The 57,671-nt window shown below is 56.2% G+C and carries 49 protein-coding genes and 1 pseudogene (1 of these 50 running past the window's edge); 22 read left to right on the top strand and 28 right to left on the bottom strand.

All coding sequences use genetic code 11. From position 1 onward, the window contains the following. Nucleotides 1–455, bottom strand: a 455-nt coding sequence (locus tag ABJD00_RS15765; RefSeq protein WP_413859112.1) for an acyltransferase family protein, incomplete at its 3' end; no start/stop codon positions are given. A 12-nt stretch (nucleotides 456–467) separates the two neighbouring features. Between ABJD00_RS15765 and ABJD00_RS15770 the strand changes: the two genes are divergently transcribed. Next, nucleotides 468–800: a hypothetical protein gene (locus ABJD00_RS15770; RefSeq protein WP_413849741.1), complete on the top strand. Its 333-nt coding sequence runs from the start codon at nucleotides 468–470 to the stop codon at nucleotides 798–800. On the opposite strand, the gene ABJD00_RS15775 is transcribed toward ABJD00_RS15770, so the two are convergent. Further along, on the bottom strand, nucleotides 792–1,613 hold the full coding sequence (locus ABJD00_RS15775) for a hypothetical protein (protein WP_413849743.1): 822 nt from the start codon (nucleotides 1,611–1,613) through the stop codon (nucleotides 792–794). The two genes, ABJD00_RS15770 and ABJD00_RS15775, sit on opposite strands and share 9 nt — an antisense overlap. 106 nt (nucleotides 1,614–1,719) lie before the next feature. Further along, nucleotides 1,720–2,058, bottom strand: a complete 339-nt coding sequence (locus tag ABJD00_RS15780) for an FkbM family methyltransferase (RefSeq protein ID WP_413849745.1) — start codon at nucleotides 2,056–2,058, stop codon at nucleotides 1,720–1,722. A gap of 392 nt (nucleotides 2,059–2,450) precedes the next feature. On the opposite strand from ABJD00_RS15780, the gene ABJD00_RS15785 reads away from it, so the two are divergent. Further along, on the top strand, nucleotides 2,451–4,361 hold the full coding sequence (locus tag ABJD00_RS15785; RefSeq protein ID WP_413849747.1) for an acyltransferase family protein: 1,911 nt from the start codon (nucleotides 2,451–2,453) through the stop codon (nucleotides 4,359–4,361). 42 nt (nucleotides 4,362–4,403) lie between these two features. Here the strand turns inward: ABJD00_RS15785 and ABJD00_RS15790 are convergent, their stop codons facing one another. The 3 genes from ABJD00_RS15790 to ABJD00_RS15800 are packed head-to-tail and all read right to left on the bottom strand — an operon-like array spanning nucleotide 4,404 to nucleotide 8,247. Beyond that, nucleotides 4,404–7,064 carry a hypothetical protein gene (locus ABJD00_RS15790; RefSeq protein WP_413849749.1) on the bottom strand — a complete coding sequence of 887 codons (2,661 nt, stop codon included), beginning with the start codon at nucleotides 7,062–7,064 and terminating at the stop codon, nucleotides 4,404–4,406. Beyond that, nucleotides 7,064–7,951 (bottom strand): hypothetical protein, encoded by an 888-nt coding sequence (locus ABJD00_RS15795; RefSeq protein ID WP_413849751.1) that lies wholly within the window; start codon nucleotides 7,949–7,951, stop codon nucleotides 7,064–7,066. Before ABJD00_RS15795 ends, ABJD00_RS15790 begins: the two co-directional genes overlap by 1 nt. Nucleotides 7,952–7,989: 38 nt before the next feature. Beyond that, complete coding sequence (locus ABJD00_RS15800; protein WP_413849753.1) at nucleotides 7,990–8,247, bottom strand: spike base protein, RCAP_Rcc01079 family; 258 nt, start codon at nucleotides 8,245–8,247, stop codon at nucleotides 7,990–7,992. Between the two features lie 184 nt (nucleotides 8,248–8,431). Here ABJD00_RS15800 and ABJD00_RS15805 point away from each other — a divergent pair, with 184 nt between their 5' ends. The 5 genes from ABJD00_RS15805 to ABJD00_RS15825 are packed head-to-tail and all read left to right on the top strand — an operon-like array spanning nucleotide 8,432 to nucleotide 13,569. After that, nucleotides 8,432–9,301 carry a WecB/TagA/CpsF family glycosyltransferase gene (locus tag ABJD00_RS15805; protein WP_413853660.1) on the top strand — a complete coding sequence of 290 codons (870 nt, stop codon included), beginning with the start codon at nucleotides 8,432–8,434 and terminating at the stop codon, nucleotides 9,299–9,301. After that, nucleotides 9,298–10,791: a hypothetical protein gene (locus ABJD00_RS15810; RefSeq protein ID WP_413849756.1), complete on the top strand. Its 1,494-nt coding sequence runs from the start codon at nucleotides 9,298–9,300 to the stop codon at nucleotides 10,789–10,791. The genes ABJD00_RS15805 and ABJD00_RS15810 overlap by 4 nt, the downstream gene beginning before the upstream one ends. Before the next feature lies 1 nt (nucleotide 10,792). Then, nucleotides 10,793–11,761: a glycosyltransferase family 2 protein gene (locus ABJD00_RS15815; protein ID WP_413849758.1), complete on the top strand. Its 969-nt coding sequence runs from the start codon at nucleotides 10,793–10,795 to the stop codon at nucleotides 11,759–11,761. Between the two features lie 9 nt (nucleotides 11,762–11,770). Then, on the top strand, nucleotides 11,771–12,610 hold the full coding sequence (locus tag ABJD00_RS15820; RefSeq protein WP_413849760.1) for a sulfotransferase domain-containing protein: 840 nt from the start codon (nucleotides 11,771–11,773) through the stop codon (nucleotides 12,608–12,610). Further along, a complete protein-coding gene (locus ABJD00_RS15825) occupies nucleotides 12,607–13,569 on the top strand; it encodes a glycosyltransferase (protein WP_413849761.1) in 963 nt (320 codons plus the stop codon). The genes ABJD00_RS15820 and ABJD00_RS15825 overlap by 4 nt, the downstream gene beginning before the upstream one ends. An 18-nt stretch (nucleotides 13,570–13,587) precedes the next feature. Here the strand turns inward: ABJD00_RS15825 and ABJD00_RS15830 are convergent, their stop codons facing one another. After that, complete coding sequence (locus ABJD00_RS15830) at nucleotides 13,588–14,961, bottom strand: oligosaccharide flippase family protein (protein ID WP_413849763.1); 1,374 nt, start codon at nucleotides 14,959–14,961, stop codon at nucleotides 13,588–13,590. A 356-nt stretch (nucleotides 14,962–15,317) separates the two neighbouring features. On the opposite strand from ABJD00_RS15830, the gene ABJD00_RS15835 reads away from it, so the two are divergent. Together ABJD00_RS15835 and ABJD00_RS15840 are read left to right on the top strand one after the other, a co-directional pair. After that, nucleotides 15,318–16,319 carry a glycosyltransferase family 61 protein gene (locus tag ABJD00_RS15835; protein WP_413849764.1) on the top strand — a complete coding sequence of 334 codons (1,002 nt, stop codon included), beginning with the start codon at nucleotides 15,318–15,320 and terminating at the stop codon, nucleotides 16,317–16,319. A gap of 72 nt (nucleotides 16,320–16,391) precedes the next feature. Further along, nucleotides 16,392–16,868, top strand: a complete 477-nt coding sequence (locus ABJD00_RS15840; protein ID WP_413849765.1) for a CAP domain-containing protein — start codon at nucleotides 16,392–16,394, stop codon at nucleotides 16,866–16,868. A gap of 275 nt (nucleotides 16,869–17,143) precedes the next feature. Here the strand turns inward: ABJD00_RS15840 and ABJD00_RS15845 are convergent, their stop codons facing one another. Then, entirely contained in the window at nucleotides 17,144–18,145 is a 1,002-nt protein-coding gene (locus tag ABJD00_RS15845; protein WP_413849767.1) for a replication initiator protein A, read from the bottom strand. Between the two features lie 516 nt (nucleotides 18,146–18,661). Here ABJD00_RS15845 and ABJD00_RS15850 point away from each other — a divergent pair. Both ABJD00_RS15850 and ABJD00_RS15855 read left to right on the top strand, forming a co-directional pair. Continuing rightward, complete coding sequence (locus tag ABJD00_RS15850; RefSeq protein WP_413849768.1) at nucleotides 18,662–20,041, top strand: AAA family ATPase; 1,380 nt, start codon at nucleotides 18,662–18,664, stop codon at nucleotides 20,039–20,041. An 85-nt stretch (nucleotides 20,042–20,126) separates the two neighbouring features. After that, nucleotides 20,127–21,125 (top strand): ParB/RepB/Spo0J family partition protein, encoded by a 999-nt coding sequence (locus ABJD00_RS15855; protein ID WP_413849769.1) that lies wholly within the window; start codon nucleotides 20,127–20,129, stop codon nucleotides 21,123–21,125. A 93-nt stretch (nucleotides 21,126–21,218) separates the two neighbouring features. Here the strand turns inward: ABJD00_RS15855 and ABJD00_RS15860 are convergent. After that, a protein-coding gene (locus tag ABJD00_RS15860; RefSeq protein WP_413849770.1) for an IS5 family transposase occupies nucleotides 21,219–21,976 on the bottom strand; the annotation gives its coding sequence in 2 pieces (ribosomal slippage) (nucleotides 21,219–21,655 and nucleotides 21,655–21,976; 759 coding nt in all). A 258-nt stretch (nucleotides 21,977–22,234) separates the two neighbouring features. After that, the gene (locus ABJD00_RS15865) at nucleotides 22,235–23,335 is read right to left on the bottom strand and encodes a tyrosine-type recombinase/integrase (protein WP_413849772.1); all 1,101 of its coding nucleotides are present in this window, start codon (nucleotides 23,333–23,335) and stop codon (nucleotides 22,235–22,237) included. A 268-nt stretch (nucleotides 23,336–23,603) separates the two neighbouring features. Between ABJD00_RS15865 and ABJD00_RS15870 the strand changes: the two genes are divergently transcribed. From ABJD00_RS15870 to ABJD00_RS15880, 3 genes and pseudogenes are all read left to right on the top strand, one after another. After that, entirely contained in the window at nucleotides 23,604–24,488 is an 885-nt protein-coding gene (locus ABJD00_RS15870) for a DUF1403 family protein (protein ID WP_413849773.1), read from the top strand. 2 nt (nucleotides 24,489–24,490) lie between these two features. After that, nucleotides 24,491–25,120: an SMC-Scp complex subunit ScpB gene (scpB, locus tag ABJD00_RS15875; protein ID WP_413849775.1), complete on the top strand. Its 630-nt coding sequence runs from the start codon at nucleotides 24,491–24,493 to the stop codon at nucleotides 25,118–25,120. Between the two features lie 182 nt (nucleotides 25,121–25,302). Then, nucleotides 25,303–25,422: pseudogene (locus ABJD00_RS15880) on the top strand (ATP-binding protein); the annotation flags it as partial. A 529-nt stretch (nucleotides 25,423–25,951) separates the two neighbouring features. Here the strand turns inward: ABJD00_RS15880 and ABJD00_RS15885 are convergent. The 7 genes from ABJD00_RS15885 to ABJD00_RS15915 form a co-directional block, all read right to left on the bottom strand. Next, the gene (locus ABJD00_RS15885; RefSeq protein ID WP_348420305.1) at nucleotides 25,952–27,235 is read right to left on the bottom strand and encodes a nucleotide sugar dehydrogenase; all 1,284 of its coding nucleotides are present in this window, start codon (nucleotides 27,233–27,235) and stop codon (nucleotides 25,952–25,954) included. A 12-nt stretch (nucleotides 27,236–27,247) separates the two neighbouring features. After that, nucleotides 27,248–28,279: an NAD-dependent epimerase/dehydratase family protein gene (locus ABJD00_RS15890; protein WP_348420306.1), complete on the bottom strand. Its 1,032-nt coding sequence runs from the start codon at nucleotides 28,277–28,279 to the stop codon at nucleotides 27,248–27,250. Nucleotides 28,280–28,575: 296 nt separating this feature from the next. Then, nucleotides 28,576–29,235, bottom strand: a complete 660-nt coding sequence (locus ABJD00_RS15895; RefSeq protein ID WP_413849778.1) for a rhomboid family intramembrane serine protease — start codon at nucleotides 29,233–29,235, stop codon at nucleotides 28,576–28,578. Nucleotides 29,236–29,448: 213 nt separating this feature from the next. After that, nucleotides 29,449–30,864 (bottom strand): hypothetical protein, encoded by a 1,416-nt coding sequence (locus tag ABJD00_RS15900; RefSeq protein WP_348420308.1) that lies wholly within the window; start codon nucleotides 30,862–30,864, stop codon nucleotides 29,449–29,451. Then, nucleotides 30,827–31,438, bottom strand: a complete 612-nt coding sequence (locus tag ABJD00_RS15905) for a polysaccharide biosynthesis/export family protein (RefSeq protein WP_348420309.1) — start codon at nucleotides 31,436–31,438, stop codon at nucleotides 30,827–30,829. Before ABJD00_RS15905 ends, ABJD00_RS15900 begins: the two co-directional genes overlap by 38 nt. Nucleotides 31,439–31,605: 167 nt before the next feature. Then, entirely contained in the window at nucleotides 31,606–34,041 is a 2,436-nt protein-coding gene (locus tag ABJD00_RS15910) for a tetratricopeptide repeat protein (RefSeq protein ID WP_348420310.1), read from the bottom strand. A 111-nt stretch (nucleotides 34,042–34,152) separates the two neighbouring features. Beyond that, nucleotides 34,153–34,848 carry a sugar transferase gene (locus ABJD00_RS15915; RefSeq protein WP_348420311.1) on the bottom strand — a complete coding sequence of 232 codons (696 nt, stop codon included), beginning with the start codon at nucleotides 34,846–34,848 and terminating at the stop codon, nucleotides 34,153–34,155. Between the two features lie 503 nt (nucleotides 34,849–35,351). Here ABJD00_RS15915 and ABJD00_RS15920 point away from each other — a divergent pair. The 3 genes from ABJD00_RS15920 to ABJD00_RS15930 are packed head-to-tail and all read left to right on the top strand — an operon-like array spanning nucleotide 35,352 to nucleotide 38,695. Beyond that, complete coding sequence (locus ABJD00_RS15920) at nucleotides 35,352–36,230, top strand: ExeA family protein (protein WP_348420312.1); 879 nt, start codon at nucleotides 35,352–35,354, stop codon at nucleotides 36,228–36,230. Further along, the gene (locus tag ABJD00_RS15925; protein ID WP_413853657.1) at nucleotides 36,230–37,828 is read left to right on the top strand and encodes a GumC family protein; all 1,599 of its coding nucleotides are present in this window, start codon (nucleotides 36,230–36,232) and stop codon (nucleotides 37,826–37,828) included. Before ABJD00_RS15920 ends, ABJD00_RS15925 begins: the two co-directional genes overlap by 1 nt. Nucleotides 37,829–37,852: 24 nt before the next feature. After that, a complete protein-coding gene (locus tag ABJD00_RS15930) occupies nucleotides 37,853–38,695 on the top strand; it encodes a CpsD/CapB family tyrosine-protein kinase (protein WP_348420433.1) in 843 nt (280 codons plus the stop codon). Between the two features lie 22 nt (nucleotides 38,696–38,717). Here the strand turns inward: ABJD00_RS15930 and xrtD are convergent, their stop codons facing one another. The 3 genes from xrtD to ABJD00_RS15945 all read right to left on the bottom strand — a co-directional run bounded on the left by xrtD (nucleotide 38,718) and on the right by ABJD00_RS15945 (nucleotide 43,905). Then, nucleotides 38,718–40,307: a VPLPA-CTERM-specific exosortase XrtD gene (gene xrtD / locus ABJD00_RS15935; protein WP_348420430.1), complete on the bottom strand. Its 1,590-nt coding sequence runs from the start codon at nucleotides 40,305–40,307 to the stop codon at nucleotides 38,718–38,720. Nucleotides 40,308–40,534: 227 nt separating this feature from the next. Next, entirely contained in the window at nucleotides 40,535–43,435 is a 2,901-nt protein-coding gene (locus tag ABJD00_RS15940) for a hypothetical protein (RefSeq protein WP_348420427.1), read from the bottom strand. Next, complete coding sequence (locus ABJD00_RS15945) at nucleotides 43,435–43,905, bottom strand: hypothetical protein (protein ID WP_348420424.1); 471 nt, start codon at nucleotides 43,903–43,905, stop codon at nucleotides 43,435–43,437. Before ABJD00_RS15945 ends, ABJD00_RS15940 begins: the two co-directional genes overlap by 1 nt. Nucleotides 43,906–44,756: 851 nt before the next feature. On the opposite strand from ABJD00_RS15945, the gene ABJD00_RS15950 reads away from it, so the two are divergent. From ABJD00_RS15950 to ABJD00_RS15960, 3 genes are all read left to right on the top strand, one after another. Next, nucleotides 44,757–45,707, top strand: a complete 951-nt coding sequence (locus ABJD00_RS15950) for a sulfotransferase domain-containing protein (protein WP_348420420.1) — start codon at nucleotides 44,757–44,759, stop codon at nucleotides 45,705–45,707. A gap of 13 nt (nucleotides 45,708–45,720) precedes the next feature. Further along, the gene (locus tag ABJD00_RS15955) at nucleotides 45,721–46,596 is read left to right on the top strand and encodes a glycosyltransferase family 32 protein (RefSeq protein ID WP_348420418.1); all 876 of its coding nucleotides are present in this window, start codon (nucleotides 45,721–45,723) and stop codon (nucleotides 46,594–46,596) included. A gap of 90 nt (nucleotides 46,597–46,686) precedes the next feature. After that, nucleotides 46,687–48,006, top strand: coding sequence for a glycosyltransferase (locus ABJD00_RS15960; RefSeq protein WP_348420416.1), 1,320 nt, complete (start codon nucleotides 46,687–46,689; stop codon nucleotides 48,004–48,006). Between the two features lie 46 nt (nucleotides 48,007–48,052). Here ABJD00_RS15960 and ABJD00_RS15965 read toward each other — a convergent pair whose 3' ends face one another. Next, the gene (locus ABJD00_RS15965) at nucleotides 48,053–48,793 is read right to left on the bottom strand and encodes a sulfotransferase family 2 domain-containing protein (protein WP_348420414.1); all 741 of its coding nucleotides are present in this window, start codon (nucleotides 48,791–48,793) and stop codon (nucleotides 48,053–48,055) included. Between the two features lie 148 nt (nucleotides 48,794–48,941). After that, entirely contained in the window at nucleotides 48,942–49,913 is a 972-nt protein-coding gene (locus ABJD00_RS15970; protein ID WP_413849709.1) for an endonuclease/exonuclease/phosphatase family protein, read from the bottom strand. A 288-nt stretch (nucleotides 49,914–50,201) separates the two neighbouring features. Between ABJD00_RS15970 and ABJD00_RS15975 the strand changes: the two genes are divergently transcribed. Together ABJD00_RS15975 and ABJD00_RS15980 are read left to right on the top strand one after the other, a co-directional pair. Then, nucleotides 50,202–51,119, top strand: coding sequence for a glycosyltransferase (locus ABJD00_RS15975; protein WP_413849711.1), 918 nt, complete (start codon nucleotides 50,202–50,204; stop codon nucleotides 51,117–51,119). Nucleotides 51,120–51,358: 239 nt separating this feature from the next. Further along, nucleotides 51,359–53,017 carry a PQQ-dependent sugar dehydrogenase gene (locus ABJD00_RS15980; protein ID WP_413849713.1) on the top strand — a complete coding sequence of 553 codons (1,659 nt, stop codon included), beginning with the start codon at nucleotides 51,359–51,361 and terminating at the stop codon, nucleotides 53,015–53,017. 42 nt (nucleotides 53,018–53,059) lie between these two features. On the opposite strand, the gene ABJD00_RS15985 is transcribed toward ABJD00_RS15980, so the two are convergent. The 6 genes from ABJD00_RS15985 to ABJD00_RS16010 all read right to left on the bottom strand — a co-directional run. Next, on the bottom strand, nucleotides 53,060–53,674 hold the full coding sequence (locus ABJD00_RS15985; protein WP_413849715.1) for a sulfotransferase: 615 nt from the start codon (nucleotides 53,672–53,674) through the stop codon (nucleotides 53,060–53,062). 269 nt (nucleotides 53,675–53,943) lie between these two features. Beyond that, nucleotides 53,944–54,822: a sulfotransferase gene (locus ABJD00_RS15990; protein ID WP_413849717.1), complete on the bottom strand. Its 879-nt coding sequence runs from the start codon at nucleotides 54,820–54,822 to the stop codon at nucleotides 53,944–53,946. Between the two features lie 2 nt (nucleotides 54,823–54,824). Continuing rightward, on the bottom strand, nucleotides 54,825–55,805 hold the full coding sequence (gene galE / locus ABJD00_RS15995) for a UDP-glucose 4-epimerase GalE (RefSeq protein WP_413849719.1): 981 nt from the start codon (nucleotides 55,803–55,805) through the stop codon (nucleotides 54,825–54,827). Then, nucleotides 55,802–56,359 carry a D-glycero-alpha-D-manno-heptose-1,7-bisphosphate 7-phosphatase gene (locus ABJD00_RS16000; RefSeq protein WP_413849721.1) on the bottom strand — a complete coding sequence of 186 codons (558 nt, stop codon included), beginning with the start codon at nucleotides 56,357–56,359 and terminating at the stop codon, nucleotides 55,802–55,804. Before ABJD00_RS16000 ends, galE begins: the two co-directional genes overlap by 4 nt. Then, nucleotides 56,356–57,066: a nucleotidyltransferase family protein gene (locus tag ABJD00_RS16005; RefSeq protein WP_413849723.1), complete on the bottom strand. Its 711-nt coding sequence runs from the start codon at nucleotides 57,064–57,066 to the stop codon at nucleotides 56,356–56,358. The genes ABJD00_RS16000 and ABJD00_RS16005 overlap by 4 nt, the downstream gene beginning before the upstream one ends. Next, nucleotides 57,063–57,671, bottom strand: the 3' portion of a protein-coding gene (locus tag ABJD00_RS16010; RefSeq protein WP_413849725.1) for an NAD-dependent epimerase/dehydratase family protein. Its footprint extends 513 nt past the window's final position; only the last 609 of its 1,122 coding nucleotides appear in the window; its start codon lies off the right edge, out of view; the stop codon is at nucleotides 57,063–57,065. The genes ABJD00_RS16005 and ABJD00_RS16010 overlap by 4 nt, the downstream gene beginning before the upstream one ends.

Here is a 57,671-nt window from a genome sequence, read left to right on the forward strand (position 1 = left end):
AAATAGTCAATTTCGATCAAGAAAAAGAAATTCGCGAGGAAGAGAAGCGCCCAGATCGCCGACACGCCCAAAGTGGTCAGGTCGCCCGGCAGATAAAACCATATTCCAAGGATCATTGAGACCGCGATGACCAAAAAAAGCGGCGGCAGTATACGCCGCACGCGCCGTTCCAGAAAATCCAGAAGCGAGAAACGCCCATCGGCAAACTGCTGCATAAGGATGCTGGTAATGATAAAACCGGAGATGACAAAAAAGATGTCTACTCCTACAAAACCGCCCGAAAAAGGCGCCCCAAATGCATGGTAGAGCACAACGGACAGTACAGCCACGGCGCGTAATCCGTCGACATCCCTTCTATAGTCTATTCCCATAACAATCCGGCACCTAACTAAGGCATGAACAGCGCTAAAGCACTGATTTTGGTGGATGTACCCTTTGACTTGAGCAAAAAGCAACCGCCATACATCTTGTCCGACAGTCCCCTGGATCAGGTCACAGCGATAAAAATTGATGTGGAAGGATACGATAAGATCGCGCTGGAACAGATTTTAGACACGCTGCCGGATCATAGCCAGCTTGAGATGGTCGCGTTTGAATATGACCCTGCTGTTGCAAACCTGTGGAACACGATCAAACGCGCCCGATCCCTAGGCTTTGAGGTGTATTTATTGCAGGGAACATATGATCTTCAACACTATGTCCTGCAGCATGATCTGGGGCCTCTTGCCCGCTTGAACGCTCCCCCAACGGAATTCAGCGACGTGTTGTTTCTGCGCGAACCAATGGGTGTGTCAGCGTAACGCCTCCAAGCGCCTGGCAAAGGCGCACAGGGTGCCATCCGCAAAGAGCCGTTGAAAGCTCGGGTCCGCCTCATAATGTTCCCAACGCTTGAAAATACCCTTCATATCAGGCTGATTCGTGTCGCTGAAAGAACTGCCGTGGCCATAGGAGGTGACCTCATCAAGGCCTTGGACACCATCGCGAATATCAAGTTTTTGGCTCAACTTGGTGCGATAGGCCGCGTCTGTGATGAAGTGATTGTAATAAACCGGGACAGTTTCAAACGCAGGATCAGGGCGGCGACCCTCCAGCGCATGAACGGCATAGTCTTTCCATAAATTAACCAGGCCATCAGCTTTGCCCGTATCAAGATGTTCCTGAGGCCATTTGCGAAAGCGGCTGGCCATCAGATTGCGTGGATCTCGCAGGATCAGGCATGCGGAGCGGCTTTCGATCTTAGTCGCGTGATGACCGATAAAGTCTTGCAAGGCCCCGTTGAAAATATCGGACAAATTGTGATCTTCATAACTGAAGACCACAGTGGGCAAAGCGCTGCTGTTGTTCAGGCGAAACTCGCGGCGGAAGCGGTCAGTCGGATATTGATGCGGCGGGACATGATTGAAAAAGGCACATGGTCCATGGGATTGGTTTAGGAACCAGTTTATAAAAGCATGATTGCCAGACCTTTTGAGACCCGCAAAGACCACTAGGCGAAATGCACGGGGCAGAATGATGTGCCTTGTCGCCGCACCGATAAGAAACCCGGTTGTCTTTGCCTTCCCCTTGCGAACAGCTTTCCAAATCGTGGTTTCCTTGATGCCAGTCCATGTCATGAAAGTGCTCTTTAACTACCCAAATTCTCACTACACTCGAGCTACTCACCAAACTCTGGAAAGTTTTTGGCGTAACTTAAGCTACTCTTTGCACCTGCTGACCGCTTCAAGGCCAGTCAAAGTTGACATTCCGTCCTGTTCTTCCAGAGAATTGTCGCCGCAGCCAGGCAATGGGGGCAATCTGTTCAGGAAACAGATTATAGTGGGTTTCAACAAAAATATGTTTGATGCGCTCTTTGACAGGAGAGTTCAACAAAGCAACTTCGGCCCCTTCGATATCGATTTTGACGAGGTCCGCGTCGCAGTCCAATGCCTCGGCGAACTTGCAAAAATCATGACACTCCACAGTAAATTCTGTGCCTTTCCCGTCGCCATGCTGATCAAACATCGACACCGCAACACTGTATTGACTGGGGTTCTCGCTAAGGCCGGACGCACGGTACATCGTGATCTAGCCGTGTTGTACAGCGGCAGCTGCGTTGTGCAACGTGACATTGCTGTAGTCGCTCATGACATACCAGAGTTTTCAAACATCCATGGGTCGGGTCCGATTACACCCACACGTGCCTTTCTGTCTGTAATTCTGTCGCGTAACTGCATTGTTCGGGCTCCTGTTTTCACCGTTGCACCCACCTAGAATGATGCAGGTCGCGGATGGCAATAGATATCACTGGTTATAACGTGAACGGGATGTTGCGCATGTATGAGCGCAAGGCCTTTTGCCAGCCCGTTGCACATGTACTCCGCGCGGGCTGCGGCGGCACGAACCCAAGGGTCGTTTTCAGATGCAATCGCATGCTTTCCCAGTTACGTGCTTGGGGATAGCTTGAGAGATACATGACTTACAGAGCAGACATTGACGGGCTTAGAACAGTGGCGGTGCTGCTGGTCCTGGTTTTCCACTTTGACCTTTTCACGCTTGGTAAGGCGGGGTTCATAGGCGTCGATGTCTTTTTTGTCATTTCCGGGTTCTTGATTATGGCCATCATCCGCAAGGATCTTGAAACCGGGCACTTTAATTTTGGTGAGTTTCTTTACCGGCGCATCCGTCGCCTTTACCCGGCACTGCTCGCTACGCTGTTGCTGACGCTTGTTGCGGGATGGCTCCTGTTCCTACCCTTTCGCTTTGTGGAACTGGCAAAAGAGACGATGTTTTCGCTGCTCTATGTGGTGAACTTCTATTATTGGCAAAACATCAATTATTTCGGGTTGCGCGCGGATGGGGTCCCTTTGCTGCATATGTGGTCCCTGGCCGTGGAGGAGCAGTTTTACGTCTTCTTCCCGCTGGCATGCTGGATCATCTGGCGATGGGCCCCACGCCTGCTTTTGCCTGCAGTCATATTGGCGCTGCTCCTCTCTTTTGGTCTGGGGTTGTTCTTCACGCCGCGCAAGCCGGAGCTGGCATTCTACCTGCTTCCAACCCGCGCATGGGAGTTGATGATTGGCGCGGTGCTGGCTCTAGTAACGCATGGGCGTGTGGTACGAGGGGCCTGGCTGCAGGTAATGGGGCCACTCGGGCTCTGCCTGATTGCAGCATCTGTCGTGGTATATGGGCCACTCACCCAAGTTCCGGGCTGGTTTGCGGTGCTGCCCACGCTTGGGACTGTCGCGGTCATTCTGGGGGGCTTTGCTGAAAAAGCGCCGGCGACCCGGATGCTAGCCACGCCACCAATGGTGTGGATCGGAAAGATATCCTACCCTTTGTATCTGGTGCATTGGCCCATTCGGATTTTCCTGCAGGAACACCTCGTCGAGTTCACGTTTCCATGGCGATTGTTCGGCTTTGTGCTGTCTTTTGCCGTGGCGGCAGGAATCTATTATTTGATTGAGGTACCAGTGCGCCGACGCCGGGTCTTGTCAAAACGGGGACACTACGTCGGGCTGGTCGCTTCCATGTCCGTCGTGATGATCGCAGCCTCAGGCCTGATCCAGCAGCGAGGAGGAGTTCCAGAGCGATTTGCTCCGGAAGTGGCAGAAATCCTCGCCTTTCGCGACGATAGTCCCACACTGCGCCGACACTGCACAAAACGTGCAGCGCTAGACGATGCAACATGTGCGCTTGGTGATAAATCCGCGCCGCGCGAGGTCCTTGTGATCGGCGACAGCCATGCACGGGCCCTCTCGGGTGCCATGGACCTATGGTTGGAAGAACAAGGACGGGGCGGCACGTTGCTGTTCAATCCTGGGTGCATGCCGGTTGCGGGGGCCGGACAGGGCCACTGCCGTTCCAATATAGATACGGCCCTGAAACTGGCAGAGTGGTCACCAGACTTTACAGAAGTCGTGCTCATCTCAATCTGGCGACAAGGATTGCCCAAGGGAGGCAAGCCCTTCGATGGACGCTGGGTTCCGGAAGCCGAAGTGGAAGAAGTTTTTGCCACACGGTTGGCCCAAACAGTAGATAGACTGCGCACTGCAGGCAAACAGGTGACGATTGTCGAACCATTTTTTGCGGCCACAGGCGATGTGCCGGTGACGCTCGCAGGCAACATCGCTTTCAATCGCGACAGACCTGTGGACCGGTCGCTTGCCGACCATATGGCAACCTTCACCTCTGTCCATGCGGCGATGGACAACGTGCTGGGACAGAATGTGCGCAGCCTGTCAGTGATTGATCCATTTTGTGAAAATGGGATCTGCCGCGCAGTTGTGGATGGCAGACCACTGTTCACAGACAATAATCATGTTGCAATGCGCCATTCACCTACGATCGCCGCATATTTACAGGAACAAACTACGTTTGAATGATCCTCCGTACGGACGACCAATCCTAGGTATGCCGTGCAGCGCCTATGGAGGCTCAAACGCGCCTTGCGATAGATTGCCCGTCCGATCTACACCCACTGCATCTCCTTCGGCTGCGGGCAGTAGCGTGCCCGTAGCAGACTGATAAGCCTTAGCTGTGGCCAGTGGCACAAACCCACTGAACTTGTTAGGCTCGTCCGCAAGAGCAGCAATGCCAGAGTCAACAGACCCAATCACACTCGTATCGACTATGTAGGCATTGTTACTATAGTTGATCGTCACATCCCTCACGTCTGCATGTGGTGCACCAACCGTCGAAGCCGTGGCAGTGTCCAAAAGTGCCGTGAATGTACAAAACTCCACAATAGGTTCCACCGCATTCGTGTCAGGATCGGAGCCGTAGGTGTCATCGCTAGACACAATCCACTCAATGGTCTTGTTATCCCAACTACCCGTTCCGGCTGGTCGATCAAGAATGCAGTTACGTACTACAAAGTTGGTATAAACAGAGTAGAAATTACGTTCGGCTGTGGCATGTGTTCCTAGCATGTGCGTCCGTTCCACTCGAATGAAGGCAGGTGTGCGTGGCACGGGCGCCCCGATGGTGGAAAACAGAACCTGCGTACCACCTCCAGAAAATCCGCAACCATACATGTTGAAAGACATCAGACCCTCAGCATCCGAGCCACCTGTACCAATCCGAAGCATGGGCTGGTGCGAACCCCCGTGTCCGCCATACCAGTGAGCAAAGCAGTAGTGCATCGATATTTCTTGCAGTTCCGCCCAGCGTCTCGCAGCGTGGCTGACGTCATTCGTGGCCATAGTTGTGGCGTCGATCATCACGTTAAAGTAGTTCCGGTTGCCCGATACGGTTGCCCCACCAAAGTCGCGCGGTGTTCCCTCATAGGCTAGAGGTTGCGTTGTAACCGTTCCGGCTTCTGTCCACTTAGTATCCCCGGTGCTGTCGGTGTCTTGGGCTGCGTAGTTCCAGCAATTGCTGATCAGGCAGTCATTCAGATGCAACCCTTGCCCCAGGCTGGCAATCCCACTTGCGGCACCAATGATCTGGACATTATCCATCATCAAGCCTCGGTTGTTCTGAGCGCGGAAGCAGTTACCGGGTACTTTTTGCATCCGGTCCTGACGTGAGCCACTGGCAACAAATGTCATTGTCGCACCGCCTGTCTGTCCGGTCAGGGTGTCACCGTTAGTGAAGGTGGCAGGCTCTGCATCTTCATGGTCAACGTCTGAGTTGTCCACTACCTGACGACAAATGAGTTCACCCGCCCCATCATCACTAATAACCATGGCGTAAGCACCGCTGCCATTGGAAATGATCTCTCCGTTGAACCCGGCAGCACCGCTTGTACTGCTATTCTCAGTCAGTGTGCCAGTCTGGCCGCTGTACTTGATAATGTTCCACCACTCGCGCCACGTCACATCCGACACGTCATAGTCGGAAACCTTGCAGATCAAGTCCTTGAAGCGCACTCCAACGTAGGCGTTGGCGTTACTCTGCCACATGGCCGGAGTATTTGTGATATCATACGTGGCCAGCTTGTCATAACTCAGCGTTGCTGGTGCATCCCCATCTGTGCCCGTGTGATACCACGTGCCCCATGTACCATTCTCGCCTGCCCAATCTGGTGAGATAGACGATGTTGGATAGAACTCTTCACCTGCCTTGAACAGGATCATTGCGCTGTCTGGGTAGTTACCCCACGGAAAGCCTGTTGTCTTAAACAGGTTCCTGTCAAACTCTCCGTCACCGATTGTCCGGTGGTAGATGCCCGCAACTGTCGTTGTTTCTGTGCGCTCTGCAGGGGCGTCAGAGAAATCACCATCCCGAGACACATAGATAAAGCCTCTACGCGCAGTCTCAATCGCAGTGGGTGCGTGAGTGGCCTTGGTGCGGTCTGCATAATAGACAATGGGATCAATCAGCCGCAAGGTGAAGGTGAGAGTATCAGAGGCCAAGCCGTCACTCACATACACCTCAATCGTTTGGTCAAGTGTGCCAACAGGCCCCGCCGATCCGTTGTAGGTGGCTGTCAGAACTTGATTGCCTGACATATCGGTGCCACGCATAGAGTGGCCGCAGATAGGCCCCGGATACAGCCCTGCCGTAATACCAGCGGGCCGGAGTAATGTTGGGCTTGTCGGCAGATCGGGGTGGTTTGTATGTTGGAAATCGTATCGCTCGCCCATGTCGGTCTCAACGTGGATATGGCGCGGATCATTGACAGCCCAATTCTCAAACTGATCAATCCAAACCTGCACGCGACCGGGGGCGACGGTTTCAATCACATTACCGTCTGATATTGCGCTCCATGTTTCATCTTCGATGCTGACGCGCACGCGGAATGTGCCCGGTTGTGATGCTTGCCATGCTGAAACAGTCACCGCATTTGTATATGTCGACCCCTGCCCTCCATCCGAGACGCCGCGACGATAGTCGCCTGCAGGCTCCCCGGTCGTGTCAAAAGAAGCCGACGTGGCGCCGCTGATATCCGCTCCATCGGCCTGCCACTGGAACGTGGCGGCTGCAGATGCATTCGATCCTGTCACCGTGAGTATATCACTCACGGCTGGGGATATTTGCACAACGGATCCTGCCGTTAGTGTCGGCACGACAACTTGGCTGTCCACTCCGTCGATCATTATGTCATAGATACCTGCGCCGACTGCGATGTTTCCTGTGGGCATTATACCACCTCCAATGTTATATCAGACGTGCCGCCCAAAACGCTCAGCACACCCATATAGTCAATGTTGATGCCGGATGTATCGCCCATGATCGCGGTAATTGCAGCCACGGACCCTGCGATAATGACAGGTGCCGAAAGCGACGTGCCAACGCCATTTGTGCCAGTTGCTGTCGCGCGCACCGTGATTTGTGCACCAACATCGCCAGCTTGGACAGAATATGTTTGTCCCGTCCCACCCGGTATGAGCACACCGTCTCGCATCCACTCATACGTGATGGAGGGTTCCACGTTGTTGCCATCGTAAACCGCAAATCCAGGTGTGAGAGTGATGATGCTTCCAACGCCGGGATTTGTCTCGCTGATCCGTACGGGAACAAGATAGGCTGGGCCGCCAACCAGAGCCGCTTCATCAACTGTGAAGAAGCTAGGACTGTTGCCGGCATCATAGGCGGCACAGATCTCTGGCTTGATGACGGTGATCGTAACAAGACCCGTGGTGCCGGTGATCTTGATTTCACTGTCAACAGTAAGCATGATATCGGGAATGGTACCGATGGGTTGTGGGAGGGCGTAAATAACGGTGCCACCATCAATCTCAATCCACACTGAGAAAACGTCAGGCGCCTCGGCAACCCTGACCCGCAATTGGTAGGAATACGTCAATCCGCCCGTACCATGAGGCACCATAAAGATGGGGTCGGCTTGCGGCCCAAGGACAACAACCCCACCGACAAGCAAACGATATTCCCGTTCAATGACCACAGACGCGCGCCCCGCCACAACCCAGGCATCCGACATGTCCGCGCCCAGTTGCATCGCCTCACGGACGGGGCCCTGAACCACCGAGGATACCGCAAGCACAGGCGATATCGCAGGTATGGGCACCTTCACACTCCCGATACCGCACGACAGGCAAAGCGAACTCATGCCAGCCCCACGATTCCGCCTGCTGTAGTGCCTGTGGCAAAGACCTGCCGCACCCGAATGGGAAACGGAATACCGGCAGCGACAAAGACACGTCCCGTATCGCCGCCCGCAGTGACAACTTGCACATAGCCCGCAGCGTCAACCGCTATGGCACGGGTCAGAAAAGAAATATCATTGGCATCATCCGGCACGATTTGCTCGAAGCGTGTCGCTGGGCTTTCAAGACCCGGCGTATATCCTTCAAACAGATCCATCCACGCTACCCTTTCAAAAATGTGCCTGTGGCGGTAAAAACAAATTTGAAAATGACGGCCTCTCGTTAAGGGGGGTTATACCACCGTACGCAACTTCTGACTGCAAACGCTCATCTCAGGCGCTCTGCGCTGACCCCTCCAAAATCCGCGACCATGTCTCGCAAAAAGACATAAAAAGGCCAACTTGAAACACGATAACGAAGCCACGTATGTAACCGGACATGTCACAACCCAAAGGCACCGTTTGACCGAAATGATCTGGACGCCTTCAGACCAAAATGATGTATCCGTAGCCATCACCGTTCAGTCGCAAAAAGCACTGCTGACAGATCTGCGGTCTCGCATGACGTCACGGACTGGATTCTCGGTTGCAACACTGAACCTTGATCACGTGGTCAAGCTGCATCACAGCGAACCGTTCCGGACAGCCTATGGGCAACAGACCCATGTTTCGGCAGACGGACGGCCCATCGTATGGCTGTCGTACTGCGCCGGGCGCAATGTCGAACTCGTGACAGGGTCCGACCTTGTTGAGCCAATGATGCGGCTGTGCGCAGAAATGTCTGTGCCGATTGCCCTTTTAGGCTCTACCAATGCTGTGCTGGAAACGGTCGCAAAAACCGTAACCAAGCGATATCCGGGTCTGACGATTGCAACAACGATTGCACCTCCCATGGGATTTGACCCTGATGCGGCACAGGCCGATACGCTGCTTGGGGATCTTGCCAGGTCCGGCGCGCGTGTGTGTTTTTTGGCCTTGGGAGCGCCCAAACAGGAAATTCTGGCGGCGCGTGGTCTCAAGGCCTGTCCTCAGATGGGGTTCCTGTCTGTTGGTGCCAGTCTCGACTTCATCGCCGGAACACAAACACGCGCACCTCGGATTGTCCGTGCTGTGGGCATGGAATGGGCATGGCGACTGTTGTGCAACCCGCGCAGGCTTGCGGCACGCTATGGGGCCTGTCTGCTCATATTGCCGCGCCTGCTTGCGCGCGCGCTCCACACCCGCCGCACAAATGCACATCGCGACCCAGTCAAACACAGCGGACCCTCATGATTTCTGTCGCCCTTATAGGTTGGCCAATCCTGATGATCATCATGGCGCGCACATTGCCATGGCCGAATACAATCGTAGCATCACTGATCGGCGGATATCTGTTGCTGCCGGAACGAGGCGGACTCAATCTGCCGCTGCTGCCTCCGTTTGAAAAAGACACAATTCCATGCCTGGTCCTGCTCATTCTGGCTCTAGTCATGCGTCCCGGGGAAAAGCCTGTACCCGCAGGCATATCTCCTGCTGTATCCACTTTGAGTGGGTGGAGCCCCAAGTCCACCATCGGGGTGATTTTGTTGCTGATGTTCATAGCCGGCGCATTGTTGACAGCTCTGACAAATTCAGACCGGCTGCGCTTTGCAGATACAGGGTTTTCCATTCCCGGCCTCAGTCTTTATGACGGGTTTTCCTTGATTGTCCGCTCTGTCGCCATGATTGGGCCAATCCTGCTTGGCCGCAAATACCTGGCAGATGCTCAGGGGCACCGGGTGCTACTGGTCGGATTGGTCTTTGCGGGGCTGGCCTATTCGCTCCTCGCGCTCACCGAAGTACGTCTGTCACCACAGATGAACCGCTGGGTCTACGGCTTCTTCCCCCACAGTTGGGCGCAACATATTCGAGACGGTGGGTTTCGACCGCTCGTGTTTTTGGAGCATGGCCTTTTGCTGGCGATTTTCTTTGCCATGACCGTTCTGGCCTCAATCGGTTTGTATCGGTCCGAAACTAAGAACCAAAAGCGTTGGCTGCTGGCCGGGGCATGGCTGTTGTTAACACTCCTGCTCAGCAACTCTCTCGGAGCACTCGCCATTGCAGTGGTTTTTTTGCCGGTCATTCTCATACTGAGTGTCCAGGCCCAGCTTCTCTTTGCGAGTGTCATCGCCGGAAGCATCTTGATCTATCCGCTGATGCGCGGGGTTGATCTCGTACCAACGGATCGCATCGTTTCCATTGCGGAGTCCTATAGCGAAGAGCGTGCTAGATCATTACAGTTTCGGCTTAGAAACGAGGACGAGCTTCTGGCGCGTGCAAAAGAAAGGCCGTTCTTTGGATGGGGCCCCTACAGTCGAAGCCGCATCTTCAACGAACAGGGCGAAACTGAATCCGTAGTCGACGGGTTCTGGATTGTCTCTATCGGGCAGGGGGGCTGGGTGCGTTACCTCGCGGAATTTGGCCTCATGAGCATACCCTTAATCCTGCTTGCTCTGAGGAGACGAAAATACAATGCCGATCAGGTAACAGCGACCCTCTGTCTGGTGCTGGCCGCCAATATGGTCGACATGATCCCAAATTCCGGCAGGTCTCCGATCACGTGGTTGATCGTCGGGGCGCTTATAGGACGTCTTGAACTAGGTGGCGAGCGTGCTGCGTCAACGACGAAGTCGGCCCCAAGACAACCTGTGCGCTCAGGTTTGACCATGGCGCGGGGCGAAGTATCCCCCTATACTCGCCAATACAATCGCCACTATCGGAAACAACCAGTTCTGAAACGATGACATGACACACCAACTTGTTGTTTCCATAATCAATTATCGCACTGCAGACATGACACTGGACTGTGTCCGGTCGGTTCTTGAAGATATCGGAGAGTTGGACGTGCAGGTGGTCATTGTCGACAATTGCTCCGAGGATGGATCGGAACAGAAGCTGACGGACTGGATCGCTGCTCAGCCTGACCGAACACCCGTGCATCTGGTATCGTCAAATACCAATTCTGGATTCTCGGGCGGGCATAATCAAGGCATGGCCGCCATGCCCGCAACACACTACTTGCTACTGAACTCCGATGCGCGCGTGTTGCCAGGATGCCTGAGCGCCTTGCTCACTGAAGCTAGGACAAATCCGGACGCGGGACTGTATGCCCCGCAGATCGAACATGAAGATGGAACCATTCAGGGAAGCTGTTTTCGGTTTCACACGCCATTCAGTGAATTTATCCGTGGTGCCAATTCTGGGCCCGTTACCAAGGTGCTTAAGCGCTGGAACGTTCCTCTAGGTACAGACCCTGACCCGCGCCAGATCGGCTGGGCCAGCTTTGCTTGCATCATGCTCGACGAGCGCATGGTGCGCGACATCGGCCCGATGGACGAAGGCTATTTCCTATATTTCGAGGACGCTGAATACTGTCTGCGCGCGCACCGAGCCGGATGGCGCGTCCAGCACTGCCCAAATGCGCGCATGATACATTTTCGGGGCGGTAGCGCGCCGGTCAAGTCTTTGGCAAAGGCGCGCGCGCGTCTGCCAGCCTATTATTACAGTTCCCGAACCCGGTTTTTCTTCCAAGCCTATGGGCACCTGGGATTGTGGGCAGCTAACCTGATGTGGGCGGCGGGACGCATTCTGGCGCTCGGACGCCGTCTCATGGGACGGCACTCCGACAATGCCAAGGCCAGCGAAGGCCACGACATCTGGACCAATATCTTTCGCCCTCTGGGTCCATCTTATGCGCCTGCTGACCGTTCCTGAGGAAAAGCCATGTCCTGCCCAGATTTCATAATCATTGGGGCCATGAAATGTGGCACCTCAACGCTTGCCACCCAGCTGGGGCAGCAAAACGGTCTCTTCTTGACCACCCCGAAGGAGCCGAACTTTTTTTCTGACGATGACGTGTTCGCCCGAGGCCTGCACTGGTATGCGTCGCTGTTTGAACGAGCCGGCACACAGGACATCAAAGGTGAAGCTAGCACCCACTATACCAAACTGCCGACCCACCCCCACACCGTTACGCGCATGCGCGCCGTTCTAGCAAACCCTCGGCTGGTCTACATGGTGCGCGACCCGGTACAGCGGTCCGTATCACATTTCATCCATGAATGGAGCGAACGTCGGATGAGCGGCAATCTTGACAGCGCCTTAGAAACCTATCCTGAACTTGTGGAATACAGTCTCTATGCAAAGCAGATCGCCCCTTTCATCGATGCTTATGGGATCGACGCGATATGCCTGACCAGTCTTGAGCGGCTCAAAACCAATCCGGCAGACGAACTTGCGCGGATTGCACATCACATCGGGTTCAAGGGTCCGACGCAATGGCACAGCGAGTTGAGCACACAGAACGTCTCGGCCGAGCGGGTGCGCAAGCTGCCATTACACAATCTTCTGGTTGACAACCCCGTGGCACGTTCCCTGCGCCGGGCATTGGTCCCTCAAAGCCTGCGAACACGGTTGGCCAAATCCCGTCAAATGCATGCCAGGCCCACCCTCAGTCCTGACCGTATAGCCGCATTGCGCGCCCAGTTTGCCTCCGACCAAACAAGACTCTCAGAGCTGTTTCCAGACGTTATAGAGACAGATATGAAAAGAGAAGTGTCATGAGCCGACCCAAGCTTGCAGCGATTGCAATAGGGCGCAACGAAGGCGAACGCCTAGTGCGCTGTCTGGCCTCTTTTCAGGGTCGCGTGGATCGTCTGGTTTATGTGGATTCCGGGTCTACCGATGGCAGCGTCGGGGCCGCAGTGTCGGCAGGCGCAGAAATTGTCGAACTGGATCCATCGACTCTGTTCACCGTCTCAAGGGCACGCAATGCCGGGTTCCGGCAACTGGCCGAAACCGGAGGAAAACCCGATCTCATACAGTTCGTAGACGGTGATTGCGAGATACGTGATGGCTGGCTGGAAATGGCGACCGACTTTCTGGTGGCGCACCCGGACGTGGCGGCTGTCAGCGGACGACGACGCGAACGTTATCCCGAGGCAACCTTGTGGAACCGGGTGATTGACGGGGAGTGGGCCGCCCCCGTAGGTGAGGCCAAGGCATGTGCGGGCGATGCAATGATCCGTACGGCGGCGTTCGAAGAGGTCGGGGGTTTTGATCCTGATACCATCGTGGGTGAAGAGGCGGAAATGTGTATCCGGATGCGGCGAGCAGGATGGCGCATTTGGCGTCTGGATGCCGAAATGACATTGCACGATGTGGCGATGACAAAATTCTCACAATGGTGGCGGCGGACCCGGCGGGTGGGCTACGGCTATGGGGAGGCCGTGGCGCTTTACGGCGCACCCCCGGAACGTCACAAAGTCTCTGAAACCCGGCGGGCACTGATGTGGGGCATCGCCTTGCCTGCAATGGCCCTAATCGGCGCCCTGATCACCCCTTGGGCGCTGTTGGTGCTGCTCACCCTGCCCGCGCAGATGATACGGCTGATGCGCATGGGCGAAACACGGCTGCGTGCAACCTTCCTGATCTTGGGTAAACTGCCAGAAGCCTTGGGGATCATCGAGTTCTGGTACAAGCACTGGACGTCAACCGAACGGCGGCGAATCGATTACAAGTGATAGTTAAGCGCGCGCGGATCACTCGAAAATCTGGTGAACCAGTTCAGGCGACAAATAAGACGGCGGAATGTCCAAAGTCCACAGCGTCATCAGATAGACCACAACGATGATGAAAAAGGCGACGATATCCAACGATACCGTGGCATAGCCGCGCCGCATCGCGATTGCGATGTTGATGAAGAACATCAGGCTCATCGCAAGCCCGACACCTACTAGGCTGCCCACCAGTCCAAAGGTCAAAAAACCCAACACGATGCCTGCCACAGTTCCTGTCGCCCAAAGGAACATCAAAAGAGCATGCAAGTCGCTGCGCCCTTTGGCCAATAGCAGGTTCTGGTAGGTGGCCGATAATGTCGGCACGGCCATGTTCAGGGCCATCAAAGCCAGAATGAGGCCAGCCCCCACATATCGATCGTCATAAAGTAACTCGATGATAGGCTGAGCCATGAATGAAACAGCAAAAAACATGGGAAAGGCCAACCCGATCGTAAACAGGCGGACTTTGCGAAGTACCCGGGGCAGTTGTTTCGGACGCTCACGCATAATTTCTGAAAAAGATGGCAGCAGGATGGTGTTTAACAGGCTTCTGAAAAGATCGTTAGGCACAGACGCTAGCAATGTGGAAATTGCAATAAGCCCAATCACTTCAATGGGAAAAAGAAATCCGTATACAGCCTGTTGTCCACGCCCGCCTAAAAATGTGAAAAACGTCGCCAGCAGGATCCACTTGCCAAAACCGATGATCTCGCGCAGCGCTTCTGGCTCCAACGTAAAACGATGTTCAAAGCTTGGTAGAAACCTGTGGGACAACGCGACGGTGAGCGTAGTACCCACCACGGCCCCAATGGCCAGAGCCCAGACCGACTGCAGTTGCCATGCCGCGAAAACTGTTACAACCAGAGTGGCGATCTGTGAGTAGATGTTCAGAAGCGTGATCGTCTTGATAAGCAGTTTCCGATTCGCCGTCGCTACCGAAATGGACTGAAACCCCCGGATCAGAGCCGAAAGCGCCAATACACAGATTAGCGAAAACAAGATAGGCTGATCGTACAAAAGCGCGGCGGGCCATGCCATAAGACAGCACACACCCATCACGATCACGCCACGAAAGACCTGTATGCTCCATGCCGTCCGTAGAAACGCCAGGTCTTCGCCACGGGTGCTACGGATCACCGACGCTTTGACCCCGACATCGCTCAGCATGGTGATGCCGTTCGTGAACACCTGGGCAAGCGCAATAAGACCAAAAACCTCCGGGCTCAGCATACGAGTCAGGATAAGATTCGAAATTAGGCGTAGGCCATTGCCACTGGCAAACCCGATAAATGTCCAGAGGCCGGCGTTGCCAACGCGGCGACCCAAGGCTCCGCTCTCTAATATTTTACGCAGCATAGTCGGATCATGCAGAAACCAGTTTTTTGGATGACCAGGCTCGTGCTGTCATTGAGCGTCTGTTCATTTGGAAATGTAGATGACAGGCCCCCGAACAAGACGCAAGCTGCGGATGCAACGCGCGGGTGGGATGCCGTAATTTGGTCGCCACAGCTCCCGGGCGGCATAACTACCAAGGACCAAACAATGCACCAACACCTCGAACCACGTGACAGGCTCCAGCAGGCGTCATAGTCTTAAGTCAAACAGGTTGCGCAGGTAAACTGCGCACAAGAAATGGTTTTGCGCGGGGCAAAAGAACAGTGTCACATTCTCTAGTCAGCGGCGACCATAATCTGGTGTTAGAGGCGCTTCACATGCCCGCAGCTTGGCTTGTTACACCGCGCTCCTTTCTGGTCGACCGTATTATGCCGCGCTGTGAAGAAGTCAGGTTGGCGGTAACCAAAACGGGTGGGGGCCGTGTGAGGATCAGCGTCGGCGAGCAGGTTTTTGCCCCCCCCCCCAGCGGTGGTGGGTTAAAATCAAGGCTGCGCCAACTGAAGCGGCCTCCATCCTTTAAGATTGATCAGCGTCTCATCCTCGATTTACGCGCCGGAAATCCGGGAAACTGGGCACATTTCCTGAATATACATCTGGCTTTTCTGGCGCTCGCCGCACATACACTCGGGATCAACCCACTTGGGTTTTGTGTGCTTCTGCCAGCCAAAATGCCGCAGTATATACGAGTAATGGCACAGACCCTCAAAATGCAATGCGTCTATACAGATGCTCAGGTCACCGGCTTTGGCGTACACATAGATTTTGACGACTGGAATTGCATTCGCGGCGTCCGAAACAGCCTTTTAACTGACCCAACCGCCAGTCCGGTGGCAGCCCGAATACGCGACAAGACACTCACGCTGCAAAATGACAGTCCGGACAGACTGTTCTTGTCCCGCAAATCCACACGCAACCTGACAAACGAAGAGGAAATAACCCAGCTCTTGTCAGAATACGGGTTTCAGACCCTCTATATGGAGGATCTCAGCCCTGAAAAGCAGTTCAGCTATCTTCTAAATGCGCAGGAAGTTGTGGCTATACATGGCGCAGCACTGGCGCCGATGCTCTATCGCGACAGCACCCGCCCTGCGATCAAGCTCATAGAGTTGTTCCCAGTTGGTCATCTAACTAATGTTTATCGCGCCGTTGTTGCAGCACAAGCAGGCATGTGGTGTGGCGTACGCGGATATATGCGCAAAAATCACATTGATCACATTTATCGTCTAGAAGAACCTTACCGGCAGCACTCATTAGAGGCGTTCGCCGTTGATCCAGACTCGGTCCGATTTGCACTTGACAGGATCAAAATCGAACTGTGACCTCAGTACCGAGGGATAATGGCCCCGCTAAGGTAAAACACCATCCCTAAACACGAGGTATAGACAGGCCATATGCAGCGCAGAACGGTTTTGAGTGCAGCCGCGATCGGCCTTGTCGCCAGTTCGATAACGGGGGCACTGCGCTGGTCGATGCCTAATGGTAGCAGTCACGAGGTCACACAAGTCTATCGTGCTTTGGCAGAGGCGCGTCGCAGAGCGGGACTGACGCGCCTGATACAACGCCCCCTGCTTGACACTTTGGCACAGAACCACGCCGCCTATCTGCAAAAAACAGGTCATTTAACCCATCTGGACGCGTCCGAAAACACGCCAGACCGCCACGCTGCAAGACTGGGATACACCGGACACATCCTCGGGCAGGCCCTAGCTGAAACGCATCGTTTCACTCCTGACACCGTAACATACTGGCTTGCTGACACTGCGACCCACGAAGTGTTGATGGATCATCGGGCACGCGACATAGGTCTTGCCATGACATCTGATACGGATGGTAAGATTTGGTGGGTGGCCATCTTCGGCACGGCTTGACAGGCGCATCAAAGGAGAAATGGGAATCACGCCAGAATTCACAAAAGTATTTTTTGGCCGAAATGGACAGTGCCGAGACTGTATTGGCCGTCGTTACAAAGCGCAGCGCGTCTCCGTGGCGCTCGCTTCTTAGCACAGTTGCTCTTGACCCCTGGACGCCGTCAGTTCCACGGCACTGCCTGTCCGGCCCGTCGCTGGGCACCAGAGGACTACTGCATTTGTCAAAAAGATCTTAACAGATTTTTATATCCGATGTTTGTACGAGCGCACCCACTTTAGCCCCCATGATGCTTCTTCACCCAGCCCAGAAACGCCTTGTCAGGACTGCGTAAGGCGGGCTGGCCGGACGCCGTCCAGACACCCAGCCAGTCGGCCTGCAGCGCATAGACGTCCATCCCCGGCGCAAGGCTGCGCGCCTGATCCATGGCTTGTGTACTAATTTGCGGCGCGCGGTCGGGCCGCTCAATCACCTCGCGCGGGCGGATCTCAATCAGATCACCGGGGACTTCGCTCGCACTGTAATCAGGCAGCCCATCGCGCGCGATGATGTCGCGCAGCATAGCGCGGAACACGCGGCGTGGGCTGGTGGACCCTGATTTCTTCAAGAGCGTGCCCACCGACACCCGCCACACCGGCTGGCGGCCACAGTGCTTGCGTGCCAGTTCATACATCCGCCGCTCCAGCGGGCGGCGCAAGGAAAAGTAATCTCTGTTCAGGGTTAAAACTGACTTACTCAGCACTGCGCGATAGAGCCATTCGGACAGCGTCACAGAAACCCGCACCATGCGCCCTGCCCGGCTCTGGCGCACAATCTCCCAGGCTTCGATCAGGCCAAAGCCGCTGGTGGTCTCAGCCTCGCCCGTGACGATATTGGTCGTGATGCGCGTGCCCACCAACCGTTCAAACGCATCGCGCAAACGGCGATAACCATCTCCAGAGGTCTCACGCCCCGTCGCCAGCAGCAAATCATGGGCGGTCAGCGTCAGATGGCGCGAGGTCGGCTTGCCCGCATTGATCGCCGCCATCAGTTGGGAGATGCAAAAGATCAGGATGTCTGCGTCAAAGATCGTCGCCCGCCCCTTCACGCTGGGGGTGATGCGGATATCGGTCCCGTTGTGGGTGTATTCCAAGATGCGCCGGTCCGGTCGGGTGGAGAGCGAAAACAGCGGGTGCTCCATTGTGGCCAGATCGTGCTTGGGCACCGCCGCAAAAAAATCGCAGACAAAAAAATCGCCCTGAGATGCCCCACCACCTTGCGCGGGTACAGCGCCGCTCATCGGAGCCACCATGATGTGATCATCTGCCTGTCCTCATCGTCCCCCATTTTAGCCATGCTCATCGTGCATCTGCACCACAGCGCGTCGGCATGACCGTGCGAAGGCACCGAATCTGGCTTCGGGGTTTCATTTACACCAAGGATAAGGCCTGTGGATAACTCCGTCCAGCAACAAGGCCCCTGCCATCGGGGTTTCAGAGTCGGTGCAGCGTGGGATCAGAGTCGCTCTTTCGGGGTTTCAGAGTCGGTAGTTCTCTGAAAAGATACCTCAAGTCTTTGAAAGAAAACGCAGAGTACGGACATCCAAAGTCATGTAACTAGTATATAACAAAAATTTAACTGAAAAGCGGGCGCGGGACGGCTCAAACCCCAGCTTTAAAAGGGCAAATGCCCCAATAAACCCACCAGTGATACTTAGACATAATAAAAATCTTCCCATGTATCACCATTCATGGCAGGATGGCTAAAACATGTGACATGGGCGATAACAGCCCAGTCCCGAGCATGAGGCGACAGTGTGGATAACCTTCCTCCCTATTTCAACATCTCCCCGGATCGCGCGCAAGCTGAGCTGGCCCCTCCGGTGCTCGCCGATAATCTGAGTGCAATTGCCAAAGCCTGCGCTAATGGCTGCAATGACCTCAAAAGCCGCGGGCTGGACGAGGCAGGGCAGCGCTCTTTGCGTCCCTTTTCAACATGGGAAATCACCAAATATCTGATCCCCATTGCCCCAGCCCATTTCCGCCGCGTGCTGCGCCAGAACCCTGATCTGCCGCAAGGCGTTAGCGAAACAGAAGGCGGCGCCAAATGGTTTACCCTGGACGAGGTGCTGACTTTGCGCGCCCATTTCGGACAGGAGGGATCAAAGGCCAAGGAATACCTGCCCTACCGCCCCAAGGGCCTGCCCGCCAAGGTGGTTGCCATCGCCAACTTCAAGGGCGGGGTGGGCAAGACCTCGACCTGCGCCCATCTGGCCATGTCCGCCGCTCTGGACGGCTACAAGGTGCTGGTGGTGGATCTGGACAGCCAAGGATCGATGTCGTCGATCTTTGGCGCGCGCATTGAGGATGAATGGGACACGGCCTTTCCTCTGATCGCACGGCATTACGCCCAGTATTTGCGCGGTGAAAACCAGCGCCGCATTGATCGGGGTGATCCTCCCCTGCCCTTTGATGACACCCTCACCGAGGCTTTGGGCATCAGCGCGGCTGATGTGATCAAGAAAACCCACTGGCCGAACATCGATCTGATCGGCGCACAGCTGAACCTCTATTGGTCCGAATTCCAGATCCCGGTCTGGCGCATGGCCGCGCGGGGCTGGAAGCTGTGGGATGCGCTTGGTGACGCCTTGGCCGAAAACGGGGTACTGGATGACTACGACCTCATCTTCGTCGATACTCCCCCTGCCCTTGGCTACCTCACCATCAATGGGCTGACGGCGGCGGATATCCTGCTGGTCCCGGTGGGCGCGTCTTTCATGGAATTCGACTCGACGGGGCGGTTTTTTGATATGCTGCACGCCACGTTTTCTTCGATCGAAGAGGGCGAGAACACCGCCGCCCGCGCTTTGGGCCGCCCCGAGATTGCCTTTGAATGGGACGCGGTGCAGACGATCATCACGCGCTTTGATGCCAGCCAGCAGACCGAACTAGCCAGCCTCATGCAAGCTTATATGGGCCGCACACTCAGCCCCTACCGGCAGGATTTTACTGCGCTGATCGGGCAAGCAGGCGAGAGTGTGAATGGGATCTACGAGGCCGATTACCGCGACTTCAACCGCGACACCTATGCCCGCGGACGCGCGACCTTTGACGAAACCTATGCAGGCTTCAAACGCCTGCTTTACGGCATCTGGCGGCGCGATGAGATGCGCGCGGAGGCAACAGCGGCGGAATGACGGTATACTTGCGCATGAGACCTGCACCAAAGCCCAGCATAGAGCCTGCTTTGGCACAGCGCCGCCCCAAGAAAGGAGCCTGATCATGGCCAAACGCAAACGGTTGAGCCCTGCCCCTGCCTTTGAAATCCCCGACCCTCTGGCAGGATCGGGAGAGCTGGAAACCAAGGCGATGAACGGCTGGGTCGGCACCCGCGCGCCGATTGCTGATGTAGCCGGTGATGCAGCGCGTCACGCAGCGTTGGAAGAGGTCAGCGCCGAGTTGCATAGCGCACGGGCAGAAGGGCGCATGGTGCTGCGTCTTCCTCTCGATGCGATCGAGGCCAACCATCTGGTGCGCGACCGGGTGGCGGTCGACGAGGATGACATGTTGAGCCTGACGGACAGCTTGCGCGACCGTGGCCAGCAAACTCCGATTGAAGTGGTGGACCTCGGGCAGGGGCGCTACGGCCTGATCTCTGGCTGGCGCCGCCTGATGGCCTTGCAGGCCCTGCAAGCCGAAGCCCCCGAGGACGCCCGCTTTGCCTACATACAAGCCCTCGTGCGCAGCCCCAACGGCGCCCCGGACGCCTACCGCGCCATGGTCGAAGAAAATGAGTTGCGCGCAAACCTCAGCTTCTACGAACGCGCCCGGATCGCGGTAAAAGCGGCAGAGGAGGGTGTGTATGAGAGCCCCAAACACGCCGTACAGAGCCTGTTTTTATCCGTGCGGCGCGCCAAGCGGTCGAAGATCCTGAGCTTTACAGAACTGGTGGAGTTGGACGATCAACTGTCTTTCCCAAGTGCTATTCCTGAGAAGTTGGGACTGGCGTTGGTGGGGGCGATGCGGGCGCAGCCAGCATTCAAAGTGAAGTTGATTGCGCACCTTGGTAAGGCGCGGCCTCTGGCAGATGCTGCTGCCGAGCGGGCTGTGTTGGAGCGTTGTATGCGCGCGCTGACGCAGGCGGCACCTTCTCCACCCTTGGAACGAATTGTGGAGGGAGTGGAATTGCGCGTACAAACCGGCAAAGCGACACTGTCCGGGCCAGGTGTCGATGACGCGTTGTTGGCGAACCTACGGGATTGGCTGCGCAGCAGGCACTGATGCTTCCTTCGCTTTTTCTTGAGTTGTGTTTACTGATGTTTCGCACGCGAAACATTTTTTGTTCCTACACCGCAAGTAAGCTAGGGTCAGGACTCATAGCCAGTAAATGACAAGTGCGGCCAGTGCGATGGCTGATAGGAAGACCTTTGGGCATCTGTCGTATCGGGTTGCAACGCGCCGCCAGTCCTTCAGCCTACCGAACATGAGCTCGATCCGGTTTCGGCGCTTGTAGCGACGCTTGTCGTACTTCACCGGCTTCTTCCGTTGTTTGCGGCCTGGAATGCAAGCGCGTATCCCTTTGTCTTTCAACGCTTCTCTGAACCAGTCAGCGTCATAACCCCGGTCGCCGAGTGGCCAATCCACATCTGGCAAGCTGCTCAATAATGCCCTTGCGCCAATGTAATCGCTCACCTGACCGGCGGTGACGAACAGGTTGAGAGGCCGGCCCTGGCTGTCGCAGATGGCGTGCAACTTGGTATTCATGCCACCTTTGGTCCGACCGATTAGGCGTCCACGCCCCCCTTTTTTACGCCCATGCTGGTCGCTGTCCGGTGGGCCTTGAGATAGGTTGCGTCGATCATCACGGTCTTCTCTTCGCCGTGGCTGGCCGCCAGACTGACCATCATCTGCGCAAAGATGCCTTTATCGCTCCAGCGCTTCCAACGGTTGTAGAGCGTCTTGTGAGGACCGTACTCCCTCGGCGCATCACGCCACCGTAAACCATTGTGATTGATGAAGATAATCCCACTCAGCACACGTCGATCATCAACGCGTTGTTTGCCGTGGGACTTTGGAAAATAGGGCCTCAAACGCGCCATCTGCGCATCGCTCAACCAGAAAAGATCAGACATGTCACCGCTCGTTTTTCCAACGGTGAATCATGCAGCTTCCCGGAAATCAATGGGTCCTGACCCTAGAGCGCGCAGGCAAGTGCTGCTCTGGCGTGATTATCACCTAAAACGTGTTTTTCGACTATCCCGGCACATCCCGCATATTGCAGACAGGGATGGGCTACTCTTATGTGGAGGCGTATGCGTAGCTGACCTGGTGCATAAAGCACTGCCATTTGCAATTTTGGGTTACATCAGAAAGCGGCCGTTTGATCTGGCTTACAGCCCCGCGGCCTTGGTCAGGTTCACCCGGAACCGGTCGCGGCGGCGTTGATACCGCCGGGTCATCTCGGCGGAGGCATGTCCGAGCTGCTTTTGGACATATCGCTCATCAACTTCGGCGGAAGAGGCCAGCCCTGCACGCAACGAGTGACCGGAAAACAGCGCGAGGCGGTCTTTTTCGGGCAGGTCGGCGCGGATGCCGCTCTTGAGCACGGTTTCTTTGATCAGGCGGGCCACGTGTTTGTCCGAAAGGCGGGTATCAAGGGCGTGTCTGCCGTCCCGCGACGTCCGGACGAAGACCGGGCCGAAGTCGATCTTGGCAAAGTGCAGCCATTGCTCGAGCGCATGGACTGGGCAGGTCTGGTCTGAGGATCCGCGGCCGATCTCCACCTCGCGCCAGCCGGTCTTGGCATTCAGCCTCAACACCAAGCCGTCGTCATGGGTCTCAATCCAGCCACCTGAATCAATCGTATCGTCCTTGCCCACGTCCAGGCTGACGAGTTCCGAGCGTCTAAGGCCCCCAGCATAGCCTACGAGCAGGATCGCCCTGTCCCTAAGTCCGCGCAGTTCGAAACCAAGTGTGGCGGCCATGGCGCGGATGCCCTCGGCCTGGATCGCTTCCTTCTGAACTGGTGGACGTGCGTGTTTGCGTTTGATCCCGGCCAGAACGGTGGCGATGTGACGATCCTTGCGGTCAAGCGAGAACCCGCGTTGTGCGTAGTTCCAGGCGAGACCGGAAAGCCGGCGGTCGATGGTCGAAACCGATAGGGGTCGGCACGCCGACTGCGAAAGGGAGGAGCCCGCGCCGCTGGCTAGGTCCGCGAGATAAAGCCCGATCATCTCGGGCGAGGGGGGCAGGGGGTCGGTGCCCTTTAAACGGCACCAGCGCGCAAAGTGTTTCCAGTCGGCTGCGTAGGCCTTGTTGGTGTTCTCGGTTGTCGAAGCCTTCGCATAGTCACGGGCGGTCTCGACGAGCCGATCAAGCGTGTCGGAGCCGGCCAGGCCTGCGCGGCCCGCGACATGGGCGGGCAGGGCAAGTGCCTTGTCTCTCTCGTCTCCGTCGTTCTGTTGGTTTGTTTTATGTGTCTTTCGGGACATGCGGGGTCGAGCAAAGCGAGAGGCCGGGTGTTTTCTGGTCACTTGCCAACAAACGACGTCGCTGCGCTACGTTCGTTGTATAAGAGTTCGTTGGCCGCGATTTCGGGGCGTCTGGGGGCTGGTTTTGGGGCGTGTTGTCCATGTTTCCGAGCCTATCCCACTTATGTCCGATAATGCAAACTTATTGGACATTGCGGGCAGCGACAAGGAAGGGCGGTTATCTCGCCATTTACTGGCAGAAAGCGCCGCACGAGTGTAGGCTCTGAGCATGACATCTGCCTGGCCGGATCACATCAGCGATATGGACACACTACCCCGGATGCCTGCCTGGGTCACCTCCGCACGCGCTAAAACCCTTGAAGATGGTACGTTTTTGTCGGGTGCGGCGCTGAACCACCTGCATCTTGTGGTGGGGCGGAAGGAGGTGCCCCAAGCCTTGTTGTGGGACAGGCTGGCATTGCGCGCGGCGGAGGCTTGTGTGGCGTTTTCGGGCCGCCCGGAGCGGGCCGAGGAATTGCGCGACGGTGTGCACCTTCTGCGTCCGTGCGACCTGCCAGGACCGGTGGGCGAAACCTACCTTGCCTGGCGGCGCGCAGTGGAGCGGCCGGTGACTTTCAAGGCTCTGGGTCGGGCTTTGCCGACTCTTGAGCCGGGTCAGATCGCGACATGGCTCGATGCGGGGCGGGGGGCGCCCGTCGCCCGTGCGGTCAAGGTGCTCGAGGCGGTGGTGACAGAGGCGCCGCATGCCGAAGTTCCGGCACTGATCCTCGCCGATGCCGCTATCGCTCAGGCGCTCGGTTGGGATCATCTCGTGCCGCTGCTGGCCCCGGGCCTGAAACGCGCTGACCTGCGCAAGGATGGGGAGGACTTGCGCTTGGCCTGTCATCGCGCGCTCATTTCGTCGGTGGTTGAAGCTGTGCGCCTGGCTGCAGATCTCGCGCGGCGGGCCGTGCATTTGAAAACGGTGGCTCCGAAACTGCGCGCCAAGCGGGCGGGCGACGCGGTCGAGATGTTCCTAACCCGCGATGCCGTGACGCCTTCGGCCTTGCCTTTGCCGGATCGCGCCGCGCGGAGGCTCTGCGACCGGCTGGTCGAACTCGGCGTCGTGCGCGAGTTGACCGGGCGCGACACCTTCCGGCTTTACGGGGTGTAGGGATGGCGAAGGATCGTTCTGAACCAGAGCTTGACCGCGAGTTGCCCGACCTAGCTCCAGAGCTGCGTTGGCGGGAATGGATGCGCCGGATCGAGGCAGCCCTGTTCGCCTCTGCCGCGCCCGTGCCGCGCGAGGATCTGGCCCGCGTGGTGGGGCAGGGGGCCGCGGTTGATCTGCTGGTCGAGGACCTTGTTGCCGATCTTGAAGGGCGGGCCTTCGAGATAGCCCAGGTCGCCGGTGGCTGGATGTTTCGGACGCGACCCGCCTACGCCCCCGCAATCCGCGCTGTGGCGGATGTCGGGGACCAGTTGCTGGACCTGAGCGAGTTCGATGTCACGGTGCTGGCCGCTATCGCCTACCATCAGCCGATCACACGGGAGCGGCTAAAGGACATTTTTGACAAGGAGATCAGCCGTGACCTGATCGGACGGCTGCATGCGCGCGGCTTGATCGGAACCGGACCGCGATCCCCGCGACGTGGCGCGCCTTACACTTACGTTACAACGCAGCGGTTCCTCGTGGCCTTTGATCTGAAGTCGCTCCAGGACCTGCCGGATCGAGAACAGCTGGAAGATGCGGGTCTGGCGGAGGGAGTGAAGTTTGGAGGAGGCCTTGGACGGTTCTATCGTTGAAACTTTTTGACTGCTACTCATGCGGCAACTGCACGGGTCTGGGCTGCCAGAGAGTAGCACAGAATGAGTCGTCAACACTCGGCTTCGATTTCGTTTTTTCCTGCGCCAATTTGAATCAGGTGTGTCAAATCAGCCAGATCTGTGGGGCTGGGTAGGGGCAACGCATTTAATTCGCTTGCTGAGACAGAGTTACGCACCGTTGCCACATCCTCGAGACTGGCAACTGCAGCTATCGCTTCAAAGCCAGTTCAGAAGCCGCGAAGAAAACATCAAAGGAGGCCACCATATTGAACAAAGTATAGCCGCTGATACATAATTAGAGGCGGGTTAAATCTCGGTGACAATACCGGGCCAGTTCTCAATGAAATTCAACAGGGATCGACTAGAAGTCGGTGGGTTTGCTCCAAAGAGCAAATACTAAATTCTGCGTCCTCCCCCGATTACTTCGCATAAAAGAAACCAAAAACTTGAGGTCTGTACCCAAAAATATTGGCCTCCGACATAACCAAAAAGTTCCAACTCGAAACCATTTCCCACAGACGCTGGCAAGTCACTACAGAGGTGGATTGAACCGCGTCGCGCGTCTTGCAAAGCTTGCCGGTGTGCAGGCGCAGATCGGATACAAGATGAAACCCGGCCAATACACCTGCTGGCGTAGCAACACATGCTTGCAAGTGTAAGAGGAGAGACTGGGGAGTTTGTTGTCGCCTACGATTTCAGAGCTGGGAAGCTCCAATTCTGGATCGGGATGTGTTGCCAAGTGAGTGTGGACCGTGTGGTACTACTCAAGAAATGTGACTTCTCTTTGGGCGGGCTGGTAAATTCGTTAGGCTATAGGCGCAAGTCGCTACTGCTTTTGGAAAAGACGCTTTTCATATCATAGAAAACATGTACGGATTTGCCATAGGCACGTATGTCCGCGGCATACATGCTGCGGAATTGTGTGTGTGGGACTGCTAAAAGGATACCATCGTATCTTCCTGTCTCTGGACGCGCGCATAAGCTGAGGCCGTGTTGATCGTATGTGGCTGTAGCGTCGGCGTTTGGGTCATATACGTCTACTGCCAACCCATACTCTTCAAACGCATGCACTACGTCGACCACTTTGCTGTTGCGCACATCAGGACAGTTTTCCTTGAACGTGATACCGAGGATCAGAACATGTGCACCAGCCATGTTGATACCTTTGTGTAGCATCGCCTTGACCATCTGGCTGGCGACATAGCCGCTCATTCTGTCATTGATCCGCCGTCCGGCCAGAATGATTTCGGGGTGGTGGCCTATCTCTTGTGCCTTATGGGTCAGGTAGTAGGGATCGACCCCGATGCAGTGCCCGCCAACAAGGCCGGGTCGGAATGGCAGGAAATTCCATTTGGTGCCGGCGGTCTGCAGGACGGCTTCGGTGTCCAGACCAAGCTTGTTGAAGATCACGGCTAGTTCGTTGATCAGTGCGATATTGAGGTCGCGTTGGGTGTTCTCGATGACTTTCGCGGCTTCGGCTACGCGAATGCTGTTGGCTTTGTAAGTGCCAGCGGTGATGATCTCCGCATAGAGCGCCTCGATCAGTGCTGTGGCCTCTGGAGTGGAACCCGAGACCACCTTGCAGATCGAGGCAAGCTGATGAACTTTGTCGCCGGGGTTGATGCGTTCAGGGCTGTAGCCGACAAAGAAATCTCGGTTCAGTTTCAACCCAGACCGCTGTTCGAGGATGGGCACGCAGACCTCTTCTGTCGCTCCTGGAAAGACGGTGGATTCGTAGATCACCAGATCTCCGTGTCGAAGCACATCGGCCACAGTTTCAGAGGAACGCAAAAGTGGTGAGAGGTCTGGTCGCTTATGCGCATCAATTGGTGTGGGGACTGCGATGATATAGGTGTTGCAGGCGGCAAGGTCCTCTACCTGATCTGAAAAGGTCAGGTGGTGAGCCGCTAACAGTTCATCGGGGGCCATTTCTTGGGTGGCGTCGTCGCCTCTGCGCAGCTGCTCAATGCGTGCTGTGTTGATATCAAAGCCAAGGGTTGGACGTTTTGCGCCGAATGCTGCTGCCAACGGTAATCCGACATATCCCAATCCGATCACCGCGACGTTCAACGCGTCTGGTCTATGCAGTATCATCGTTCTTGCCCGTTATTTCTCGTAATAGTCTCTGAACCAGGCCACGAATTGTGCGATGCCTGTGCGGATGTCAGTCTGTGGGCGATAACCTGTCAAATTGTACAGCAATTCGGCGCTGGCCCAGGTCGCAGGGACATCGCCTGGTTGAATATCCATGTAGGTGCGCTGTGCTTTGCGCCCAAGGCAGGTTTCGATCGCATCTACAAAATCGAGCAACCGGACTTTGTCAGAGTTGCCGATATTGACCACCCGGTAGGGCGCCACAGGTGATAGGCTGTCGTCCGTCGCAATCGCGTCCGTAGAAGCGGGCCGTTCGGGCACTGCGTCGATCAATAGCCGGATGCCGTGTACAAGATCCTCTACATAGGTGAAATCCCGGTACATCTCACCATGGTTATAGATCTCAATGGGCTGGTCTTTGAGGATCGCGTCAACGAATTTAAACAGGGCCATGTCAGGCCGGCCCCAAGGGCCATAGACCGTGAAGAAGCGGAACATCGTTATAGGCAGATCCCACAAGTGCGCATAGGAATGGGCCATGCTTTCATTGGCCTTCTTGGTTGCGGCATAAATCGTCAGCGGTGTGTCGGCCTTGTCCGTCTCGGCAAACGGCATTGTCTGGTTGGCCCCATAGACGGACGAGGTCGATGCCATGAGCAAATGTTGCACCTTGAGTTGACGGGCGACTTCGATGACGTTGAAGGAGCCGACAATGTTGCTGTCGATATAAGAACGTGGGTTTTCCAAGCTGTAGCGGACCCCGGCTTGAGCTGCCAGATGGATGATGACATCCGGAGCAAAGGCCTCTGTCACGGCCTCCAGGCGCTTGGAATCTTCCAGCCGGGCGGTCGTCATCGAAAACGTTGGGTTTTGCAATAATATCCCGTGACGGCGCTGTTTCAGGGCCACGTCGTAGTAATCTGTCATCCCGTCATAGCCATGCACGACAAAGCCTTCAGCCAGAAGCAGTTTAGCGAGGTGAAAGCCGATGAATCCGGCGGTTCCGGTCACAAAAACTCGTTTTGGGTGGTCATCCTGTTGCATCGCTCGGCTCACATTTATTCATTCAGACTCTGTCGAGTCGTGGCATGGGTATTGCAGCAACAGAGGATTTGCACGAAAAAGCTAGCGCTTGGACACCATGGCAGTCGCCATCAGTTGGGCGTCTCCGAAGTAATGTTTCCTGAAGCTATGAGCAACGTGTTTGCCGCGCCGGATCTGTTGCGTGATCTTGATGAAACACAAGATCAATTTTTTGGATTCCGCCCTGGGGCTTCAAAGCTATGCGAAGGTGGCAGGAAATAGGGTGGCTTTCTTCGCATTGAATGGGGGGTGCCGGATCAATCAGTGTCGGCCGTCTCGAGGAGCCGATCCGTGATAAACAATGCGATAACTCCCCCCGCGATATACCCGCCCAGATGGGTCTGCCAGGCCAATAGTCCGTCCTCGATGATCAGCATCGCGATGTTGAGAAGGACAAGGGCTGCCGTGATCCCAAGGGCTTTGTCGTATTTGCCGGTGCGCACGTAGTCGAGCATCACAAGCGCCCCCATCAATCCAAATATCGCTCCCGAGGCTCCCACCATGGGGGTCGGATCATTTGCCATGGCCACGAACACGATCCCACCGCCAAGCACCGACCCAACCCAGAGCAGCAGAAACCCTAGCTGCCCGATGCGCGTCACCAGACCGGGCCCGATCCACAGAAGCACGGCCATGTTGCCTAACAGGTGCAACACCCCCGCATGCAGCAGCGAATAGCTCAAGAACATCGTCCAGGGCTGGGCGGCGTAGTTGGGTTGCCAGTCTCGCATCAGACCTGGCCAGCAGGCTCCGTATTGCAGCACAAGCGCGCGCCAGCGTGCCGATCCGATCAGCCCGATGTCCGCCGCCGCCACAATCAGCTCCAGCCCGCAGGTCAGCGCCATCAGCACAGCAATCACAACACCGGGCCAGGGGATGGCCAGCCAGGGGGCAGAGGGTGGGGTAGGGGGCGTCATAGCTCATGAGTGGCGGACGCCTGACAGCGCTGCAAGTAAATTGCGTTAGATGTCTTTGCCTGGGGCTCAGGAGGTCTGTCTTGAGCGTCACAACGGGGAGAGGTGAGACTGGCAGGAAATAGGGCGTGTATTTGCAGTATTGGCGAGAGCGGCGCAGCAAGGATGCGTTTTGCGCGGCACAGGTTGGATACGGCCTGTCAGAGCCGGCGCGTGTCACGGTATCCAGTTGAAACTTCTTTGTAGACCTACAAAAATTGTGGTGCGGCGACGGTCTTCGCCATCGTCCTCGGTCGAATAGGCATGCGAAATCCCGCTGACGAGCCCCCAGTCGCGGGTCAGGTCGTGACGGTAGTCGAGGCTGATATCAATACGCTGCCCGTCATCGTCCGCTACACTGAGATCATTGCGATCTAAGAAAGTAACGCTGACCCCATAGCTTGACTGGCTATTGATCTGTTGATCATAGCCTGCCCGCAGGCTGGTATTGATCCGCTCATTATTATCATTGTCTATGACCACCCGCTGCGCCACACCGAAGGTCAAGGCAGCCGTGGGTAGTTCGTGCCGGTAGCTGATATTCACCAGCGGGTTGTTACCAATCGTATCGGCCCCCGTCACCCCAAGTTCCACCGAGAGGTCACCGCGGGGCAATTCTACATCCCTCGTGACACTCAAATAGGATCGTCGCCCGTCGTCATTGCTGGTGATGTCGGAGGAGAACTGCAACCCGACCGATCCGTTCGTCATAGTGCGGATCAGCCCCAGATCGACGCTGAGACCCTCGTCAGTGCCTATCTCGTCGCCACTGCGTTCGACCCGGTCATAGCTCAGCCCCACATCCGCTGTCAGGATGGGATTGATCTCAAGCGCGGTGGAAACGCCCAGGCCCGTGGTCTTGCGGTTGGTTCCGTTTCCCTGCGCGTCGAAATCGAAGTATTTTCCGGTCAGGCTGGTGGTGATCCGCGGCGTGATGCGGAAATCGACCTGTCCCTGAAAATCACTATTGCTTTGATCCGTCAGATCCGGATCGTTTATGTCTCTGTACCTGATCTCGCTGTAATTCCAGCTGAAACTGGCACCGATCGGCGCCTCGCGGCCCACAGCACCTTCAAGCCCGAAGCGGTAAGTTTCACGCGTACCGCTGTCCTGATTGATGACATTGCCATCAATATCGAAATCATCGAAAAATGACGAACTGGTGTCTGACTCACGGTATTCAGCACTGATCCCGATAAGCGCATTGCGCGTGTCGCGGTCGTAGCTGAGGCTGACGAAGGAGTTCGTCACATTGATGCCAGAGCGGTCGTCGCGGCCTTCCTCGATATCTGTGCCGAGGTTCAGCGCAAATCGCTGAAGGTTGGTGACGCTTTCTAGCCCGAAGCCGAGGATCGTGCGCCCAAAGAAATCCGAATTGCCGTCGACATCGAAATCCGGGTTGTCGCTGAATTCCAGGCGCTGGGTTATATCAAGACGCGCGGTCAGACCGGGCGGCGTCTCTTGCGCACGGATATCACCGCCAATGACGCATAGCAGAGCGAGCGCGCCAGCCCCCTGACGCGCGTAAATGTATCTACGCCTGTGCGAATGCCTGTTATTCGAACAGTCGCCGTTCCGGTACCAGAATGACATCTCCGTCCCTTAGCACGATATCGTTTGTCACGGCCCCGTTGGCCAGGGCTTTATAGTTAAGAATTGTGACGCGTTGCACGCCATCCGCTCCGGTGCGGCGCAGCTGGATGCGCTTGATCGCAGCAAACCTTGTAACCCCACCACTGATTGCAACGGCTTGCAAAAGCGTTGTCCCCGGCTTGATCTCGACGAGGCCAGAGTTGTTGACCTCACCTACGAAATAGACATCGATGGTCGCCGATTTAGACTCGACCGGCGCACTCGGGGGTGCGACCTGCTGGAGGGCCACAAAGACGCTGGGTGGTGCGGCAAAGTTTGGGGCCAGTTTGGCCACCAAGAGACCCTGCACCGCAGCCACCGTCTTGCCCTGCGCAAGGATCGTACCTGCCAGGGGAAAACTGATGCGTCCGCCTGGGTCCACGAGAACGGAGCGGTTCAGGGCCTCGTCCTCGAGCACTTCGATGCTGAGCACATCCCCCGGCGCGATCCGGTAGCCTTCTTGCGCTGCGGCCGCCACGGGCAGCACAAGCAACAGGGACAAAAACCAGGAAAAGATGCGGGTGCGGTGTATCATGTCATCGCCTTCTTGATCTTATACTTATGAGCCACCCTAGGCGGCGGGTCGTTTCCAAATCTGATACCACAGGTGGTTGCACGGGCACAGCAATCTTGGCAGGTGATGGCCCAAGTTTTGGGCCTATGCTGCGAATGAGCAACGCTGTGGGTGGGGCAGGGCGCGTGTTACTGGCCCTTGAGCGTGGTGAGCGTTTCACGGGCCACCTGCATCTGAGGCAGTGTGGTGTCGGGCCCTGCAATCTCGATGGCGCGGGTCAGGGCTGCTGTGGCCTCTTTGGACCGCTCAAGAGCGACATAGGTCATGCCCAGATGGTACTGCACAAGTGCATTCTCCGGCAGGCCTGCGGCGGCGGGTTCCATATATTTCAACGCCTCTTCGAAATTGCCCTGTCTGTAGGCGATCCAGCCATAGGTGTCCTGAAATGCGGCGATTTCGGTGCCGCGCAGGCGGCGGGCCACGGCTGCGGCGCGCTCCAGCGTTTCTTCGTCATCTCGGAATGTGCTCAGCAAGCTGGCAAGGTTGTTGGCGATGGTCACATTGCTGGAATTGAGATCATAGAGCTGTTCGTAGATCGCGATCGCGCCTTCCACGTCGCCTTCCTGTTCCAGATCGGCAGCGCGGTAGAGCAACAGGCGCGTGGCGTCCGGCAAGGCCTCAAGACTGCTGGCCAGCAGTGCCTTGGCCTCCTCCGTCTTGCCGGCGCGGCGCAGCTGCAAATAAAGCTGGTTGATCGGGTTTATGGCGTTCGGGAATTCGTCGACGATGGCGCGCAGTTCGGCTTCGGATGCGTTCTCATTGCCTTCGGACAATAGCAACGCAGCATTCATCATGCGCAGGCTGGGATCTTCGGGGGTCGCTTCCATCTGTTCATCCAGATAGGCGCGGGCTTCGTCCAGCTTGCCGGCACGCAGTTGTGTTTGCAGCACCGCAAAGACGGCGCCTGCCTCACCAGAGGTTTCGGCCTGCTGTTGGAGCAGTTCCAGCCCCTCGTCGAGGCGATCCTGGCTGAGCAGGGTGGCGGTGCGCAAGCTTTGCAGCAGTTCAGGCGCGCGGGGCTGGTCCTGAAGCTTTTCCAGGTCGGCCATGATGCCGCGCACCACGCCAATGGCATTGTCCGCCAGCGCCAGACGCGCGGCCTGAGCCAGAATGTCGAGGTTTTCGGGGGTTGCATTGCGCGCATCCGCCAGCACCGAGCGGGCTGCCGCCTCGCGGCCCTGACGGACAAGGAAATCGGCATAAAGCAGGGATTCGCGCGCTGCAGAGCCTGATACCTCGACAGCCGTCGCCAGCCGTTCGCCCTGCAACTGGGTGTTGCCGTTGCGCTCGTGCGCGGCCGCAAGCAGCAGGATGATCGAGGTATCGCGCGGGCTTTGGTCAAGCGCGCGGCGCAGATCAAGGATGGCATCGCCTGCCTGATCGCCGTCGATCAGCATCTGGGCGCGCAGTTTCAGAGCGGTGACGTTAGAGGCATCCTCGGTTAGGATCTCTTCGGCCATTGCGCGTGCGCCCACCTGATTGCCTGTGGCCAGCAGCATTGTGGCCAATGTGCCCTTGATCCTGCGGGTCTGATCGCTTGGCTCGGCACCTTCAACGAGGGCCGTCAAATCGGCGATGGCCTGATCGCGGTTGCCGTCGTTAAAGTCATATCCGGCGATCAGAGCGCGGTAAAAAGCACGGTTATCGGCATTTTCACTGTTGGCATCTGCCAGACGTTCAATCTCGGCGCGGGCGGCATCGCGCCCTTGCGTCTGTTCCAGCAGTTGGATCACAGGCACGAAGCCTTCGGGGGTGGCGGTGTCATCCCCTGCCAACTCGCGCAAAAAGTTCTCGGCGCCTGCAAAATCCTGACGCTGGATGTAATAGGAAATCAGCGATTGCTGGACTTCGGTGTTCTCGGGGAACTGCGTGTACATCTGGCGCAGCAGGTCACCGATCTCATCGGCTTCTCCAAGGGCGTTCAGGGCCTGAATTTTGATGGCGTAATATGTGAGGTCCGTGGGGTCATAGGCGATGGCCGCATCAATATCGGGCAGGGCTGCCGCGGGGTTGTTCTGGGTCATGGCATGGGCGATTAGCACGCGCAGGCTGCGGATGTCATTCGGGTCAGCCTCGACCAGTTCGCGGGCTTCGATGGCCAGCGCACTCTGGGCTTGTACGTCTTCATCGAGGCTGGCCTGCCGGTAATCGAGCGAGACACGCACCGTGTCTGTGCCGTCTGCATCCGGGTCCAGTTCAAGCGCGCGGCGACCATGGCGTTCGGCCTCTTCCCATCGCTGGCCGTCAATCGCTATTTCAGCGAGGGCCAGGCGGGCATCGGCCAGTTCGGGATATTGTTCGACCAGACGCAGATATTGGCCAAAGGCGCCAGAGACGTTGCCATTTGCGCGCAGGATCTCTGCAAGCTGGCGGCGTGCGTCCTGATGTTCGCCATTGTAGTTGAACACGTTGCGGAACTCGACAGCTGCCCGGTCTGGGTCGTCCTCGGCCAGCAGCGCAAGGCCGGATTGATAGAAGGCCTCGGCCTTTTCCTCGGCACTGTCACAGGCGGCAAGGAAAATCAGAGCAGAGACGGCGCATGCGGTCAGAATACGTTTAAACATAACTCACCTGTTACATCGCAAGAGCGATCAAAACAAAGGCAAAAGGGTGTAAATTGCACGGCCTCGTCAAAAAATATGAGGCCGCGTAATCTTGGGTCGCCCGGTTCTGGATTAGTAGCCGGTACCCCGCAGTACGACGCGGATTGTTGCCAAGAGAACCTTGATATCGGTCAACAGCGACAGGCGCGCATTATAGTGGCTATCATGAAAGGCACGCTCGGAAAAGGACGCATTGTTGCGGTCCGTGATTTGCCAAAAACCGGTGATGCCGGGGCGCAGGTCGTAATAATCGTCACCTGGATAAAGCATGCGCTGATCAACCATCATAGGGCGCGGGCCTACGAGGCTCATATCGCCCTTCAACACATTGAAAAGCTGTGGTAATTCATCAATGGACGACTTGCGCAGGATTTGCCCGACCGGGGTAACGCGGGGGTCATGCAGCAGTTTTTGCTTGCTGTCCCATTCGGCGCGCATGACCGGATTAGTATCCAGATAGGAGTGCAGTTTGGCATCTGCGTCACACACCATCGAGCGCAGCTTCCACATGCGGAACACACGCCCGTTCTTGCCTATCCTGTCCTGGGCATAAAACGGCTTGCCACCGTTGCACGCGACAATCAGGGCCAGCGCCATGACGACTGGAAGGACGATAGGGGCGCTCAGTACGATCAGGGTCATATCCAGCACCCGCTTGAAAAAGCTGCGGTAGAGGCCAGTTTTTGGTTGAGCTGCGAGAGTTGGCTTTGTGTAAAGCACGTCCGCGGATTTCAGCGTATCGGTTAAATATACATCTTGGGCAGTCATTAAAACATCCGTTCGCTTCGATTTCGGTGCCCACACATGTCCGGCAGATCGGATTTCTTGTGTGGCGGTTGATCGAAGCTTGAATAGAGAGTTACTAGGTTCAAAGTGCACTCGGTTACATTACTATTTTACAGCCAAAGCCGCGATTTACATTAGAAACGGGGTATCCATTTCATAGCAGGGACGCTATTTAATTTCTATGGAATTTTCGTGCCCAGCGTGAGGTTTATTTGTATTTAGAGATAATTTTTTTAAAAGTTCGCCCTTGAGTTGAGATCTCAAGAATTCATTGTGCAAAATTTGGGATCAAAGCGGGTTAAGGTCCAAAAATTGTCCAAATCGAAGGCTAGGTATATGCCGTGTGATTCTGGACGCAGCTTGCTGAAATAAACGGCAAGGCCTATAGGCGCTGTGTCAGCTATCCTATATAGATGATGTGCTTGGTGGCTGGGGCGCATCATTGGTGATGGTGCGATGCGTGTTAGGTACAGACAGCAGGTGTTATGAATACGTTGGAGATATATACCAGTCATTTCGGCATGCGCGAGCGCCCGTTCACGCTTGTCCCGGATCCGGATTTCCTGTTCTGGAGCCCGGCCCACAAGCGCGCTTTTTCGATCCTTGAATATGGTATCGTCACCCGTGCGCCCATCACTCTGATCACAGGTGAAGTGGGTGCGGGCAAAACCACGTTAGTACAACATCTCCTTCAATCCATTGAGGAGGGCGTGACCATTGGCCTTGTGTCCAACGCGCAAGGAGACCGGGGCGAATTGCTGCGATGGGTGATGTCTGCCTTTGGGCAGAGTACCGAAGGGACGACGGATTATGTAGATCTCTTTGCCCGCTTTCAGACCTATTTGATCGAACAATACGCCGCCGGAAAACGCGCCATTGCCATCATTGATGAGGCGCAGAATATGAGTCGTGAAAATCTTGAAGAGCTGCGTATGTTCACCAATATCAACTCCAACAAGGATGAGTTGTTCCAGATCATTCTGGTGGGCCAGCCCGAGTTGCGCGACATCGTAATGCGTCCCGACCTGTCTCAGTTTGCTCAGCGGGTGTCGGCCCATTTCCATCTGGGTCCGATGGATGCAGACACCGTACGGGCCTATATCCAGCATCGCCTTGTGAAGGCGGGTGGAAGGCACGATATCTTTGATACGGATGCCTGCGGACTGGTGCATCAGCATTCTGGGGGCGTGCCGCGGCTTGTAAACCAGTTGGCAGACCTGTGTATGGTCTATGCCTTTGCCAATGAGGATCTGACGGTGACGGCGGAAACGGTGCAACAGGTGCTGGGTGATGGTGCATTTTTTGCAGGCAGTCTGGGAACTGATCCTCTACGTTTGGTCAGCCCAGTGACAGGAAAACCCTGATGCTTGATCTTGGTTTCTACTTTGCGCTGTTCATGCGCCGCTTGCCCTATTTCCTGATATTTGTTGTCGCTGGAACGGCCATGGGCGTGTCGCTGGCCCTGACCCTGCCGCCCAGCTACACGGCCGAGGCCCGGCTGGTGGTGGAATCCGAACAGATCCCGGACGAGCTTGCCGCCTCGACCGTGCGCACCGAGGCCAGTGAGCAGTTGCAGATCATCCAGCAGCGTATCCTGACCCGCGACACGCTTCTGGACATGGCCAACCGCCTCAACATCTACGGCCCACGCACTGCGGGAGAAAGTTTGCGCCCCGATCAGATCGTTTCGGATTTGCGTAGTCGGATCCGGATCCGAACCACTGGGGGGAGAGGAGCTGCGACGTTGGTCAATATCAGTTTCAGCGCCACTTCACCCAATCTGGCAGCACAGGTCACTAACGAGGTTGTGACCGCAATGCTGGAGGAAAACGTGCGGATGCGTACTGGGGTGTCAGGGCAGACGCTGGAATTCTTTGAGCAGGAAGTAGAGCGTTTGGATCAGGAATTGGCCAACCGTGGCTCCCAGATCATTGCCTTTCAGGAGGCCAACAAGGGCGCCTTGCCTAACAGTTTGGAATTTCGGCGCAGCCAGCTTACGGCGGCCCAAGAACGTCTGTTGCAATTGGCCCGCGAGGAAGCTGCCTTAAGTGAACGGCGTGCTGGTCTGGAAGCGCTTTATGAGGCCACTGGAAATGTGACCGGGCTGACCGAGCAGGCAGCCCGGGGGCCCGTCAGCCCGTCAGAGGCCCGTCTGCGCCAGTTGCGTGAGCGGTACTCGTCCTCTGTGGCAGTGCTTGCCTTAGACAATCCGCGCAACCGTGTCCTGAAACAGCAGATCGATGCGTTGGAAAAGATCGTCGCAGAAGAACAGAAAGCAGCGCTGCAGGCCCAGACTAATGGCGAGGTCAGCACTGAAACGGGCAGCCCCCTGTCTCTTTATGATATCCAGATCGCAGATCTGGACAATCAGTTAGCGTTTCTGGCCAATCGCCGTGCGGAAATCGAAGCAGAAATGGAAGTGCTGAGCGCAAGCATCGATGCCACGCCAGCCAACACCATCGCACTGAACACGCTGGAACGCGATTACGCTGCCGCCCGGGTACAATATGATCAGGCGGTGGTGAATCGAGGCCGTGCCGAAACCGGCGACATCATCGAAGCGCTATCCAAGGGCGAACGTATTTCTGTCATTGAACAGGCCGTCCCGCCCGCTGAGCCTACCAGCCCAGACCGCCCCAAACTGGCCATTGCCGGGGTGGTAGGCGGCGTGATGTTGGGCTTTGGGGTCATTGCTCTGCTGGAGCTTCTCAACACCTCCATCCGGCGTCCCAAGGACATTATCGACAAACTGGAGGTGACCCCTTTTGGTGTGCTGCCCTTCATCCGTACGCGCCGCGACCGTATCCGTCGCCGTCTCATCCTGACGGTTGTTCTCGGGGGCATTGCGGGCGTGATCGTGGGCGGATTGTGGGCGGTGGATACATATGTGATGCCGCTGGACCTTGTCCTCAAGAAGATCACAGACCGGTTGCCGAACTCGGTGTCCGACCTGCTCGGTTAGTGCAAAGGGAGCGAAAAGCGTTTCATGGAAAAAATTCAATCCGCTATCGCTAAGGCCCGCGCGCAGCGTGGCGGTCAAACCGAGGTGTCGACGCAGCACCAGCCGCTACCCGAACAGATGACTGAACCTGCCGCACATCCGAACGCTCATGACAGCGATGCGGCCTGGGATGCCTTGCCTACAGCCGATGTGTCCCTGCGCCGCCTGCGCACGCAGCGTATCGTCACGCTGGACCGCAATCGCGAGGCGACCGAGTTCGACAAGCTGCGCACGCGGATGTTGCAGCAGATGCAGGCTAACAACTGGCGCCGTGTCGCGATCACATCGCCCGGACCCAGTAGCGGCAAAAGCACGATTGTCCTCAACCTTGGTTTCAGCCTGTCACGTCAGAGCCGCAGCCGGACCCTGATCCTCGAGGCAGATTTGCGCAGACCCAGTTTACGCAAGATCTGCGGACTCAAGACGGACCGTGATTTTGTCGAGGTGGTGAACGGTAATGCGCCCTTTGCTGATCACGGGCTGCGCGTGCGCCCCAATCTGTCGATCGGCGCGGCACAAAGCCCGGTGATGATGCCCGCCGAATTGTTGCAGGACCCCAAGTTGGGCGCGATCCTTAACGATATCGAGGCTACGTATGATCCCACGGTGATGATGTTCGACATGCCCCCTTTTCAGGTGGGCGATGACATGATGGCTTTTGCCGACAAGGTGGATTGCGTGATGATCGTGGCGGCTGCGGAAAAGACCAAGATGCCCGAACTGGATGCCTGCGAGCGCGAGATCGCAAACGTGACCAACGTGCTGGGCATTGTGCTGAACAAGTGCCGCTATGAAACGTCAGAGACGTCTTATGAGTATTACGGGTGATGTCCAGCCCGTCCGGTTCGGATCACTCCGGGATGAACCGCGGCAGGAATTTGTTCATTTCGAGAAAGACGGATTTCAGCCTCTCTTCAGCCTCTTCTTCTGTTTCGCTGGGCAGCACCGTAGTCATAAGACGCACCATTGCACCATCCGTGCGTCCTTGTGTAATGCCGTTCCATAGCAGCCAGAACTTGGCTGCGATATCCCAAGCGATATGACGGCCTTGCTGTTCAAACCAGTAATATCCTATCATGCGTATCTGTCCTTTTTGGATCACGGCACGGTTCAATTGGAATTCTTCTGGCAGACCGAGTTCAGCAGCAATATCGATACGTTCCAACCAGGCAATTTCCCAACCCGCACCGGGCAGGCATACTTCAGGTGAGTGGGTGCCACCATCCGACTGGTCGTCGTACCATGCCATGAATAGGCTAACAGGAGCTTCCGCGGTTTTGCTGATCAACTGGACGGAGTGATAATCATCTGCCCCCAGAGTAATCTCGACGCTACTCTCGAGCGGGATGTTGGGAGAAGAATTCCATTCACCCAATGTGCGCGGAAAGATCGCGAAGGGGTCACGCGCCACGTCGACCTGTGCGACTTCGGGCTTGGCATGCCATGCTACGACACTGCCTACGGTGACCAGACTACAGATGATCAGTGCGCGCGAGGGCTGTATCAGTGTCAGGCGCATCGCTTGGGTGCCCAGACCGGACGTATTCAGATCCAGCGCGTCTGGCAGGGACATACGCTCGGGTTGAAAGCGCAGCATCACCCAAGCCAGCATGAACAAGAGTATGATGCAGATCATGAAAATCACCCAGCCTTCAAAGAAGTGGGTGAACCCTTCCAGATGATCAATGCCCCAATGCTGTGCGATCCAACCCGCTATTGCGATGCGCACCGAATTCATGACCACCGTGATCGGGGCTGCGGCCAGCAAGAGCACGGCCTTGTGCCACATCGGGCCGCGATAAAGGACGGCAAAGATATATGAAAAAGACAGGATCGGGAACAGGTAGTTCAGGCCAGAACAAGCCTCGGCGACGTGCAACTTGAGAGCGCCCAGATCAATGATGTTGCCTTCGAGATAGACGGGCACGTTGATCTGCTGCAACAGCCAAACCCCAAATTCGGAGGAGACCATCTGCAGCCATGTCGACAGCTTGTAATAGATCACACCCGGCAACGGCAGCATATAAACAAGGTGTAATACGGGTGGCCAGAAATGCTTGCCCACGCGCCACCCAAACGAGATCAGCAGAACCGCACCCACCCAAAGGATCAGGGCATAGGCGACAAGATCGTCAATCTTGCTGAGCTTGCCCATGAGGGCCAAGAGTAGTGAAAATGCCAGAAGCCACAAACCGGGTGTCCGGTCGGGCACATTCCCATATTGCACGGGCACATCTTTGAGTTGGCGCAGGAATAGAAAGGCCGACAAGACGGGGATCAGGGGGCCGTGGCTGTATTCAGGCAGTTGCCAAGCCAGCAGCAGGGCCTCAAAACCCTCCCAATAGAACACGACAGCCGAGATCGTGGCGATGAGTAACCAGAACAGCCCCAGATTTAAAAAGGAGGAAAGCGAACGGTTGTCTTGGCTCAAATACGTCATGGGTCAATACGGACCTTGCTAATCACGGATGTCGGTTACGGTGGTACGTTAGGCAGGTGCTCCTGTCATTATAGCAACAAGCATGGCAAAGACAGGAAAACCGTGCGATTAGAATATGACATTTTCGCAGGCTCCCGCAGGGCGGGTATATTTATGCCCTGAGCCTAGACCTTATCGATCCTAGCGGTACAATAATACCCTGATTTCCTGTCTAGGTGCGGCCTGAATCAGGCCGCTTCGCTTTCAGAATCCTCTTCCAGCAGTTCAGCTTGGTCCGTATCGCTGTGGGTTCCTTGACCGTCTGTCAACACGGCCCACAAATCCGCAGCATCCGCTGGTGCGGCACCACCGTCATCCACAATATCGATCATGGTTTGCCCACTGCCCTCCCCGAGGGCTGAGACACTGAATGTGATAGTATCGCTGTCGTAGTCTACCGTCAGCCTGGCATCTTGATCATCTGCAAGGCCAATGAACTCGACTTCGTCAAAGCCGCCTACAATCTCATCTGCCGCGATCAGCGTTTGTTCCAATGCGGCACCCTGAAGTGCGGTGAAGTCGATGCTCAGAAGGCCTCCGTTCGCAGCGACCGTTGAAGCGACGTCTGGGGTGTCTTCGTCATAGTGGCCCGAGCGGAATTCCGTGATGGCGCTGAAGCCTTCGGAATCTGCTACAAACTCAATGCGTGCCCCGGTTTCCACCTCAAGTGTCGCTGCGGCACCTGTATCACCATCAAAACCGACATCTGCATCGCTGCCTGAAATTGTGATGATGCTATCATCTGTTAGAGTCAGTTCTGCACCAGCCTCAGCGAGGATCGCCTGTGCGTTGTCGGACACATCAAGATCAATCAGGCCATCAATTGTACCGGTGTTTGCAAAGCGCCCCCCGGCCACATCGATTTCCAGCAGGTCCGTATCCATATACCCGTTGATCCAGAGCTGTCCAGCATTGTCGATATTGAACACGCTGCCGTCGAAATCTGCCGAAACAGTGCCCTCCACCTCTAGGTACCCATGGGTGAGGGTCAATTTCCCGCCCGCTCCAAAATCGAGATCCTCGATATTTGTGGTGCCACCATAAATTACCCAGTTCCCGCTCAGATCGACGCTGTCCCCTGTGGCTGTGCCCGGCAAATCCTCGGTGTCCCAGTTCAACCGGTTGTCCCAGCGGATTCCGTCGCCGACGTCATTGGGAACAAAGCGCAAGGTGGCGCTGTCGTCACGTGGACCTTCGCCCTCGGACACGACGCCGAAACCTTCTTGAAAATAACGAATGATGACATCTGCATCCACCAGGTCGGGCAAACCGTCTGTGGACTGTGCCCGTAGAAAATCTGCGAGATCCGCAAGCTCTGCATCCGGCAAAGACAGCAGGTCGGCAGTGAAGTTTTCGATTGTGGTCTGATCCAGTGTCGCGGGGTCGAGCCCGTCAATATTCTCATCTTCTGAATTGTTCCGGCCGTTGTCGAATGCCCAGTTATATATAACTGTGTCGTTGAAGGCGAAGTCTTGCGTGTCTCTGTTGGTGATCGCCTGTGTTTGCTGCTCATCATCGTAGTTTTCATTGAACTCGGGGTTGGTCCCCGGTTCAATGAGGTGTGTGATAATGTTGTCGACCAGAGCTGTCTGGTTGCCGGTGTTGACCAGGCCCCACGTGGTGGCTCCTTCGAATGTGTACACGAGATTGAATCCGCCAGATGTGATCACATTCCCATTGTAAAGTGTGTATTCTCCGGTTTGGACGTCCGAGCCGTCGATGTCACGGCCACCCAGAGAATTGACCCCTACATTGCTGCCGGCAAAGACGTTGTCTTCGATAAAGCCGCCGGGTCTGACCTGCGCCCCAAAGGAGGAGCCGCGCAGGCTGATGTTGTCGCGCAATGTGACATCGCCTGCGCCCCGGTTGATATAGACGTTATGATTGAGCAGGCTGGGTGCCTGTCCTGCATCGGCGCTGGCGTAATAGTCGTAATCCAGTTCGAACCCGTTGACATCAAAGAAGTTGTTTTCCAGCAAAACCCCTTGCGCATTGTTTACAAAAAGCCCAGAAACCCGATCCGGGTATGGTTCCCACTCATCGCCCCCATCTGTGGGTTCTTCGGTATGTGTATCGGTGATTTTCGAGTCCCTGAGCGTAACAGTGCCCTGATGCTGAAACGATATCTCTTCCCCGTTGTTGTCAATGCCGTCGAGGATATAGTTTCCTCCGTTCAGGGTTTGGAACTTATCACCCAAAGAAATGTCGCGTATGACGATATTGGCGCTGTCTTGTTGATAGATCGTTAGTTGACCGTTCAAAACGGGCAGTGTTCCTTCGCCATAGGAACCGACATAGAGTGGATGCAGTTCGCTTTCGCCCTCCGCACCGCCACCAATCAGGCGGCCGACCTCGTATTCATAGCCTTTTTCGAACAACAGCCAGTGCGATCCCGGTGTAGCGTCATCACCGGTGATCTCTTCCCACAGCACCTGCCCTGCCTCGTCATCAAGGGCCGTGTCCTGTGTGCGGCCATAAATACTGTCCGCAAGCCACTCGCCATCGATTTCAGACAGATCCAGATTCTCCAACGCGGCTATCTCTTCGCGTGACAACGCAAGATCGTTTCCGGACACATGTACCATGCGATGATTATCGCCATGCTCAATGACCAACTCGCCCGCATCATCGGTCTGCAGCATATAGAAATCGCCTGCGCCCCAACCGTCCTGTTGCGATGACTCAGTTACATTGACCGTTGTGGCGACTGTTTCGAGGGATCCATCGGTGCGAGTAATCTCATAGCTGAACTCAAGTGTCCCGGTGAAATCCTTTACATCTGGGTGGCTCAGCACGAGTGCCAGTGTATTGTCTGGATTGACCGTTACATTGCCAACTTCCGGCCCATCGGCGATCCGTACAGACGCAATGTCCTGGCTCTCACCGACACTCAATGTCGCGACGCGCCCGCCTTCTACATCAATGGTACCACCGGGACCAACAGGGGTTGGCGTGGGCTCCGGCTCGGGCGTGGGCTCCGGCTGCGGCGCCGGCTGATTTTCATCCGGAAAAATGGCAACAGCATCATCTGTGCCCTGACGCTCAGAAGATGCCACGGCACCAGAACTGGAAAAATTCCCAAAGCACATCAGGACGTCCTCATCTCAAAGCGGACGAAGTGTTCGCCCGAAATCATATATTGCTTCGGGTCGCGGAACTCGAAGCCCATGAAGCGCAGCCACCGCCGAGCCATGTCGTTTTCGCGATGCACGAAGTTCCAGAGGTATTCAAAACCCTCAGTGAGCCTACGCAGCTCTTTCGAGCCATGGGCCAGGAAGGCTCGGCGCACGTCTGGGCGGTCGATGGCGTCTGTCGCCAAAAGCCATGGCGTAGCTTCGGTTTCGGAGCCGTTGTGCGGCACAATGGCCCAACACGCGACCATGTCGCCATTGAAAAAGCCCGCCCGTCCGCGAAAGCTTTTGCGGCCTGCGGCCATAAGGATCTCGTCCAACGGGCCGTTGGGGGCGACCGCGCGCACTTCCAACAGGTCCATAGGGCGTAAGCGTCCGGCTAGATGCCGCAGATCGTCATCCTCAAGCGGGCGGATTTCAACACTCATTTTAGGGCGCCTGCTGTAAGCAGCATGCGTAAAAATGATGTGCATTGCTGACGAGTATGGGAAGTGGCGGATACAGGTGTGAGCAGCGGCTGCAAAGCACCTACAAGGCTTGCGCCATCATCCGAACGGGACAGACCAGCGATGCCCGCGCCTGCCCCCAAAAGGCCAAAAAATGCAAAGAGTAACCCCATCTTAGTGCTTCCTTGATACCGCATGAAAGCACGCGAGGACGTACGAGATGGTCATATACTGCTCCAAGTAACCGCAAGATCAAACCTGAATATCGAATACACTCGTGAACAGATTATGTACTAATTATGAATTCGGGCTGAAGTGGGTCTCGGTTATGTTGTTTTGATGGCTTTATCATGTCTCCGGGCGGCACAGACCAGCGTGCGGTGCCGGAACGCGCAAATTTCCGCGCAAATCGCCGAAAGGAGCGTGTTTTTGCGCAAATCGTTGGCCGTAGGCATCGAAAAAACACTGCGATCCTGGTCGGGTGAACGCCAAAATGGCCTAATAACTCCACGACTGTACGCTCGCCCTTCAAAGCCGCTAACGCGACTTTCACCTTAAACTCCGGGCTGTGGTTCTTACGTTTCGACATCTCTAATCCCCTTCTCGTTGAAGATCAGCAGATAGCAAATCGTAGCTTACGTCAGTGTCCAAAATTTGAGGGGTAGCTCACATGGCTGCATGAATGTGCATTTGTTCAGCCGCACTTTGCTGAAATGTTGCGGTCTGTGGGTGCAGCCTTTCTCTATTTGTGCCAAAAACCTTGTGAACCTATCAGGTGACAAATGCGCATGTGTGCAGGCCGGACACCAAGGACTTGGGGCAGAGAAGAAAGAATGACAGCATCCAAACTCACTGTGTCCGAACCTGCCCTGCATCACCGACCTGACTTTTTCATTGTGGGTGCGCCAAAATGTGCGACATCAAGTCTGCAGGCTCTGCTGATACGTCATCCCGGAATTTTCATGTGTAGCCCCAAAGAACCACATTACTTTTCTTCGGATCTACCTGGGCTGGCAGAGGTGAAGAATGCGGCTGGCTATGACGCGCTGTTCGATACTGCACCGAAGGGGGCAAGTTTGGGTGAGGCGTCCGCATTCTACCTGATGAGTCATGACGCGCCTCGGCGCATCCATGCAGTAAACCAGGGCGCACGGATCATCCTATCGCTGCGCAACCCGGCGGATGCGGCGCGTTCGTGGTACCATCAGTTGCGCGATGGGTTTCGCGAGGATCAGACCACGTTTCAGGCCTCCTGGGCTCTGCAGGAGGCCCGCGCACATGGCTACCGATTGCCTCCCTATTGCCCTGAGCCCAGGCAACTGCAGTATCGTGAAATCTACAGCTATGCCGATCAGGTGGCGCGTTATCTCGAGGTCTTTGGCCGTGACCAGGTGCTGATCTTACGGTTCGAAGAGATCGCGCAGGCCCCAGATGCCGTCATCGCCCGAATCCTTAACTTCCTCCGATTAGACCCTTTTTCTGGGCCTGTGGCATTGCCGCAGACAAATATCCGTCGGCAGTCCCGTGCTCTCTGGCTTACACAGATGATCAGCGCGCCCCCACCTGTACTGCGTCCGCTGGTCGGTCCGGCCAAGCGTGTTCTAAACGCATTGGGGATCCAGCCCAGTGTCGTGATGATGAAACATTTGTCGCGCCCGGCGGCACCGGGGCCTGTGGCGCAACAAGACCCTGATTTTCGGGCCGCGTTGCTGGCGGCCTTCAAGACGGATATTGATCGCTTGGAGCAGATGATAGACGCTGACCTTTCGGCCTGGCGCAGATGAGGAGCTTGTGTTGATGTCGCGCACGCCGGAGATGCCTATGCTGCCGAAGGTGCCACTTGGCGCTTCCATTCCCAAAGTTATCCATCAGGTGATGATGCAGGGCTGGGATGCGCTGCCACCCGAGATAGTTGACAGTATCGCAGCCCTGCGTGACCGCAACCTGGACTGGGAGTACCGCTTTTATGATGCGGCTGCGGTCGAAACCTATATTGGCGACGTTTATGGTCAGGCGGTCCTCGATATCTATGACAGCATCGACCCGGTCTATTTTGCTCCGCGTTCGGATCTATTCCGATATCTGGTCTGCTATGCTGAAGGCGGGGCGTATTTTGATATCAAGTCGACGGCCCTCAAACCTCTGGACATGATCATTCAGCCGGGTGATCTTAATGTCCTCAGCCAATGGCCCAACCTGTCGGATATGCCGCCTGAAGCAGCAGGCACGATGGCTGCAGCGCATCCGGAACTGGCTCATGTGCCGGGCTATGAGTATACTAACTGGTTCATTTTAACGGCTGCGGGTCATCCATTTCTGGAGGCGTCCGTCCAAAGGGTCATAGAGAATATCCTGCGCTATGATCCGTTTGAAGACGGAGTTGGTAAGCACTGTGCCATGCGTCTGGGCGGGCCTGTGGCCTATACATTGGCTGTGCACCCGTTGCGCGGAACGGCACCGCATCGCTGGGCGCATCTGACGGATGAACTGGGGATCGAATTCTCAATTTACGATGACCCTTTCCAGCATCGCAAGACGCTGGGGGTCCACTATTCCGAACTGGCCCGCCCGGTAGTACGGCAGGGGTCCGTCAAGACGGCAGCGACGCTGGCATGGTTTGGCACTCTGAAGCCCCGCATCATGCGCGTAAAACGCAAACTTGGGCTGAGCTGATGCGACATTCCCGCTGGTTCGGCCCAAGGTTGCGCGCCGATATGGCCGCACGACTCGGCACCTTTTCAAAAAAATATCGCAGGTAGAGCCATGTCCAGACCGTCTGTACTGTTGATTGCAGAGGCCGCCAATCCAGACTGGGTGAGCGTTCCGCTTATTGGCTGGTCCTTTGCTGCGGCCTTGCGTGAGGTGGCGGATGTGCACCTGGTCACGCAAGTCCGCAACCGCACGGCGATCGCAGCGCAGGGCTGGGAGGAGGGACAGGACTTTACCGCCATTGACACCGAAGCTGTGACCAAACCAATCTGGCGGGCCGGCCAGATGCTGCGTATGGGCACGGGCAGAGGCTGGACTCTGAATACCGCGATCAACAGTCTGGTTTATCCCTATTTCGAACGGCAGGTCTGGCACCAGTTCGGTTCTGACATCAAGGCGGGCAGGTTCGACCTAGTGCACCGCGTGACCCCTTTGACGCCTACAGCGGTATCGCCGATTTCGAAGTGGTGCACGGGGGTCGGAGTGCCTTTCGTGCTTGGGCCTCTGAATGGTGGTGTGCCATGGCCGACGGGGTTTGATGCAGAGCGGCGGCGCGAACGGGAGTGGCTCTCTTATGTACGTGGGCTCTACAAGTTGAAACCGGGCCGGGGGGCAATGTTCCGAAACACATCGGCTATTTTAGCAGGTTCGCATCACACAGCCAGTGAAATACCGTCCCAATATAGGGGCAAAGTACTGTGGCTGCCAGAAAACGCCATAGATCCCAAACGGTTTAACCAACGCAGTGTGCAGGATATCTCAGGGCCGCTGCGGGGGTGCTTTATAGGGCGTATGGTGCCTTATAAGGGACCCGACATACTGCTGGAAGCTGCTGCACCTCATCTTGCCGCGGGCCGTTTGGTGCTGGATATGGTGGGGGATGGCCCGATGCTCTCCAGTCTCCAAGCGCAGGCTCGTGATCTGGGTGTGTCAGAGGCGGTGACCTTTCATGGTCAGGTGCCCCATGATGCAGTGCAGGATATAGCGACGCGTGCCAATCTGCTGACCTTTCCCTCGATCCGCGAGTTCGGGGGCGGTGTGGTGCTGGAAGCGATGGCGCTGGGGGTGGTGCCGCTGATTGTGGATTATGCCGGCCCGAGCGAGCTGGTAACGCCGGACACTGGCCTGACAGTCCCTATCGGCCCGCGGGCACAGATCATCGTTAGCCTTGGGGCAACACTTGACCGGATCATTGCGGATCCCTCTACCCTGCCGGTCATGGCAGACCGCGCCTATACGCGTGCACAGACCCTATTTACCTGGCCAGCCAAGGCGCAACAGATCCTGAGACTCTATGACTGGGTTTTGCATCCGGATGGGTCACCCCCGGACCTGTTGTCCGGACCAGAAGGTTTGGTATGCACACAAGCCTGAAGGTGTCCGGCAGTCCATCTTGGTGCAGACTATGGCGTGTGCGGCATCAGATGTCTGATGGCGGGGATGCACAGAAGGGGAAAGTGAGGATTTCGTTGCGAAAGGCACGACGGATAATAGCGTCAACGTCCGGGTCGAACTCCACAGAGCGTTTTTTGCGTATTGCGGTTTTTTCCGTGCCCAGGGTTGCTTCGTTGATGATGTTTTCTTCTACGCCTGCTCTGGTCAGCGCCGTTCGCAGCCCGCTCTCCAAATCAGCATAATCGAACACGTCATCCACGATCAGCGTGTTGCGTAGCGTATAGCGCGTCCAGTCGCTTGGCAGAGTCTGATCGTTTGTACCGTACTTTCTGTGGTTGCGCAGATATTCATTAAACGGTGGTAGGGTACCGCGACGTCCGAACCAATAGTAAAAAGAGACAGTCTTGTCCCATGGGTTCCGATCGAAACAGAACTTGTAATACGTGTCCCAAACTTTACGTGAAATGCGTGCGCGAACAGAAGATGCGCGCATATGATTGTAGAATTTAGGGCGTTGCGCCATATCGCGTAGGGCGCGGGCTGTATCCACCAGATTGTGGTTCTGGATGATTTCGCGCAACGGAAAATACTTGCTGTGGTAGTTTTTGGCCTGAGGAAGCAGAACATCGCTTTCCCGGCCCCACATGGAATCAGGGGTTAGAATATCTTCCGGTCCACAGATTTTTTGAAGGGCCACCTCGGTTGAGGTCGAACCAACCTTGCGATTCTTGATGAATATGAATTTGTGGCGATGAGAGATGATCATCTTTTGGAATTACTCTCGGTCTCGTTATCCTGTGACACTCCTATGCCTTACAATGCAAGCTCTTCCAAGGTACTAAGCTGAAGATCAGCGGTCTTTATGCAGGGTCCTGTGCGCCGCCTATGCCTGCTGTGATCGAGCGAACCTGATGCTACGGCGTGGTTGCGACTGGCAGGGCGAGGTCGATCAGCAGGCCGCGATGGTTCGAGTTCAGATTGTCCCCGAAAGGTGCAATGGAAACAAGCCGCGCGCCGTTATGAACAAGTGCTAAATCAATCGGTATACTCAAGCACCCGGCGCTGGCAGGCGATGTGCCGGGTGCGCGGCGCGGCGCTTTCATCCCTGTTTGCCGCATCAATGTCATCATCTGCCGGGACCAAGGAGCGGCGTTGAAATCTCCGACCGCCAGTACCGGAAGGCCTAACCAATCATACTGGCCGCGCAGTTGGCCGATCTCAGGTTCGGCCACGCCGCTGAACCAGGGTTTGACGAGATGCGAGGCGGCAACAAAGAAGGTCTGTCCGCCATGTGCCTCAAGCTCTGTCACAACATAGCGCGCCTCCCAGGCCGGGTTCAGGGACAGGTACCAGTGACGGCGCACGGGTAGACGGCTGGCGACTACGATCTCACAAGCGTCAAGTGTGCAGGGTGTCAGTATCTCATAGTGCCGGGCCAATCGGGGTAGGGCATCTCGGATTCCCACCGCTTCTGTAAAGACGACAACATCCGCATCTGCCTCCAGCACGGCGGTTGCAATACGATCCGCGAAAGTAGCGTTGACACGCAACACATTGAAGAAGATCACACGCGCGGCGACTTCTGCCTCAGGGACCAGAGGCAGGCTGTAAGAGCGGTGCAGTCGGATCAGGTCCACTGCCCCCAAGATCGATATGAATGCCAGAGCGTATCCGAGCCAGCGCCCTCCAAGAGCCCAGACCGCTACGGCCCCCAGACAGACGGCGGCCAAAAGCCAAGGTGCCAGACTGTCAAAGATCCGTGCCAGAGGGCCAATCGGGGTCTCCGAAGGAATGTGACGTGCAGCCAAGGCAATGATCGTGGCAAGCGCAAGCAACGCTGCTAGCGCCCCGATGAGGGTGTGTCGAAGAACGGAACGGATCTGCATGCTCTGTGCTCTATCCCCGGGTCGGGTTTAACCCGCCAAGCCTGTGCTAAGCGAAGTATGTCGCGGTCATGGGTGGTTGTCTGGAAAAACCGTTGCACAATCACACAAAACATTTGGGCATGGCGGTGTATATCTCTCAGATGCGCGTAAATGAATCGGATTCCGGTGCATAAAGGCAAAGGGCCTTTGGTGTAATACCATGAAATCCTCTTACAGTTCTGATTTATACTTTTATAACGTGCCGGAAAGTTGTCTGACATGCACGCCAGATACATACGGAAGGCCTCCATGACATCACCTCGCAGATATGTTGTCATTTCACCCTGTAGGAACGAGGCGCAGCATATGCAGCGTACCCTCGACAGTGTTGTTGCCCAAAGCGTGCCACCGGCCCTTTGGGTAATCGTGGATGACGGTTCAACCGATGATACACCAAATATTCTAGTCGAATACACAGCCCGCCATGACTGGATTCGTGTGGTGTCAAAGCCGGATCGTGGTCATCGGGCTGTGGGGCCGGGCGTGATTGAAGCGTTTTATGCTGGATTAGAGACTATAAATCTTGGTGATTATCCTTATCTCTGCAAGCTGGATCTCGATCTGGATCTGCCGCCGCGTTACTTTGAATGTCTCATGGAGCGGATGGAGGCGGAGCCGCGTATTGGGACCTGTTCGGGCAAGCCCTATATGCAGCGCGGTGGCGCACTGGTGTCTGAGCGGCGCGGCGACGAGATGTCAGCTGGTATGGCTAAGTTTTATAGGCGCGCCTGTTTTGAAGATATCGGCGGGCTTGTGCGCGAGGTCATGTGGGATGCGATAGACTGCCACAAGGCACGCGCCAATGGCTGGCGCGCCGTCAGTTGGGACGTGCCTGACCTGCGCTTTGAACATCTGCGCCCGATGGGGTCGAGCGAGGTGTCGATCTATGAGGGCCGCCGCCGCCATGGGCGGGGGCAGTATTTCATGGGCTCTGATCCGTTTTACTATCTGGCGACCTGTGTCTTTCGTATGGCTGAGCCTCCTTTTGTACTGGGAGGGCTTGCAATGTTGCAGGGTTATCTGGGTGCATGGTTGCGTGGTGCCCGGCAGTTGGAAGATCCTGACCTGATCGCTTTTATCCGGGCGTATCAGCGCCGCGCACTGCGGGTAGGCAAGGCGCAGGCCGTGGCCGAGATCGACGCCAATGCCGTCCCACAGAGGGCATGATGGTCGTCTGTCCGGACCGGGACGATCGTGGCTGCTGCACAAAGGTTTGGGTTTCGTGGAGAAAGATATGGGCTGCGGCCATAATTCACATCCTGAGCCGAAAACGCCCCGATTAGTCTTTGACTGTGTATCATGATCTTAAGTACACGTGGATCAGAACCAGAACAGATTACAGCCTTGTAGCCAGAGCATGACCGATGCAAGGGAAGAGGGCGTCCAGTGAGTTGAAGCGGTAGTTCATGAAAAAGATATTAATCGTCCTTAGTGCAGCAGTTTTGCTTTTGGCGGTCGGTGGAATTGTCGGTGCCGGGCTTGTTCATTTCGAAACAAGACCATACAAAATTGCACAATCCATAGCATTCCGGCTGGACTCAGCACCTGCGGGCACTGCTCAAGAAACGGCGGCGACGACTTCCTTCGAAAGCACGTTCGTGCGTCTGCAAGGGCAAAAGACGGGCATCGCGTTGCAGCGTCCGATTTCAGGCGGTGGAATGACGCCAATGGAGGGTGGGGTACTCCTACTTGCGGGTGATGGAACGTTCGTACACGCCACATCTCCAAACGATGTCAAATTCCTGGAGATGACCCCGCCGCCCAATGGTTTTGAGGCTTATCAGGCCGATGCCGAAACCCGGTTCGCAGATCTTACGCATGCGTTCAAGTGGTTTCGCTACAACGACATTCTCGCGATCGAGGCAGACGGACAACGCGCGCTGGTAGCGTCGTTTACACGATATTATCCGGAAGACACCTGCTATGGTACGGCCATTGCCCGACTTGATCTGCCCGAAGGTAGTCTGAGAGAGATGACCCTTGTCGCAGAAGATTGGACGACGATCTATGAAACGCAGCCTTGCCTGCCTTTGAAAGAAATTTACCGGGCCGTGGAAGGGCATGCTGCCGGGGGGAGAATTGCGCATGACGGCGCGGGCAACATCTATCTCGGGTCGGGTGACTATCATTTCGATGGTCTCTACGCCTCTTTTGAGGTGTCGCAGGATGATGCGTATGAGCACGGCAAGTTAATAAAGATCGCATTGGATGGCTCTGGACACGAGATCGTTGCCAAGGGTCTGCGTAACATGCAGGGAGTCGCGTGGTTTGGCGGTGAGGTCTGGGCTGTTGAGCACGGGATGCGTGGCGGCGACGAGTTGAACCGGATCGTCAATGGGCGCAATTACGGCTGGCCTGTCGTGACTCTGGGAACACAATATAATAGACACTTGATGCCTGGAACAAATGAGGCTGCGGGGCGTCACGAGGGCTTTGATAAGCCGGTATTCTCGTGGTTGCCGTCCGTCGCGATTTCCAGCCTGAATGTGATCGAGAATGTGCATCCGGCCTGGGACGGCGATCTCCTCATGGCGTCTCTCGGGGGCAATGCACTGTTCCGTATCCGGTTGGAAGGCGACCGTGTCCTCTTTGCAGAGCGTATAGCTGTAGGGGTGCGCGTGCGATACGCACAGCCGATTGAAGGGGGGGTCGTGCTTTGGAGCGATGCCCGGGAGCTCATCTTTCTCAAGGCTACCGATATCTTTGATGGTGATCCGCTCGAAATTGCGTTGAGCAGTCTCGAACTGTCCCTGGAAGAGCGCGAAGTGCTGAACCAGACATTTAATGGTTGTATAGAGTGCCATGCCGTCGTTGCAGGTGAACATGGAAATGCGCCCAGCCTTGGGTTGCTTTACGGGCGTGCGGTGGCGTCCACTGGGTTTGAGGGCTATTCTGATGCTCTGCGTCAGGTGGATGGCGTATGGACCAGGGACAGGCTGATCGCGTACCTTGACGATCCTCAGGGTTTTGCGCCGGGCACGCAGATGCCGGACCTCGGACTGGATGATCAGAATATACTGGCAAGGGTCGCTGATCTTATCGAAGCGCTGGCCGATCCGGAGTGAGCTCCCCGCGTTGAGCGCGGCTGGAATGTGTGCATGCTGACCCTAGGCCCTAAAGGCTTTGACCAACCGGGACTTCACGCGTTGCGAAAAACGTCTTTTGGTATTTTCTGCGTTTTTATTGGCATGGGGCCATGCAGGTATGGCGCCTTCATGGCCGATGAAGCGGCCAATGTCTTCTGAACGCTCAACCACCTCCTCGAGCTTCAAAAACAGATAATCGTTTTTTCTGTCAGCGAAATATACGCGCACATCCCGGTTGTGCCGCTCATATGTCTCTATCCATGACTGCTCATTGCCGCATGGGTAAGCAGAGCCATAAATCCAAGTATGAAAGTTCTTAGGATAGTGCTTGAAGTGATTTGTAGCGCTTTTTATCCAGGAGTCCGTGTCTCTTACGACATGAATGAACTTGCTGCCAGGAAAGGCCTGATCCAGTTCCTTGTACAACAGGAACCAAGGGGTGTCCTGAGCGCAGTCGTGGTACTTCATGATTTCAATTGCGTGCTTGAGAACCGCCGCGTCGGAGATCTCGCCTTTTTCCATGTCGCGAAAGTTATTGTACCCCGCAACACGCAGCCCCATCGTTTCAAAAAATACAGCCATGCTGGTTGTGCCTGTCTTTTGAAAGCCCAAACAAAAGATTTTCGATGCTGTCATCTTCTACCTCCTTCTTGTGTGATTTGTCCGGGTGGGTGCTCAGTACACATTTATTCTAAACCGGTTTGCGTGTGATGTGAATCGAATTGGGATTCACAATAAAGGCCTCGTCTGGTCCTGTTCCGGCATGATTGGCACAGTGCGTTCGCGAATGTGACGATTTTGGTGGGTTTGCCAGCCGCGCGGATTTGGTTAAAAAATGATGGGTATGAGATTATGATTGCTTGCCACGAGAGCGATCTAGAGTGCCGTGTATAAACATAAAATTGCTAATCAAGCGTATCGGGCACCAGATGGGCCAATTCACTGCCGCGCACATGGCGTATCAGTTCTTGGCTATTCTCGGTCGTGTGTAGGCCGTCCTTGCCGCCAGTGCGCTTGAAGTGCGCTGTAACGGGGCCGGAGGGCACTCCGAGGAAGTCACAAACGCGGTCAATGCTCGGTTGATGCATCCCGGCACTTTTGAGATCAATATCGTACCGGATGGGTAAATGCGGCACATAGGCCATCACCTTGCGCTCATAGGCGATCACCGCCTCGTTCCAGCGCAACAGGTCCAAAAAGCGGTCAGGATCTATTGATATCTTTTGGTGCCTTGGGTCCTTACTACTGAAATAGACTGCGCTTGCATGAGCCTTGGCCAGTGACAGGGTCTGATCCCAAGTATTCCGCGTCAGGTGCAGGACCGCATAATCTTGTGCGGCAAGTTTGTCGAAAAAGGCGAGTGGGCGGCGGACGCGCTGCACCTCCAACAGGTGATAGGAGATCACCTTGACGCCATAAGCCGCAAGATCCGCGCCTGCCCGCCGAGGTAGCCTGCACAGGAAGCCAACCGGGTCCATAAGAAGACACCGGAGTAGCTCACCATCGCAACGTACCTGTGGTACTTGGTCCAACAGGTGTACCAATAGTGTAGTGCCGGACCGTGGGCGCCCATAAATCACAAAGGGCTTGGGCTTATCGTTGCGCAGTAAGGACTTGGCCATAACCCTAGTTTCCATCGGCAGGCTGCGCAGATTGAACCGATCCGGGTGTACCTTGATCCGACCATAAATGTCACCGCGCGGCTCGGCACCAACAGCAGGGTCCTGGGCTAGTCGCCTGTCGATTTGGGCGCGTGCCCGCTTATCAGTTCCGCTTGGAATCACCTTTACTGATACCCATCTGGATGCGCCTGATGCCAGGCCCAGGCGGTGGCGATGGTCTGTTCGATATCGCTGTATTTTGGCTCCCAACCCAGTTGCGTTCTCAGCTTGGTGGGTTCAGCGACTAGCCGGGGTGGATCGCCTGGGCGGCGGTCCACGATGGTGCGAGGGATGGGTTTCCCGGTTACGGCCTCGCAGGCGTCGATGATTTCCATCACCGACTGGCCGTTGCCTGTCCCAATGTTGAACACCTCATCCGTACCTTCCTGTGTGGCCTCGATCGCCAGAAGATGCGCTGCTGCCAGATCGCGAGTGTGTACATAGTCGCGAATACAGGTGCCATCGGGCGTAGGATAGTCATCGCCGAACACCATGATCTTGTCGCGCTTTCCCAAAGGCACTTCCAGCACCAGTGGGATCAGGTGGTTTTCGGGGCGGTGATCTTCGCCGTGGCGACCATCCGCATCCGCGCCGGAGGCGTTGAAATAACGCAAAAGGGTGAACCCCATGCCATAGGCGGCGGCAAAGTCGCGGATCATCCACTCCACTGCCAGCTTGGTACGGGCGTAAGGTGAAAACGGATCCTGTGGCGTGGCCTCGGACATGGTGTCGGATTGCGTCATGCCATAGGTGGCACAGGTCGAGGAAAACAGCATCCGGCTGACGTCAGCGGTCCGCATCGCATTGAGGAGGCTGAGCGTGCCGCCGACATTGTTGCGATAGTGGTACTCCGGGTTCTCGACACTTTCTCCCACATAGGTGGCGGCGGCAAAGTGCATGACCGCATCCGCCCCGAAATCCTTGAGCGTCTTGGTCAGCAGATCGGTGTCGGCGATATCGCCCTTGACCAGTGGGTGGCCATCCACAGCGTCCGCATGGCCCATAATCAGATTGTCATAGGCCATGACCTCATGGCCCTGTTCGGCCACATAACGCAGGCAGGCGCTGCCCACATAGCCAGCGCCGCCGGTGATCAAAATCTTCATCGCAGTCCCTCATTCAAAATGATCTCTGTGGCCTCGGACATGTCCGCGACTGTGCGGTCTATGCAGGCTCTATCATGTGCAAACTGCGCGCCATACCCTGTGCGCACCAAAATTGTATGGCACCCTGCATTGCGCCCCGCCAGCATGTCCGACACCGCGTCACCCACCATCCAGGAAGCTTCCAGATCAAGGTCCATCTCGGCTGCGGCCTGAACCAGCATGCCGGGGCCGGGTTTACGCATCTGATCCTCGATCACGGTTGGGTCTTTGACACCCGGCGCCAGCGCGCAGAAATAGATGCCATCCACATCTGCGTCATATTGCGCCAGCTGGCGGCGCACCTCGGTGTGGATCTCGGCCAGTCCTGCTTCGGTGAGCTTGCCGCGCCCGATTACTGATTGATTAGTGATAATGACCACGGGCCAGCCCTTGCTACGCAACCGCGCAATGGCTGCGCCCGCCCCGTCGATCAGGCGCACATCGGCTGGGTCATTGAGGTGGTGTACCAGTTCGATGATGGTGCCGTCTCGGTCCAGAAACGCCGCAGGCCTCATGAAAACAGCCCCTTCACGTCCATTTCCGCCTGCGCGAGGCTCTCATGAGTGCCGATATCGCGGTGATAGCCAGTATGGGTGTACCCACGCATCCTCCCGACAAAGGCCGGGATAACGTCAAAGCCGAAGTCGAACGCCTCCATATCCGCAATCTCGCGCCAGGCGTCTGCGTCCAGCACATAAATCCCCGCATTGGCCAGGTCACTTTTGGGGTGTTCAGGCTTTTCGACAAATTCAGTCACGCGGGTGTCTGCATCCAGCGCGGCAATGCCACATTTCTCGGGGTAGGGGGTGTGGAACAGCGCCATGGTCATCGGATCGTCGTGGCCTTCGTGAAAATCCACAAGCTTGCCCAGATCCATGTCGCTGAGGTTGTCGGCATAGATCACCACGATCTGATCAGTCCCCTCCGCCCAGTCACGATTGGCGCACACGGTACCGGCAGACCCCAGCAATTCAGGTTCAAAGGCCTCTGTTAGGGTCACATTTCTAGTATGATTCACCGTGTCGAGATGGGCACGCACGGGATCCGGCAGGTGGTGCGTGTTGATCAGCGCCTGATCAATGCACGCAGCGTCCAAAGCATCGACCCAGTAGTCCAGCATGGGCCGTCCTCCCACCTGAACCAGACATTTGGGCATGGTGTCGGTCAGCGGGCGCAGCCGCGTGCCCAAGCCTCCTGCCAGCAACAGGGCTCGGGTGCTCATGCGCTCACCTTACGCACCACACCCAGCGCTGCCATCATCTTGTCGGATTGCTCCAGAATGTCCTCGACCGGGGCGGCCGTTTCCATCCAGTCGCGATAGGCGCTGACGTTGTCAAATGTGCTGCGGGTGGGTTTCCATCCAAGCGCCTTGAGTTTGGAGACATCCGACAGGATATGCCGTGTGTCACCAAAGCGGTACTTGCCCGACGCTTGTGGTTCGAAGTCGTTGTGGCCAAAGACTTGCCCGACGGTCTGCGCAAATTCGCCGACAGTCACGGCCTTGTCTCCGCCCACGTTGAACATCTCGTAATTCGCGCGGTCATCTTCGAGCACCTTGAGGTTGGCATCCACCACATCCAGATAGTTCACGAAATCGCGCACCTGATTGCCGTCCTCATAGATCACTGGTGCGCGCCCCACGTGGAAGCTCAACGAGAAGATCCGGCAGGCGCCCGAATAGGCGTTGTAAAGGCTCTGACGTGGACCCTGCACAATCGAATAGCGCATGGCCACTGAAGGGATGCTATACATGCGCCCCAGATTCAGAGCCGCATTTTCCTGGGCAATCTTGGAGGTGCCATAGCAGTTTTGCGGGTTGGCCACGGT

Origin of the sequence: Tateyamaria sp. (assembly GCF_039945315.1) — a bacterium.
Taxonomy (GTDB): domain Bacteria; phylum Pseudomonadota; class Alphaproteobacteria; order Rhodobacterales; family Rhodobacteraceae; genus Tateyamaria.

Excerpts from the sequence above, each read along its gene's own strand:
- ABJD00_RS15950 (WP_348420420.1), top strand. The coding sequence starts at position 44,757 with ATGACAGCATCCAAACTCACTGTGTCCGAACCTGCCCTGCATCACCGA.
- scpB (WP_413849775.1), top strand. The coding sequence starts at position 24,491 with ATGGCGAAGGATCGTTCTGAACCAGAGCTTGACCGCGAGTTGCCCGAC.
- ABJD00_RS15890 (WP_348420306.1), bottom strand. The coding sequence starts at position 28,279 with ATGCAACAGGATGACCACCCAAAACGAGTTTTTGTGACCGGAACCGCC.
- ABJD00_RS16005 (WP_413849723.1), bottom strand. The coding sequence starts at position 57,066 with ATGAGCACCCGAGCCCTGTTGCTGGCAGGAGGCTTGGGCACGCGGCTG.
- ABJD00_RS15800 (WP_413849753.1), bottom strand. The coding sequence starts at position 8,247 with ATGGATCTGTTTGAAGGATATACGCCGGGTCTTGAAAGCCCAGCGACA.
- ABJD00_RS15840 (WP_413849765.1), top strand. The coding sequence starts at position 16,392 with ATGCAGCGCAGAACGGTTTTGAGTGCAGCCGCGATCGGCCTTGTCGCC.
- ABJD00_RS15870 (WP_413849773.1), top strand. The coding sequence starts at position 23,604 with ATGACATCTGCCTGGCCGGATCACATCAGCGATATGGACACACTACCC.
- ABJD00_RS15810 (WP_413849756.1), top strand. The coding sequence starts at position 9,298 with ATGATTTCTGTCGCCCTTATAGGTTGGCCAATCCTGATGATCATCATG.
- ABJD00_RS15985 (WP_413849715.1), bottom strand. The coding sequence starts at position 53,674 with ATGACAGCATCGAAAATCTTTTGTTTGGGCTTTCAAAAGACAGGCACA.
- ABJD00_RS15775 (WP_413849743.1), bottom strand. The coding sequence starts at position 1,613 with ATGACATGGACTGGCATCAAGGAAACCACGATTTGGAAAGCTGTTCGC.
- ABJD00_RS15790 (WP_413849749.1), bottom strand. The coding sequence starts at position 7,064 with ATGCCCACAGGAAACATCGCAGTCGGCGCAGGTATCTATGACATAATG.
- ABJD00_RS15885 (WP_348420305.1), bottom strand. The coding sequence starts at position 27,235 with ATGATACTGCATAGACCAGACGCGTTGAACGTCGCGGTGATCGGATTG.
- ABJD00_RS15920 (WP_348420312.1), top strand. The coding sequence starts at position 35,352 with ATGAATACGTTGGAGATATATACCAGTCATTTCGGCATGCGCGAGCGC.
- ABJD00_RS15945 (WP_348420424.1), bottom strand. The coding sequence starts at position 43,905 with ATGAGTGTTGAAATCCGCCCGCTTGAGGATGACGATCTGCGGCATCTA.
- ABJD00_RS15845 (WP_413849767.1), bottom strand. The coding sequence starts at position 18,145 with ATGAGCGGCGCTGTACCCGCGCAAGGTGGTGGGGCATCTCAGGGCGAT.
- ABJD00_RS15915 (WP_348420311.1), bottom strand. The coding sequence starts at position 34,848 with ATGACTGCCCAAGATGTATATTTAACCGATACGCTGAAATCCGCGGAC.
- ABJD00_RS15785 (WP_413849747.1), top strand. The coding sequence starts at position 2,451 with ATGACTTACAGAGCAGACATTGACGGGCTTAGAACAGTGGCGGTGCTG.
- ABJD00_RS15930 (WP_348420433.1), top strand. The coding sequence starts at position 37,853 with ATGGAAAAAATTCAATCCGCTATCGCTAAGGCCCGCGCGCAGCGTGGC.
- ABJD00_RS15970 (WP_413849709.1), bottom strand. The coding sequence starts at position 49,913 with ATGCAGATCCGTTCCGTTCTTCGACACACCCTCATCGGGGCGCTAGCA.
- ABJD00_RS15980 (WP_413849713.1), top strand. The coding sequence starts at position 51,359 with ATGAAAAAGATATTAATCGTCCTTAGTGCAGCAGTTTTGCTTTTGGCG.
- ABJD00_RS15865 (WP_413849772.1), bottom strand. The coding sequence starts at position 23,335 with ATGTCCCGAAAGACACATAAAACAAACCAACAGAACGACGGAGACGAG.
- ABJD00_RS15925 (WP_413853657.1), top strand. The coding sequence starts at position 36,230 with ATGCTTGATCTTGGTTTCTACTTTGCGCTGTTCATGCGCCGCTTGCCC.
- ABJD00_RS15835 (WP_413849764.1), top strand. The coding sequence starts at position 15,318 with ATGCCCGCAGCTTGGCTTGTTACACCGCGCTCCTTTCTGGTCGACCGT.
- ABJD00_RS15965 (WP_348420414.1), bottom strand. The coding sequence starts at position 48,793 with ATGATCATCTCTCATCGCCACAAATTCATATTCATCAAGAATCGCAAG.
- ABJD00_RS15820 (WP_413849760.1), top strand. The coding sequence starts at position 11,771 with ATGTCCTGCCCAGATTTCATAATCATTGGGGCCATGAAATGTGGCACC.
- ABJD00_RS15910 (WP_348420310.1), bottom strand. The coding sequence starts at position 34,041 with ATGTTTAAACGTATTCTGACCGCATGCGCCGTCTCTGCTCTGATTTTC.
- ABJD00_RS15975 (WP_413849711.1), top strand. The coding sequence starts at position 50,202 with ATGACATCACCTCGCAGATATGTTGTCATTTCACCCTGTAGGAACGAG.
- ABJD00_RS15815 (WP_413849758.1), top strand. The coding sequence starts at position 10,793 with ATGACACACCAACTTGTTGTTTCCATAATCAATTATCGCACTGCAGAC.
- ABJD00_RS15895 (WP_413849778.1), bottom strand. The coding sequence starts at position 29,235 with ATGACGCCCCCTACCCCACCCTCTGCCCCCTGGCTGGCCATCCCCTGG.
- ABJD00_RS16000 (WP_413849721.1), bottom strand. The coding sequence starts at position 56,359 with ATGAGGCCTGCGGCGTTTCTGGACCGAGACGGCACCATCATCGAACTG.
- galE (WP_413849719.1), bottom strand. The coding sequence starts at position 55,805 with ATGAAGATTTTGATCACCGGCGGCGCTGGCTATGTGGGCAGCGCCTGC.
- ABJD00_RS15830 (WP_413849763.1), bottom strand. The coding sequence starts at position 14,961 with ATGCTGCGTAAAATATTAGAGAGCGGAGCCTTGGGTCGCCGCGTTGGC.
- ABJD00_RS15940 (WP_348420427.1), bottom strand. The coding sequence starts at position 43,435 with ATGTGCTTTGGGAATTTTTCCAGTTCTGGTGCCGTGGCATCTTCTGAG.
- ABJD00_RS15780 (WP_413849745.1), bottom strand. The coding sequence starts at position 2,058 with ATGTACCGTGCGTCCGGCCTTAGCGAGAACCCCAGTCAATACAGTGTT.
- ABJD00_RS15855 (WP_413849769.1), top strand. The coding sequence starts at position 20,127 with ATGGCCAAACGCAAACGGTTGAGCCCTGCCCCTGCCTTTGAAATCCCC.
- xrtD (WP_348420430.1), bottom strand. The coding sequence starts at position 40,307 with ATGACGTATTTGAGCCAAGACAACCGTTCGCTTTCCTCCTTTTTAAAT.
- ABJD00_RS15960 (WP_348420416.1), top strand. The coding sequence starts at position 46,687 with ATGTCCAGACCGTCTGTACTGTTGATTGCAGAGGCCGCCAATCCAGAC.
- ABJD00_RS15905 (WP_348420309.1), bottom strand. The coding sequence starts at position 31,438 with ATGATACACCGCACCCGCATCTTTTCCTGGTTTTTGTCCCTGTTGCTT.
- ABJD00_RS15955 (WP_348420418.1), top strand. The coding sequence starts at position 45,721 with ATGTCGCGCACGCCGGAGATGCCTATGCTGCCGAAGGTGCCACTTGGC.
- ABJD00_RS15900 (WP_348420308.1), bottom strand. The coding sequence starts at position 30,864 with ATGTCATTCTGGTACCGGAACGGCGACTGTTCGAATAACAGGCATTCG.
- ABJD00_RS15825 (WP_413849761.1), top strand. The coding sequence starts at position 12,607 with ATGAGCCGACCCAAGCTTGCAGCGATTGCAATAGGGCGCAACGAAGGC.